Here is a 56,924-nt window from a genome sequence, read left to right as displayed (position 1 = left end):
AGCCCGGCGCGCGGAACGCGCGCCCGAAGGCCTCGCCGAGGCTCCGCGCGCGCGCGACGTCGCGCGCAAGATCGACCCACTCGTGGAACGCGACGCGCACCGGGTCGAACGTCTCGATGTTCTTCGTGAGTCCGTAGTCGACGGGCGCGCGCTCGGGCTCGAACGTGCCGAAGAGGCGATCCCACACGATCAGGATGCCCGCGTAGTTGCGGTCGAGGTACTCGACGTTGCGCCCGTGGTGCACGCGGTGGTGCGAAGGCGTGTTGAACAGCCACTCGAACGGGCCCATGCGCGTGATCAGCTCCGTGTGCAGCCAGTACTGATACACGAGGCTCACCGTGGAGAGCACGAGGATCATCGCCGGGTCGAAGCCGATCAGCGCGAGCGGCGCCCAGAAGATCGGGCCCGTGAAGGGCGTCGTCCACGACTGGCGCAGCGCCGTCGACAGGTTGTAGTGCCGGCTCGAGTGGTGGTTGACGTGCGCTGCCCAGAAGAAGCGCGACTCGTGCCCGACGCGGTGGAAGACGTAGTAGCAGAGGTCCTCGGCGAAGAAGCCCGCGACCCACACCCACCACGCGTGCGAGAGGTCGAGCAGGCGGAACTGGTAGAGCCACACCCACATCCCGTAGCCGGCGAACTTCGCTGCGAATCCGATGACGAGGTTGCCGACGCCCATGATCAGGCTCGTGCGCGTGTCGCGGCGCTCGTAGCCCGCGAGCGCGCGGTGCTCGGGCCGGCGCAGCAGCGCCCCCTCGATCCACATCGTCACGAGGAAGAACGGGATCGCGTACAGGATCGGATTCACGGCTTCTCGCTCCTCGCGTGCGCATCCGCGCGGGCCCCCGGCGCACCGCCGAGCTCGCGGCGGACGAGCCGGTACAACGTGACGAGCTCGCGGACGTCGGCCCGCGCGTCCGGCGCGACGAGGCCGCCGAGCGCGCGGCCCTGCATCGTCGACACGACGACGTCGACGAACGCGTCGAACTCGGGGTTCGTCGCCGCCGCGTGCGGGAAGAGGCGCCGCGCCTCCTCGCGCAGCCGCTCGCGATGATCGCGGACGACGGGGTCGAGCGCCGCGCGCAGCTCGGCGTCGTGGCGACTCACGAGGTAGAGCTCGAAGGCCGCGTGCAGGCGCGGCTGCCGGAAGCTGCGGTCGAGGAGTCGCACGGCCGCGGCCGAGGGATCCTCGTGGCCCTCGATCTCGCGGAACGCGGCGCGGAACTCCTCGATGAGCTCGGCGAACAGGTGTGCGGCCGCGGCCACGATGAGCGCGGCCTTCGACGGGAAGTGCTTGAAGAGCGCGCCCTGGGAGACGCGCGCGCGCTGGCAGACGGCCGCCGTCGTGGTCGCGGCGTAGCCGTCCTCGACGAGGCACTCGATCGCGGCGGCGAGCAGGCGGCGCCGGGTGGCCCGGCTTCGCGCCTGCTGCGGCTCCCCGATCGCGGACGCGGCGCCGGGCGCGGTGGTCACGGCGCGCAGCATACCGAAAGAAAGCGAAGAGTCACTTCTTTATTCCGGAAGCGGAACAAGAGAATACGCACTGCCGATGCGTACGCAGGAGTGCGCAGCCCCAGAAGAACGCAACCGGTCACTTCCGTTCGAGGCCGCCGCCGCGGCGAACCCGGTAGATCCACACGTGCGGCCCGCCGGTCGCGACGCCCGAGAACCCCGCGATCGGCAGGTAGTAGGCGTCGTTCACCTCGAAGACCGGCGTCGCGTCGGAGGCCCCGGCGCGCGGGTCGAACTCGGCCACGAGCTCGAGCGCGCGGCCCTGCGCGGCGAGCCAGCCCGGGTCCACCGTCGACCAGAAGAGCTCGTGGTCGTGCGCGACGACGAAGTCGATGCCCGCCCGCGCGAGGCCCGCTCCGCGCGCCGGGAGCGCGGCCTGGACGAGGCCCTTCGGCACCTGCGGCGCGCCCCACGGAAAGAAGACCGTCCCGACCACGAGCACGCGGCTGCCGGGCGCCGCGTTCGCCGCCAGCCACTGCTGCGCCGCGACCCGCGTGTCGACGCGCGACGCGAGACGCTCGTGCGCGACGGCGCTCCGCAGCGACCCCGCCATCGCGACGACGGTGAGCGCGAGCGCCGCGAGCGCGCGCCGCCCCGTGCCCTCGCCGAGCGCGCCGCGCACGGCCGCGCTCCGGCGCGCGGCGGCGTCGACCGCGCCCGCGACGAGCGCTCCCTCGAGCAGCGCGAGCGCCGGCAGGAGGGGCGTCATGTACCGCGCGAGCATCACGGGCGACGCCGCAACCACCGCGAACCACGACACGACCATCACGGCCGCCAGCCGCAGCAGCCACTCGCGCGATGCGAAGCCGAATGCGAGCGCCGGCGCGGCGAGCAGCGTCGGCACGGCGCCGATGCCGTACCAGAGCGAGAACGCGACGTGGTACCAGGCCGTGCCGAACGGGCCGAGCCGCGTCGCCCACGCGGGCGGGTCGGGGCCCACGACGTTCGCAAAGCGATCGACGAGCGAGGCGGTCGGCGCACCGAAGAGCTGCGGGAAGACGGCGCGCAGCGTGTCGTCGAGCATGCGCAGCGACGATTCGTTGAAGAGCACGAACGGCGACGTCGCGACGAAGAACGCGGCCGACGCGAGCCCGGCGACGAGCAGCGTGCGCGGCAGCGCGAGGCCGACGCCGCGCGCTCCGCCGCGGCGCGCTCCCGCCCAGGCCGCGACCGCGACGACGGCGGCCGTGACGACGCCGTTGTACTTCGCGGCGGCGGCCGCGCCGACGGCGAGGCCCGCCCACGCCGCCCGCCCGAGCGACGGCGCGCGCGCGAGCCGCGCCGACAGCACGACGACCGCGAGCGCGACGAGCGCGAGCAGCGCGTCCGGCTTGATCGCGTGGCTGTCGCGCGCGTGGAGGAAGCAGAGCGCGAGCCACGCGGCGACCGACGCCGCGGCCGCGCGCCCGAGGCGCCGCCACGCCGCGATGCCCGCGAGCGCCACCGTCGCGACGCCGCACAGCGCGCTCAGCGCGCGCTGGATCAGATACAGACGCGGCGCGTCGTCGCGCCAGAGCGCGACGTAGTCGCTCGTCGGAAGGAGGCCGAACGCGGCGCCGACGTGGACCCAGAGCTCGCCCCACAGCCAGTGCAGGTAGAGATAGGCCGGCGGATAGACGCCCCAGTCGAAGTCGAACCGGCCCTGCGCGGCCTCGACCGTCCGCTCGAGGATCGGGAACTCGTCGGGCCGCGCGCGCAGATGGGGGAGCCCGAGATCGAGGGCGAAGACGCGCAGCGCGGTGGCGGCGAGCAGCAGGACGGCGAGCCCGCCCCAGTCGAGCGCCGTCGGCGCGGCGGGCGAGGAGGGCCTGGGAGCGCGCACGCGCGGCACGGTACCACCGCGCCGCCCCGCGTCCGAGCCCTGCTCGCACCCCGGGACGGGCCGCTTGCCTCACCTGCCCGCGCGCAGGTAGAAGACGGCCATGGCCCCGTCGCTCGCCGAGCCGGCCCTTCCGCTCGCGCGCTCGCAGCGCGCGCGCCGGACGCGCGCGGCGATCCTCGACGCCGCCGAGCGCGCCTTCGCGGAGAGCGGCTTCGAGTCGACGCGGCTCGAGGACGTCGCGAGCGCCGTCGGCATCCGGCGCGCGTCGATCGTCTACTACTTCGCCGACAAGCGCGCGCTCTACGACGCCGTGCTGGCGGCGTCGATCGCGCCGATCGAGCGCGCCGTCGCCGCCGCGCTCGCCGAGCCCGGGCCGCCGCCGATTCGCGTCGAGCGCTGCATCGCCGCGTGGCTCGACGCGGTCGCCGCGCGCCCGACCTTCGCGCGCCTGCTGCTGCGCGAGATGGCGAACCGCGCGGACGACGGGGCGCAGCCGTTCGACGGGCACGGCGGCGGCATCGAGCTCGCGATCCGCCGCTTCCTCCTCGAGCTGCGCAGCCGCGACGAGCACTTCCCCTCCCCCATCGATCCGGCCTGCTTCGCGAGCGCGATCGTCGGCGCCACGATCGCCTACGTCCGCCGCGCGCCGCGCGCGCGCGACGAGGACGCGCGACACCGCGACGAGATCCTCCGCATGGCGCGGCGGATGCTAGGCGCCGCCCCGAACGACACACCCGAGGTCGCCCATGGCGCAGTCCGCTGACTACGATCCGTTCGCGGAGTTCGACCGCGCCCAGGGCGCCGGCGAGGTCGACGACGCCTACGCGATCTTCGCCGCGCGCCGCGCGCGCGGCCCCATCGTCGAGGTCGACCCCGCCATCGCCGGGCCGATGGCGGCCGTCGCGGGCGCCGGCGCGCCCGCCTTCCTCGAGGCCGTCACCTACGAGGCCGTGCAGGAGGTGCTGCGCGACGGCGAGCGCTTCTCGTCGGCCGCGTACGGGAAGACCATGGGGCTCGTGATGGGCCACTCGATCCTCGAGATGGACGAGCCCGAGCACCAGCGACACCGCGCGCTCCTCGCGCAGGCCTTCCAGAAGCGCGCGCTCGAACGCTGGGAGCGCGACCTCGTGCGGCCGGCGATCGACCGGCGCATCGACTCGTTCGCCGAGCGCGGGCGCGTCGACCTCGTCTCGCAGCTCACGTTCCCGTTCCCGGTCGAGGTCATCTGCGGAATGATCGGCGTGCCGGAGTCGCGCCACGCCGACTTCCACCGCTTCGCGGTCGAGCTGATCAGCATCCAGATCGACATCGAGCGCGGCTTCGCCGCGTCCGGCCAGCTGCGCACGCTCTTCGCCGAGCTGCTCGAGGAGCGGCGCAGCGCGCCCCGCGACGACCTCGTGAGCGTGCTCGCGCACGCCGAGCTCGACGGCGAGCGCCTCGACGACGAGTCGATCTTCGCGTTCCTGCGGCTGCTCGCGCCCGCCGGCGCCGAGACGACCTATCGCTCGTCGAGCAACCTCCTGTGCGGGCTGCTCGCGCACCCCGACCAGCTCGACGCGCTCCGCCGCGACCCGTCGCTCGTCGCGAACGCGATCGACGAGGGGCTCCGCTGGGAGTGCCCGCTCACGGGCATCACGCGCACCGCGACGCGCGACACCGAGGTGTGCGGCGTGCCCATCCCGCGCGACGCCTCCGTGCTCGTGAACCTCGGCGCCGCGAACCGCGACCCGGCCAAGTTCCCGGACCCCGACCGCTTCGACATCCGACGCGCGAACGCGCGCCAGCACCTCGCCTTCGCGTTCGGTCCGCATCGCTGCCTCGGCCAGCACCTCGCCGTGATGGAGACGCGCGTGCTGCTCGAGCAGCTGTTCGCGCGACTGCCCGGCCTGCGCAGCGACCCGGATGCGCCGCCGCCGCACATCACCGGCCTGATGTTCCGCTCGCCGCCGTCGCTGCCCGTGGCGTTCGACGCGGCGTGACGGCGATGGCCCGCGACGTCCTCCTCGGGCTCGACTTCGGCGGCGGCGGGGTCCGCTGCCTGGCCCTCGACGCGCGCTCGCGCGCGACGTGGTGCGAGCATCGCGCGCTCGCGCCGCTCCCGGCCGAGCCCGCGGGCCTCGGCTTCGCGCTCGATCTCGCCGGCGCCGAGCGCGCGCTCGCGGACGCCGTTCGCGCATGCCTCGCGCGCGCGGGCGCGAGCGCGCGCGACGTGCGCGGCATCGCGTGCACGAGCCAGCGCCACACGACGGTCGCGCTCGACGCGCGCGGCGAGGTGCTGCTCGCCGCGCCGAACCGCGACGCGCGCGCGGCCGGCGAGGGGCTCCGCCTCGCCGCCGAGCACGGCGAGGCGCTCGCCGCGCGGACGGGGCACTGGCCGCTGCCCATCTTCACCGCGGCGCGCCTGCTCTGGATGCGCGCGCAGGCCGCGGACGCGTTCGCGCGCGTCGCGAAGGTCGCGAGCCTCTCCGAGTGGATGGCGCTGCGCCTGTGCGGCGAGCTCGCGACCGACCCGACGCAGGCGGGCGAGACGCTGCTCTTCGATCTCGCGGCGCGGAGCTGGTCGGACGACGCGCTCGCGCGGCTCGGTCTGGCGCGCGCGCTCTTCGCCGACGTCGCCGAGCCCGGCGCGAGGCTCGGCGCGCTCTCCGATGGCGCCGCACGCGCACTGGGCCTCGCGCCCGGGACACCGGTCGCCGCGGGAGTCGCCGACACGCAGGCCGCCCTGCTCGCGTGCGGCGCGCTCGCCCCCGGCGCGACCGCGGTCGTCGCGGGCACGACGATGCCGCTCCAGCGCGCGATCGCTTCGCGCGAGCCCGACCCCGATGCGCGGCTCTGGACGGGACAACACGCCCTTCCGGGCCTCCGCGTGCGCGAGAGCAACGCCGGGCCGGCGGGCGAGGCGCTCGCATGGATGGCCGAGCTGCTCTGCGGCGACGTGCCGACCGCCGTGCCCGCGCTGCTCGCGCTCGTGCGCGGCGCGGCGCCCGGCGCCGGCGGCGCGCTCTCGACCGTCGGTGCGAGCGTGATGGACGCGCGCGCGCAGGGCCTCCCGTTCGCGACGCTCGGCTTCTCGCCGCTCGCGCTGCCGCGCGCGGGTGCGCGCGCCGCGCTCGCGCGCGCCGCGCTCGAGGGCCTCGCGTGCGCGATCCGCGCCAACCTCGACCAGCTCGACGCGCTCGACCCGCCCGCGAACGCGAGCGACGGCGAGCCGCCCGCGATCGCGCTGACCGGCGGCCTCGCGCGCAGCGCCACCTTCGCGCAGGTGGTCGCCGACGTCGCCGATCGCGCGGTCGACGTCGCGGCCTGCCGCGAGGGCAGCGCGCTCGGCGCCGCGCTGTGCGCGGCGGTCGGCGCCGGCCTCTGCGCGAGCCTCGACGAAGCGGCGCGCACGCTCGTCGCTCCGCCCGCGCGCATCGCTCCGCGCGCCGAGCTGCGCGACGTGCACGCCGAGCTCCGCGCCGCCTGGCAGCGCCAGCGCACTGCGCGCGCCGGCGCGGACGCGGAGGCCGCGGGGCGCGCGATCGCCGCGCTGCTCGCGGGCGCGCGGCGCGCGCCGGCGGCGGCGGCGGCCGAGCGCGCACCGCACATCCTCGTCACCGCCGACCTCGCCCCGAGCGGCGTCGAGCGATTCGCCGCGCTCGGCGAGCTCGAGTACGCGAGCTACCGCGACGCGAAGCGCATGCTGAGCGGCGCCGCGCTCGTCGACGCGGCGCGCGAGGCCGACGTGCTCGTGACCGAGATCGACGTCGTCGCCGCCGACGCCGTCGCCGCGCTCCCGCGCCTGCGCGTCGTCGCGAGCTGCCGCGGCGACGCGGTGAACGTCGACGTCGCCGCGTGCACGCTGCACGGCATCCCCGTGCTGAACGCGCCCGGCCGCAACGCGGACGCCGTCGCCGACCTCGCGGTCGCGTTCGCGCTCCTGCTCGCGCGCCGGCTCCCCGGCGCGACCGCCTTCCTGCGCAGCGGCGACGTCGTGGCCGGCGACTTCGGCAAGATGGGCCAGGCCTTCGCCGCCTTCCGGGGCCGCGAGCTGTCGGGCCTCGCCATCGGGCTCGTCGGTCTCGGCGCGGTCGGCCGCAAGGTCGCGGAACGCCTGCGCGGCTTCGGCGGGCGCGTGCTCGCGACCGATCCGTTCGCCGACGCCGAGCAGGCGGCGCTCGTCGGCGCCGAGCTCGTCGCGCTCGACGAGCTGCTCGCGCGCGCCGACGTCGTGAGCCTGCACGCGCCGGTGACGGACGCGACGCGGGGGCTCGTCGACGCCGCCGCGATCGCGCGCATGAAGCCCGGCGCGATGCTCGTCAACACGGCGCGCGCGGCGCTCGTCGACGAGGACGCGCTCGCCGACGCGCTCGAGCGCGGGCACCTCGGCGGCGCGGCGCTCGACGTGTTCGGCGTCGAGCCGCCCGGCGCCGACCACCCGCTGCTGCGCGCGCCGAACGTGATCGCGACGCCGCACATCGGCGGCAACGCGGTCGAGGTCGCCGCGCACCAGGGCGCGATCATCGGCGCCGACCTCGAGCGCCTCCTGCGCGGCGAGCGCCCGCTCCACTGCCTGAACCCCGAGGTGCTCGACGGCTTCGACTGGCGCGCGCCGCGGCGGACGCCGAGCGCGGCCGAGCTCGAGGCGCTGCGCGATGCGCCGCCGCCCGCCGTCACCGATCTCGCGCGCGACGCGAAGCGCGCGGCGCCCGCGACGCGGGCGGCGAAGACCGGCGCGGCCGCGACGATCGCCGGCGCGCCGCCCGCCGCCGCCGCGCCGTCGCTTCCCGGCGACGTGCTCGCGGCGCTCGACCGCGCGCTCGACCGCTTCGTCGCGGCCATCGAGCGCGACGCGGCGTTCGCGGCCGCGGCGCGGAGCGCCGACGCGACGCTCGCCTTCCGCCTCACGGATGCCGACCGCCGCTTCGCGATCGCGCTCGCGGGCGGGGTGCGCGCGGCCGTGGGCGAGCCGCCGACGCCGCCGGACGTCGAGCTGCGCCTCCGCGCCGCCACGCTCGACGGGATGTTCACCGGGCGCCTCGACGCGATGAGCGCCGCGATGCAGGGCGACATCTCGTTCACGGGCGACGCGACGCGCGCGATGGCCCTGCAGCAGCTGCAGGCCGACCTCGAGCGCCTCTGGCGCGAAGCGCGCGCGGCCGACGCCGCCGCGCTCGACCGCCTCGCCGAGGGTGCGCCCGCCTAGCCTTCGCTGCCGAGCGCCTCGTCGACCACGCGCTTGAAGCTCGCGTACGGCTGCGCGCCGGACAGGAAGCGGCCGTTGATGAAGAAGGCGGGCGTGCCGCTCACGCCGAGCGCCTCGGCCTCCGCGAGGTCGCGGTCGATCGTCGCGGCGACCTCGCTCGACGTGCGCGCCGCTTCGAAGGCGTCGACGTCGAGGCCGATCTCGCGCGCCCAGTCCGCGTACTGCGCGTCCGAGAGCAGGCGCTGGTGCTCGAACATCCGGTTGTGCATCTCCCAGAACCGGCCCTGCCGGTCCGCGGCGATCGCGGCCGCGTGCGCGCCGCGCGCGCGCCGGTGCATCGGGAGCGGGAGGTGCTTGAACACGACGCGCAGGTCGTCGCCGTACTCCTGGCGCAGCCGCTGGAGCGTCGGGTATACGCGCGCGCAGTACGGGCACTCGAAGTCCGAGAACTCGACCACCGTGACCTTGGCCGTCTCCGGCCCCCAGGACGGTGCTCCCTCGGTGCGCACTTCGTAGCGGCGATCGTCGCTCGGCCGGGCGGCGCGCGCCTGCGACGGCGCCGCGCCGCGCTGCGCGCCGTCGAGCTGCTCGCTGAGGTCGGCGACCGCGAGCTCGAGGTCGCCCATCGCGTCGGTCGCCCGCGCGACGGCGTCGGCGACCCACCAGCCGGCACCGAGGACCGCGAGCGCGACGACGAGTGCCGCGGCGATCGTCGCGCCGCCGCTGCCCGCCGCGCCCGCGCGCGAACCGCCCGCCCCGTTGGTCTCGTCCGCCACGCTTCCGCCTCCTCTCGCGATCCGACGATGCGCCGCGCGCCCGCCGGCGCCTTCGCGCGGCGCGCGACCGGCGCGTGCCGTCGTCGATGCCGCGCCGAGCGCGGGGTCGCACTCTACGGGCGACCCGCGCGCTCCGCTACCGTGCCGCGATGCCTGCCACGGGCGCCGCCGACGCGAGCGGAACGGGCGTCTCGCACGACGCGAGCGCACGCGGCGTGCGCGACGTCGCGGCGCACCTTCCCGAGCGCATCGTCTTCTTCGACGCCGTGTGCGGCTTCTGCGACGCCGCCGTGCAGGCGCTCCTCGCGCGCGACCCGGACGGCCGGCTGCACTTCGCGCCGCTCCAGGGCGAGGCCGCCGCCGCGCTCCGCGCGGCGCGTCCCGATGCCTTCCCGCCCGGCATCGACACGTTCGTGTACGCCGCGCGCGAGCGCGGAGCGCTGCGCGTGCGCGTGCGCTCGGAGGCCGCGCTCGCGGTCGCGCGCGAGCTCGGCGTCGCGCCGCGCGCCATCGCGCTGCTGGCGCTCGTGCCGCGCCCGCTCCTCGACCTCGCCTACCGCGCGTTCGCCGCGGTCCGCTATCGCGTCTTCGGCAGGCTCGATGCATGTCGGGTTCCCACGCCGGCAGAGCGCGCGCGCTTCCTCGACTGAGCGCCCGCGTCGGCGCGCGCGCGTCACCTGGCGCGTCGCAGTGCGACTCACCGCTCGACGCGCCGGGCGTCGGCTCGGCGCCGCCGAGCCTTCGAGCGAAGCGCGCGAGGAGCCCCCGATGACGCCCTCCCCCGTCCGCCCGTGCAGCAGCGACCCCGCCGTGCGCAGCGCCGTCGCGCGCGCGCTCGACACGCGCCGACGCGTCCTCCGCGCGCGCCTGCTCGCACCGGACTGCGGCGCCGCCGAGGTGCTCGCGCTGTGCGACGGGCTCGCCGCGCTCGAGCGCGAGCGCGCGTCGAGCGTCGCTCGCCCGACCGAACGCTAGTCGCGCCCCCGCTCGGCGAGCGCGCGCGCAGCACGCGCGCGCCGTCGCTCCACCCGTCTCGTCCTCGATCGCGCGGCAGCGCGCGAGGACGCGGCCGACCTCCGGGCCGGGCGGCACGCCGCGCGCGACCACGTCGCGCCCGCGCACGGCCGCAGGCCGCGGCGCGCGCTCGATCGCGAGCGCGCGCACGCGCGCGAGGAACGCGTCGCCCGCCGCGAAGCGACGCGCGAGCGCGTCGGGCGTCGTGCGCCCGAGCGCGTCGGCGCGCGCGAGCCGCTCGAGCAGCGCGGCGTCGACGCCCGCGCCCGCGAGCGCGCGCACGAGGCGTCGATGCGCCGCGTCGCCCACGCGCTGGCGCGCGAGCTGCGAGGGCGCGAGGTGGTGCCGCACGAGCGCGGCGACGGCGCGCGCGAGCCCCGCCGGCGCGCGCAGCGATGCGAGCCACTCGCGCGCGATCCGCTCCCCCACCACCTCGTGCCCGAGCGCGCGCACGGCGTCGCCGTCGCGCCGCGTCGTCGCCGGCTTCCCGAGGTCGTGACAGAGCGCGCCCCAGAGCAGCGCGCGGTCGCGATCGCGATCGCCGGTGCGAAGGCGCCCGGCCTCGCGCACGACCAGGACGGTGTGCGTCCACACGCAGCCCTCGGGATGCCAGCGCGCGTCCTGCGGAACGCCCGCGAGCGCTATGAGCGGCGCGAAGAAGCGCAGCACCCGCGTGCGCGCGAGGACGTCGAGGCCGCGCGCGGGATCGTCCGCGAGGAGCAGGCGGTCGAGCTCGGCGAAGACGCGCTCGGCGGGAATGCCGGCGAGATCCTGGCGCGCGCACAGCGCCTCGAGCTCGCCGTCGGGCTCGGCGTCGAGGACGGCGGCGAGCCGCGCGACCCGCAGCGCGCGCAGCGGGTCGTCGCCGAAGCGCGCCGCGTCGGTCGCGCGGAGCCTGCGCGCGGCGAGGTCGGCGCGGCCCTCCCACGGGTCGAGCCACGCGCGCGCGAGCGGGTCGAAGCCGATCGCGTTGCAGCGCAGGTCGCGGCGGCGCGCCGCGCGCGCGAAGGCCGCGTCGTCCGCGTGTTCGCCGCCGAGCGAGATCTCGACGACGCGCCCGTCGTCGAGCACGACGAGCCAGACCGGGAACGCCGCACCGACGGACGGGGGCGCGCCGAGCGCGCGGTGCGCGTCGACCGGCGCGAGCCCGAAGAGCTCGAGGTCGAGGTCGCGCGACGCGCGGCCGAGCAGCGCATCGCGCACGCCACCCCCGACGGCGAGGATTCGCCCGCCGGCGTCGCGCACGCGGCGACACAGCGCGACGAGCGCCACGTCCCCCGCGAGCGCGGCCGCGGCGCGCACGGCTGCGGCCGAGTCGTCCGTCGGGCGGGCGTCCTCCGCGTCGGCGCGGCCGGGCCCGGCCACCGCGCTAGAGCTCTTCGTCCGCGTCGACCGCGTCGAGGCGCAGCGGGTGCGGCGCGTGCGCGAGCCCGCTCTCCCAGCCAGGGATGCGCGCCGCCTGCGCGAGCACCGACTCGGCGAGCGCGTCGTCGAGCAGGACCGAGTTGTTGTCGAAGCCCTCGATCAGGCTCTCCCACAGGTCGCGGCCGCCGTTCTCCCACCACGCGTCGGCCGTGCACTCGAAGTCGATCGCGATGCGAATCACGTGCGCCTTCCCCGCGGCGTGCCGCCGCGCTCGGCGCGCGGCCGCCACTGCTGCCGCGCGAGATCGATGCGCCCGTTCGCGTCGAAGCGCACGCCTTCGGATTCGAGCAGCGCGCGCTGCACGCGCTCCATCCCCGCCACCGCGCGCGCGCTCACCTCGCCGCGCCGGTTCACGACGCGCTGCCACGGCACCGACGCGGACGCGGCGAGCCGGTGCAGCGCGTAGCCGACCTGTCGCGCGTGGTCGCCGAGGCCGGCGAGCGACGCCACCTGTCCGTAGGTCGCCACGCGCCCGCGCGGGATGCGCCGCACGACGGCGTAGATGCGCTCGTACACCGCGGCCCGCGGGTCGCGCGGCGCGCGCCGCTCCATCAGGCGGCCTCGAGCCCCGCGTGGCGGAGCAGCGCTTCGGTGCGCGGCTCGCGGCCGCGGAACGCGACGAAGACCTCCATCGGCGGCCGGCTCCCGCCGAGTGCGAGCACCGTGTCGCGGAAGCGCGCGCCGGTCGCGTGGAGGGCGTCGTCGGTCTCGAGCCCCGCCTCCTCGAACGCGGCGAACGCGTCGGCCGACAGCACCTCGGCCCACTTGTAGCTGTAGTACCCGGCCGCATAGCCACCCGCGAAGATGTGGCCGAAGCTGCACAGGAAGCGGTCCTCGGGAAGCGGCGGCAGGACGGTCGTCGCGCGCGCGATGCGCCGCTGCACGTCGAAGGGCGTCTCGCCGCCCGCCTCGCCCGGCGACTCGCGGTGGTGCAGCGCGAGATCGGTGAGTGCGAAGTAGAGCTGCCGCAGCATGTCGCTCCCCGCGCGGTACGTGCGCGCGGCGCGGAGCTTCTCGAAGAGCGCGTCGGGCAGCGGCTCGCCCGTCTCGACGTGGCCCGACAGGCCGACCAGCGTGTCGCGGTGGTAGCACCAGTTCTCCATGAACTGGCTCGGCAGCTCGACCGCGTCCCACTCGATGTTGCGGATGCCCGAGGCGAGCCCGTGGTCGACGCGCGTGAGCATGTGCTGCAGGCCGTGGCCGAACTCGTGGAAGAGCGTGAGCACCTCGTCGAAGCTCATGAGCGAGGGCTTCGCACCGACCGGCCGCGTCTGGTTGCAGACGAGGTGCGCGACCGGAAGGCGCAGCGCGTCGCCGCTCTCGCCCGCGACGCGCGCGCGCGCGACGCACTCGTCCATCCACGCGCCGCCGCGCTTCTCCGCCGGACGGCTGTACGGGTCGAGGTAGAACGCGGCGATCGGCGCGCCCGCCGCGTCGCGCACGCGGAAGAAGCGCACGTCCGCGTGCCAGACGGGCGCCTCGCCGTCGGCCGGCGCGATGCGCACGTCGAACAACCGCTCGGCCAGCCGGAAGAGTCCGTCGAGCACGCGCGGGAGCGGGAAGTACGGGCGCAGCTCCTCCTCGGAGTACGCATAGCGATGCTCGCGCAGCCGCTCGGCCCAGTACGGGACGTCCCACAGCGCGAGCGACGACGCCTCCGCGGCGCCGCGCTCGGCGGCGAAGGCGCGCAGGTCGGCGAGGTCGCGCTCCGCGGCCGGGAGCGACGCGCGCCGCAGCTGCTCGAGCAGCCGCTCCACGCCCGCGACGTCGGGCGCCATCTTCGCGTCGAGCGACAGCTCGGCGAACGTCGCGAAGCCGAGCAGCCGCGCCGACTCGCCGCGCAGCGCGAGGATGCGCTCGATCAGCGGCGCGTTGTCGAGGCTTCCCTCGCTCGCGCGCGTCACGTACGCGCGGTAGAGACGCTCGCGCAGGTCGCGCCGCGGCGAGTGCTCGAGGAAGGGCACGTAGCTCGGTGCGTCGAGCGTCACGCGCCACGGGCCGGCCTCGGCGGTCGCGCCCTCCGCGCCGGCCTCGCGCGCCGCCTGCGCCGCCCCTTCGCGCCACGCGTCCGGCAGCCCCTCGACGTCGCCCGGCGCCGCGAGCTCGAGCGAGAACGCGCGCGTCGCGTCGAGCACGTGGTTGCTGAAGTGCGTGGTGAGCTCGGCGAGCTCGCGCGCGATCGCGTTGAAGCGCTCGCGCGCCGCGCCCTCGAGGCCGACGCCCGCGTGCCGCGCGTCGCGAAGCAGGCTCTCGACGATGCGCCGCTGCGCGCCGTCGAGCTGCGGCCACGCCGCGCCTTCGCGCAGCGCGCGCAGCGCGTCGTAGAGCGGGCGGCTCTGCGCGAGGCGCAGGCCGAACTCGACGACCTCGGGCTGCACGGCCTCGTGCGCGGCGCGCAGCGCCTCGCTGTTCCGCACGCCCATCAGATGCCCGACGACGCCCCAGACCCAGCCGAATGCGTCGTGGATGCGCTCGAGCGGCTCGACGACCGTCTCCCAGGTGGCCGGCGCGCCGTCGGCGAGCGCGGACTCGAGCGCCTCGAAGGCCTCGGTCTGCGCGGCGAGCATCGCGCGCACGCCGGGCTCGACGTGCTCGGGCGCGACGCGGTCGAAGCGCGGGAGCTCGCCGCGCTCGAGCAGCGGGTTGGGCGCGCCGCTCGAGGCGACGTTCGCGTCCGCAGCGGGTTCGGACGAGCGCATGGATCCTCCTGGGGCGGGCGCGCGGCAACGTAGCGAAGCGCGGACGCGCCGCGGTGCGCGACGGCGGCGCGCCGCGGCCCGCGCGCGTCAGAAGCGGAACGTCCAGCCGAGCTTGGCGACCGCGACCGTCGGGCCGCGGCGCGGGTCCGCATCGACGTCGAGCACGTCCTGCGTGAGCACGAAGTACACCTCGCGCCCGGGCGTCACGATCCACTGCGCGCGCGACTGGATGCCGACGCGGTCCGAGTCGTCGCGCCACTGCACGAGCGTGCTCCAGAGGAAGTCGGGCGTCGGCTGCCAGCCGAGGCGCGCACTCGCCGTGCGCACCGTGCCCGACCCGGCCGGCAGCTCGACCCACACGTTGCGCATCGCGAGCGCGAGCACCCAGTGCGGGCCGGCCCGCGCGACGAGCGACGGCTCGACGTCGTAGCGCTCGCCGTCGTAGAACGCGCCGGCGCCGACGAGCAGCGTCACCTGCAAGGGACGCGCGGCCGCGCTCGTCGCCACGAGCGCGCCGGAGTGCCACGTGTAGTCGCCGGGTGCGACGGGGACGCCGGCGACCGCGAAGGCCGGCGTCGTCGCCGGAACCCGATCGAATCGCTGCGCATAGCGAAGCTCGAGCCGGTCGCCGATGCGGCCCTCGACGGCCGCGAACGCGTCGACGTCGCGCGTCTGCGCGACGTTGTCGAGGTCGGTGAAGAGGCCCGCGCTCGCGCCGCCCTCGACGAAGCGCAGCGCGCCCTCCGTGCGCTGGCGCAGCTGCAGGGAGCCGCCGTAGCTGCGGGTGCCGGGCCGCGGCGCGCGGCCGAGCGCGGGCGCGAAGCGCTCCTGCAGCTCGCGGTACTCGAGCGAGAAGCTCACGGCGTCGTTCGGATACGCGATGCGCGCGCCCCACGCGAGGTCGCGACCGCCCGCGCCCTCGGTGTCGCTCTTCAGGATCCACAGGCGCTGGTCGAGCTGCTGGTCGCCGAAGAGCCGGCTCGTGCGGAAGAGCCAGTCCGCGCCGACGAGCCACGCGTCGAGGTCGCGGTGCGGGTGTCCGACCGTCGCGATCGCGCCGATGCGCGACTCCTCGAGCACGTCGACCGTCGCGCGGGCGACGCCCAGGTTCTGCGAGCCGACGCGGTCGATCGCGCCGGAGGCGTCCGCGCGCCGGAACGAGCGCTGCTGCACGTCGAGCAGCCCGAAGCTCACGCGCCCCACGCGCCCCGTCCACTTCGTGCCGCCCCACAGGTCGACGGGCTCGCCGTTCGGCGCGAGCCCGATGCGCCGCGAGTAGAACGGGCGGCCGTTCGCCGCGTCGGCGAGCCCGCCGAAGTCGAAGATCCCGGCGTCCTGCAGGAAGAAGTCGCGCTTCTCCGGGAAGAAGAGCGGAAAGCGCGTCAGGTTGACGGCGAAGTCGTCGACCTCCGTCTCCGAGAAGTCCGTGTTCACGGTGACGACGCCCGTCACGCGCGGCGACGGCTTCACGAAGACGTCGAGCGACGGATCGAACGAGAACGTCGAGCGGCCCGTGTTGCCCGGGTCGTCGCGCACGCGCGCGGTCGCCGTCGGGATGGCGTCGATGCCGAGGCCCTGCTCGAGGTCGCGCATCCCGGCGAGCTCGCCCATCTCGATGAAGTGGATGAAGCGGCGGTCCACGTCGTGCGACGCCCAGCGCACGATCTCGAGGTCGCGACGGATCACGCGCTGGACGTTGAGCCCCCAGACCTCCTCGCCGCGCTCGAACGCGACCGTCGCGAACGGGATCGCGATCTCGGCCGTCCAGCCGCGCGCGTCGATGCGCGCCTTCGCGCGCCAGATGCCGTCCCACTCGACGCGCTGCGCCTGGTCCTCGACGAGCGCGTCGCGCCGCGCGCCGAGCGCGTTCACCTGGAACAGGTACCCGGTGCGGCGGTCGTGGAACGGCGAGAGCGCGATGCTGACGAGATCGTCCTCGCCGAGCACGACGTCGCGCGCGAGGAGCTGGGCCACGATGCGCTCGGGCTGGTCGTCGAAGCAGCGCACACCGACGAAGAGCGTGCGGCCGTCGGTCGCGAGGCGGACGTCGGTCGCCTGGCTCGCGGGCGCGCCCTCGACGGGCTCGACCTGCACGAAGTCGGCGATGCGCGCCGCGCGCGTCCAGACCGGGTCGTCGAGGCGCCCGTCGATGCGCGGCGCCTCGGACGGCGCGATGCGCGCGATCTCGACGCGCGGCGGCGCACCGCCGTCCGCGGTCGCGCCGACCGCGGCGCGCGCGGCGAGCGCGAGCGCGGCCACGGCCACGGCCACGGCCACGGCCACGAGCGGGGCCGTGCGATCGCGCACGGCCGCGACGCGCGGGCGCAGCGCGCGCGCGGCGGTCGCGCACCGCACGGCGTCCACCGCTCACGCGCGCGCGGCGAGTGCGCGCGGCGCGCCCGCGGCGCTCCCCGCCACCGCGATCGCCGCGTTCAGCGCGAGCCCGATCATCCCGACGTGCACACCGCCGACGAGGGCGACACCCGCGAGCGTGAGCCCGACCGCGAACACCGTGCCCGCGGCGACCCCGGCGAGCGCGGGCGCCGCCCGCAGCCCGCGCCAGTGGAGCCCGAGCAGGAACGCGGGCGCGCACTGCACGAGCAGCTCCATCTTGAGCTCGATCAGCCGCCACAGTGTCGTGTCGCGATCGAGCGCGAGCGGCACCATCGCGACCAGCACCGCCGCGGCGATCGCCTTCCCGACGCGCGTCGTGCGCGCGTCGGCGCCCTCGCCGCCGAGCAGGTCGCGCGCGACGACCGCGCCGAGCGAGAGCAGGCACGAATCCGCGGTCGACATGATCGCGGCGAGCGCGCCGAGGAAGACCGCCACCGCGCCCGCCATCGCCGCCGGCCCGGCCTCCGCCCAGTGCCCGAGCACGAGCGGCATCACCTGGTCGGCGTCGACGTCGGGCACGCCTTCGAGCCGCGCGATCGCCGCGATGCCGATCAGCGTGACGACCAGCGTCGTGGCGAGCGGCATGAACGTCATGAGCGCGAACGAGGCGCGCAGCGCGGCGCCGCTGCGCGCGGCGTAGATGCGCTGGATGGCCTGCGGGTAGAGCACGCTCCCGATGCCGAGCAGACCGATCGTGCTGAACCAGTTCGCCTGCGTCGTCGCGCTCGGAACGAGCACGGCCTGCGGCCGCACGCGCGCGACGTCGCGCGTCACCGAGGCGAGGCCGCCCGCGTCGCCGAGCAGCCACGCGAGGAGCGCGCCGAGCCCGACGAACATCAGCACGCCCTGCGCGGCGTCCGTCCACGCGACCGCGCGCATGCCGCCGCGCGTCTCGTAGAAGAGGATCAGCAGCGCGAGGCCCGCGACGCCCCAGGCGTAGGGAATCGCGCCGTCGGTCACGATCGCCGCGACCTCGCCCATCGCCTTCAGCTGCGCGAGCAGGAAGTTCGCGAGCGCGACGGCCATCAGCGCGCCGATCGCGAGCGCGAGCGCCCGCGCGCCGCGCTCGCCCTCGAAGCGCAGCCGCACGTAGTCGCACGGCGTCACGAACGCGTGGCGCACCGACAGCGGCCGCAGCTTCGGGACGAGCGCGTGGAAGACGACGATGATCGCCATCATGAAGCCCGTCGACATCACGAACGAGTAGCCGCGTCGATAGGCGGCGCCCGGGTAGCCGAGCAGCGAGTTGCCGCTGTAGGCGGTGGCGTAGAGCGTGAGGAAGAGGACGAACGCGCCGAGCTCGCGGCCGGCGAGGAAGTGGTCGCTCGGCGTGTGGTCGCGCCGCGCGCGGCGCGCGAGCTCGGCGAGCACGAGCAGCGCGACGAGGTAGACGCCGAGCGCGGCGAGCCCGAGCGTTCCGAGCGTCATCGCCGCTCCGCGCCCGGCGCGGCGCTCGCCCCGCCCTCGCCGACCGGCGCGTCCTCGACCGTCGTCCACGACCACGCGAGCGCGTTCAGGACGGCGACGGCGACATAGCAGGCGATCGCGACCGTCACCCAGCTCGGCAGCCCGAGCCAGAGCGTCGGCGCGGCACCCGGCTCGCGGTACCAGGGAACGGAGAGCACGTAGAGCACGCCGATCGCGGCGAGCGCGACGCGGCGCCGGCGGGCGCGCGACGCGCCCGACGCGGCGGCGCGGGACGGGGACCCGGGCGCGGACTCGGCCATGCGCGCGTGTGTAGCGCACGCGCTCGCCGCCCCGGCGCGGCGCGCCTCAGTCGAAGAGCGAGCCCTGCGCGCTCGGTCGCGGCGCGTCCTCGAGCAGCAGCTCCGGCCCCTCGGCGCGCGCGTCGTTGACGCGCGGCGAGACGCGGCGCTCGGCGGTGTCGTCCGCGGGCCACGGCGCGAGGAGCGGCGCGAGCGCGCGCGCGTCGTCGATGCGGCGGTCGAGCCAGCGCTGCACGCCGGCGCCGTCGAGCAGCACCGGCATCCGGTCGTGCACGCGCGCGACGACCTCGTTGGCGCTCGTCGTCAGGATCGCGAACGTGGCGAGCGCACCGCCGTCCGGGCCGCGCCACTCCTCCCACAGCCCGGCGGCCGCCCACAGCGCGGCGCCCGCGCCGCCGCGCTCCGGCGGGTGGAACCACGTCGGCGCTCTCGCCCGGCCGCCGCGGCGCGCGCGCGGCCACTCGTAGAAGCCGGTCATCGGCACGATGCAGCGGCGCTGGCGGAGCGCCGCGCGGAACGCCGGCTTCTCGGCCGCGGTCTCGGCGCGCGCGTTGATCATGCGGGCCCCGACGCGCGGGTCGTCCGCCCACGCGGGCACGAGCCCGAAGCGGTGCGCGGCGACGAGGCGGCGCCCGTCGCCCGTCGCGCGCACGACGGGCGCCGGCTGCGCGGGTGCGACGTTGTAGCGGGGAAGCGCGAAGGCGCGCGCGGCGTCGGTCGCCTCGGCCGGCGCGAGCTCGGCCTCGAAGGCGCGCGCGATGTCCTCGGCGCGGCTCGACAGCGTGTAGCGACCGCACACGGCGCGTGCTCTTCCTCCGAGGGCTGCGAAGTCCGGCGCAGCGCCATGCGGTCCGCAACGCTCCGGGATGGCCGCGCGCTCGGCACGGCGGGGCGCGCGCCCGCCTTCGCGCTCCAGTCGGCCCTCTCGCGCGCCGAACCGCGCGGCTAGAGTACCGCCGCGCGCGACCCCCGGCGCCGCGAACCGCCCCTCGCAGGAGCCCCATGACCGCCGAACGCGCGCCGTCGTCCGACGTCCATCACGCCCTCTCCGAGCCGACCCTCCCGCTTCCGCTGCTGCTCGTGCGGTCCGCGATCGGCGGCGTCCTGATGGGCCTCGCCAATCTCGTGCCCGGCATCAGCGGCGGCACGATGCTGCTCGCGGCCGGCGTGTATCCCGCGTTCATCGGCGCGATCGCCGAGCTCACGACGCTGCGCGTGCGCACGCGCAGCATCGCGACGATCGCGGGCATCGTCGGCGCCGCGGCCGTCGCCATCCTGCTGCTCGCGGGGCCGATGAAGCAGCTCGTCGTCGAGCAGCGCTGGGTGATGTACAGCCTGTTCATCGGGCTCACGCTCGGCGGCGTGCCGCTCGTGTGGCGCCTCGCGCGGCCGGCGACCGGCGGCGTGTGGGCCGGCGCGGCGGTCGCCTTCGGTCTGATGCTGCTGATGCAGCTCGGCGGCGACGGGTCGCGAAGCGGCGACCACAGCACGCCGCTGCTCTTCGTGTCCGGGCTCGCCGGCGCCTCGGCGATGATCCTTCCCGGCGTCAGCGGCGGGTACCTGCTGCTGCTGCTCGGCCAGTACGAGACGATCCTCGGCTCGATCGACGACGTGAAGCGCGCGCTCCTCGGCGACGCGGGCTTCGACCTGGCGCTGCTCCTCGACGCGATGCACGTCGTCGTTCCCGTCGGCATCGGCGTCGTGCTCGGCGTCGTCGGCGTCAGCAACCTGCTCAAGTGGCTGCTCGATCGTCACGCGAAGCCCACACTCGGCGCGCTGCTCGGCCTCCTGTTCGGCGCCGTGGTCGGACTCTGGCCCTTCCAGACGCCGGTCGCGCCGAAGCCCGGCGACGTCGTCGAGGGCCGCGTCGTCACGCTCGAGAACGCGGCGGAGATCGACGTCGAAGACTGGGCGCTCGAGGGCTTCGACCCGAACGCCGGACAGGTCGCGGGATCGCTCGCGCTCGTGCTCGGCGGGCTCGGCGCGACGCTCGCGATCGCGCGGCTCGGCGGCGGCGAAGAGGCCTGAGCGCGCGCCGCGCGGAACGCGGGTTCCGCGCGAACGGCGCGCGCCTTCCCACGCGACCCCCTCGCACGCGCGCGCGCGGCGCGCGCGACCGCGCGCAGGCGCGCCGCAGGAGCGGCGCCAACCCGCGCCTCCGCCGTGCATCGCGCGGCGCGCGCAGGCCCCGACCGCGCGCGCGCGTGCGCGCGGACCCGCATCGCACGCTTCTTGCACCGCGCGGCCGCATGCCCCGCGACTGGGTCGGCGCCGCCTGCTTCCTGCTCGGCTTCTGGGCCGCGATCGAGCTCCTGCTCCCGCTCGCCGGCGGGTGAACGCGCGCGCGCCCTCGCCCGCCGCGCGCGATCTGCGTACCCTGCGCGCATGCCGGACCCGACGACGCGTGCGACCGCGCCTTCCCGCTCCTCCACTTCCTCCACTTCGATGACACCGCCGCGCCGCGCGAGAACCACGCTCCGCACCTGCGCCGCGGCCGGGGTCGCGATCGCACTCGCAGGGCTCGCCGCGGCCTGCGCCGAGCTCGGCCCGCTCGCCGACGCGACGAGCCCGATCTTCGACGCCGTGCTCGGGCCCGCAGGCGCGGGCGCCGCGAGCGACGAGCGCACCGTCGCCGACGGCCTGCGCGAGGCGCTCCGCGTCGGCAGCGAGCGCAGCGTCGCGCGCGTGTCGCAGCCGGGCGGCTTCGCGAGCAACCCGCTGCTGCGCATCGCGCTTCCCGACGAGTGGACGCGCGCGGCGAACGCGCTGCGCGGCGTCGGCCTCGGCAAGCCCGTCGACGACCTCGAAGCCGGCATGAACCGCGCCGCCGAGACGGCGAGCGCGGAGGCGACGGCGGTGCTGTGGGACGCCGTCCGCGGCATCACCATCCAGGACGCGTTCGCCATCCTGCGCGGCAGCGACGACGCCGCGACCACCTACTTCCGCGGCCGCACCGAGACCACGCTGCGCGCGCGCTTCGAGCCCGTCGTGACCTCGGCGATGCAGAAGGTCGGCGTCTACCAGGCGGTGCGCGACTTCACCGCGCCCATCGAGCGGCTCCCGCTCGTCAGCGTTCCGTCGCTCGACCTCGAGGCGCACGTCACGCAGCGCACGCTCGACGGGCTCTACCGCACGCTCGCGCTCGAGGAGGCGAAGATCCGGCGCGACCCGGCCGCGCGCACGACCGAGCTGCTGCGACGCGTGTTCGGGAGCTGAGCGCGCCGCGGCGCGCTCGACGACTCCGCGACGCGCCTAACGACTCCGCGGCCGGCCGCGCCCGCGCGGCGCGCCCTTCGGCGCTCCCGTCCGCGCGCCCTTCGGCGACGCGGAGTTCTTCCGCACGCCCTTCCGCGCGCCCGTCGCCGCAGCGGGGCCCTTTCGCGCGGCGGGGTGCTTCGGCGACGCCGCGCCGCCGGCCGAAGGCCTCCCCCGGCCGCTCGCGCTGTCCTTCTCGCGCTCCGGTCGGCCCGCGCGCGCCGGTCGCGTCGCGCGCTCCGGTCGGGCCGTGCGCTCCGGTCGGCCCGTGCGCGCCGGTTGCGTCGCGCGCGCCGGTCGGGCGGCGCGCTTCGCCCGCTGCGGGCGCGACGGGCGCGCGCAGTCGCCCGGTGCCGCGGCGGTGCGGGCCGCGCGCGCCGCTCCCGGCTCCCGGGCTTCCCGTCGTGCGCGGCGCGCTCGCCGCGCTCGTCGTACCCGTCGCTCCCGCCGCCCGCGCGCCCGCGCGCGAGCGCGCGACAGTGCGCGCGCAGGCGCTCCACCTCGTCGGCTCGCAGCGCGCGCGCCGCGCCGCGCTCGAGCCGGCCGAGCCGCAGCGGCCCCATGCGCACGCGCTCGAGCCGCTTCACGGGATGCCCGAGCGCGATCAGGCTGCGGCGGATCTGTCGCTTGCGACCCTCGCGCAGCACGAGACGCAGGCGCGTCGTGTCGCTCTCGGGGTCGTAGTGCGCGGCCTCGACGCGCGCGGGCGCCGTCGGGCCGTCTTCGAGACGCACACCGCGCTCGAGCCGCCCGCGCGCCGCATCGCCGAGCTCGCCCTTCGCCACGACGACGTACTCGCGCTCGCTCCCGAGCGACGGGTGCAGCAGCGCGTGCGCCATCGCGCCGTCGTTGGTGAGCAGCAGGAGGCCTTCGGTGTCGGCGTCGAGCCGGCCGACGGGGAACACGCGTCCGGCCGCCGCGGGCACGAGCGCCATCACCGTGCGGCGGCCTTCCGGATCGCGCAGCGTCGTCAGCACACCGCGCGGCTTGTTGACGACCCAGTACGACGGGCGGTCGAGCTCGAGGCGCTCGCCGTCGAGCGCGACGCGCTGACGCACCGGGTCCGCCGCGTCGCCGAGCGTCGCGACGCGGCCGTCGACCGTGACGCGCCCTTCCTCGACGAGCTTCTCGCACGCGCGCCGCGAGCCGAAGCCCGCGAGCGCGAGGAGCTTCTGCAGACGGACCGCTCCGTCGGGCGCCGCCGTCCGCGCGGCGGGCACCCGGCGCTTTCGCCTGGCCGTCATCGGGTGTGCTCGCTAGTCCGTGTCGTCGTCGTCGAACGCGTCGTCGTCGTCGGACGCATCGTCGCCGTCGGACGCGTCGTCGCCGTCGGCGATCGGCACGCCGGCGACGACGATCTCCGGCCCGCGCCAGTCCTCGTCGGCCGCGTCCTCGTCGGCCGCGCCGGCGTCGTCGTCGACGACGGCTCCGCTGGCGTCGCCGGCGACCTCGGGCGCGCCCGCGACCGCCTCCGCGACGGCGTCGTCCTCGGCCGCGTCGTCCTCGGCCGCGTCGGTCGGGACGAGGCCCTGCTCGCGCGCGAGCTCGTCGAGCTCGCGCAGCGCGGGGAGATCCTTCAGCGAGTCGAGCCCGAAGACCTCGAGGAAGCGGCGCGTCGTCCCGTAGACCATCGGACGCCCCGGCACCTCGCGATGGCCCGCGATGCGGATCAGGTGGCGGTCGAGCAGGCTCTTCAGCACGGGCCCGCACTCGACCCCGCGCACGTCCTCGATCTCGGCGCGCGTCGCCGGCTGCCGGTAGGCGACGATCGACAGCGTCTCGAGCGCGGCGCGCGACAGGCGCAGCGGCCGCTGGCGCTGGAGCTTCTGCAGGTAGCCCGAGAACTCGGCGCGCGTGCGGATCTGGTAGCCGCCCGCGACCTCCCAGATCTCGAAGGCGCGGTCCTGCTCCTGATAGGCCGTGTTCAGCTCGTTCAGGAGGTCCTTCACCTTCGCGGGCTTCAGATAGGGAACGATCTCCGCCAGGCGCGCCGCGCTGATCGGCTCGGGCGAGGCCAGCACGAGCGCCTCCACGATGCGTCGCTGTTCGTCGCGATCCACGGCTCCTCCTCCGCGCCCTACATCAGGTCCGAGATGCGCTCGCGCCAGTGCGGGAGCGTGCGGCGGTCGTCCGCGACGAGCCGCAGGCGGATGGGGCCCTCCGGGCTGCCGCGCTCGCCGAGGCTCTGGAAGATCCGGATCGCCTCGAGCCGCGCGAGCTCGAGGATCGCGAGGAAGCTCGCGACGACGATCTGCCGCGTCGGCGGCCGCCCGTCGTCGCGCTCGAAGATCTGCGTGAACTCGATCGTGCCCGCGCGCTCCATCTTCTCCATGATCGCGATGACGCGCTCGCGGACCGTGAACTCCTCGACCTCGAGCTCGACCGCGTGCACCGTCGGCTCCGCGTCGGCGCGGTCGAGCACGTGCCGGAAGGCCTCGAGCAGGTCGAAGAGCCCGACCTCGATCTCGCGCTCGGCCTCGGGCACCGGCTCGGGCTCGGCGCCCTGCGCCTCGAACACGTCGCGCCCGAGCAGGCGCCGCCGCCCGAGCAGCTCGGCCGCCTCCTTGAAGCGCTGGTACTCGAGCAGCCGCGCGACGAGCTCCGCGCGCGGATCGAGCCCCTCGTCCTCGTCGGTCGTGCCGTCGGGCGGCAGCAGCATGCGCGACTTGATCCACGCGAGCGTCGCCGCCATCACGAGGTACTCGCCCGCCACGTCGAGCTGCAGCTCGCGCATCATCTCGAGGTAGTCGAGGTACTGGTCGGCGATGCGCGCGACCGGGATGTCCGTGATCTCGACCTCGTTCTGCCGGATCAGGTGCAGCAGCAGGTCGAGCGGCCCCTCGAACACCTCGAGCTTGACCGCATACGCACCGGCCGTGCCGATCGCGCCATCGCGCACGACCACGAGATCGCTCTGGGACTCGCCGCTCGAGCTCAAGGAACCGCCTCGGATCTTCGCTGGCCGCACCGCGCTGCGATGCGGCGAAGGGGCGCGCGGTGGGGGCCGCCGCCCGGCGCGGCCGGCACTTCCGTGCCCGCCGGAGCCGCGCGGCAGTATGGACGAGCCGCGGGGGGGCGGCAACGCGGGCCGGGGCTCGCGCGCGAGCGCGTCGGCGCGCCTCGGAAGCGCGACGTCGCGTCGCTGTGCGATCGCCGCGTTCAGCCTCCGATCGCGCCGCGGCCGTGGGGACGGTCGAGGTCGAGATCGGGGCCGACGGGCACGACGCCGGTCGGGTTGATGGTCGCGTGGCTGCGGTAGTAGTGCTGCTTGATGTGGGAGAAGTCGACGGTGTCGGCGATGCCCGGCACCTGGTAGAGCTCGCGCAGGTAGCCCGACAGGTGCGGGTAGTCCGCGATCCGGCGCAGGTTGCACTTGAAGTGCCCGACGTAGACGGCATCGAAGCGGATCAACGTCGTGAAGAGCCGCCAGTCCGCTTCGGTGATGCGGTCGCCGACGAGGTAGCGCCGTCGGGCGAGACGCTCCTCGAGGTGGTCGAGGGCCTCGAAGAGCGCGGCGAAGGCCTCCTCGTAGGCGTCCTGCGTCGTCGCGAAGCCACAGCGGTAGACGCCGTTGTTGATGCGCGGGTAGACGAAGGCGTTCACGTCGTCGATCTCGGCGCGCAGTGGCTCGGGGTAGAAGTCGACGCGCGTGGTCGCGAGGGCGTCGAACTCGCCGCCCAGCATGCGGATGATCTCGCTCGACTCGTTGTTGACGATGGTCTCGTGCTCGCGATCCCAGAGCACGGGCACGGTCACGCGGCCCGTGTAGCGGGCGTCGGCGCGCGTGTAGACCTCGTGCAGGAAGCGGCTTCCGTGCACGACGTCGGGAATCGCGCCCGGCGCCTCCGAGAAGACCCAGCCGTTCTCGCCCATCAAGGGGTCGACGACCGAGAGCGGGATCGCGTCCTCGAGGCCGGCGAGCTTGCGGTAGATCAGCGTGCGGTGCGCCCACGGACACGCGAGCGAGACGTAGAGGTGGTAGCGGCCCGCCTCGGGCGCGAAGCGCGTCGAGCCATCGGCCCGCACCCACTCGCGGAACTGGCTCTCGGTGCGGACGAACCGGCCGCCCGTCGACGCGGTGTCGTACCAGCGATCCTTCCAGACTCCGTCGACCAGCAATCCCATGACCTACCTCCAGGTGTCGCGCGGGCGTCGCGTGGCGCGCGCGGACCGAACGGACGACGCGCGCATCACGACACCATGTACTTGATGTCGGCGTGGAACGTCGGATAGGCGTAGACGCGCTCGGCGAGCTCCGACGCGGGCATCCCCTTCTCGACCGCGATCGCGAAGGCGTGGATGGTCTCCTCCGCGCCGTGGCCGACCAGGTGCGCGCCGAGGATGCGACCGCTCCCCTTCTCGACGAGCACCTTCGCCCACGCCGCCGTCTCGCCGTGCGTGCGCGCCGAGCGCCAGCCCGTCATGTCGTGCGTCCGGACGTCGAAGTCGAAGCCGGCCTCGCGCGCGGCCGCCTCGCTCCACCCGACCGTCGCGAGCGCCGGCACGGTGTAGACGGCCGCCGGCTGATGGCCGTAGCGCGCGGGCTCGAGCGCGTCGTGCGTGAGGTTGTGCCCGACCACGCGGCCCTCGTACGTCGCGAGCGGCGAGAGCTGCGGCCGACCGGGGATCGCGTCTCCGGCGAAGAAGACGTCCGGGTTCTCGACGCTGCGCAGGTACGCATCGAGCTCGACGCGGCCTCCTTCGAGCGTGATGCCGGCCGCCGCGAGGTCGAGCCCGGCGAGATCCGCGACGCGACCCGCGCCGTTCGCCGCGCACTCGCTGCGAGCGACGGCGCTCGCGCCACCGCTGCGGTACCGGATCGCGTAGCCGTCGCCGCGCCTCTCGATGCCGTCGATCGCGACGGACGTCTCGATGCGCACGCCGAGCTCGCGGGTGAGCGCGGCGAGCCGGTCGGTGGCGTCCGGATCGAGCGTCGGGAGCACGCGCGGCGCGACCTCGAGCAGTGTGACCCGCGAGCCCGCGCGCGCCAGCACGTGCGCGAACTCGAAGGCGATCACGCCCGCCCCGACGAAGGTGATCGACTCGGGGAGCGCCGGGAGCTCGAGCAGCGCGTCGCTCGTGACGAGGTGCTCGGCTCCCGGGATCGGCAGCGAACGCGGCGTCGAGCCGGTCGCCACGACGATCTTCCCGGCCGCGTGGCGCTCGCCGGCGACCGAGACCTCGCGGCGACCCGTGAAGCGCGCGCGGCCGCGCAGGAGCGCGATTCCACGATCCGCCAGGCTCTTCTCGAGCTGCTCGGGAACGCCCTCGACGAAGGTCCGCTCGCGCTCGATCAGGCCGGGCCAGTCGAGCACGGGCGCGCCCACCGCGATGCGATGCGTGCCCGCTCGCGCGATCGCGTCGAGCACCTGCGCCGCGGCCACGAGGACCTTCTTGGGCACGCAGCCGCGCAGCGGGCACACGCCGCCCACGTCGCGCGCCTCCACCACGAGGACCCGCTGCCCCGCGGCGGCGGCCGCGCCGGCGGCCGCGATTCCCGCGTTTCCGGCTCCCAGGACCAGGACGTCGTGCTCGGCGATCATCGGTGCCTCCTCTCGGCGACGATCCAAAGCAGGTCTCGTGCCACCGCGCGGGCCGCGCGCCACGCGCACGCGGGCACGGCGCGCCCCCGCGCCGTCGCGCGGCGAGCGGGCGGCGCCTCGAGATTGCGTCGTCGTCACGAGATCGCGTTGTCGCGCGCGGCGAATTCGGAGACTCTCGGGGGCGGATGACCTCCTCCGACTCCTTCGCGCTCCCGTTCGAAGCGGTTCGCGGGCTGCTCCTCGACCTCGCGCGCGAGCGCGCGCTCGATCGCCTGCTCGAGCTCATCGTGCAGCGGCTCGCCGCACACCCCGACGTCGCGCTCGCCCGCATCTGGCTGGTCCGTCCCGGCGACATCTGCCCGACGTGCCCGCTGCGCGAGGAGTGCCCCGGCCGCGAGCCGTGTCTGCACCTCGTGATGAGCGCCGGGCATCCGCGCGAGCGCGGCGCGGACTGGTCGCGCATCGACGGCGACTTCCGTCGCTTTCCGATCGGGCGGCGGAAGGTCGGGAGCGTCGCCGCGACGGTCGAGGCCGTGTGCGTCGAGGACGCGCGCGACGACTCCCGGTGGATCGCGCGGCCCGCGTGGGCGCGACGCGAGGAGATCCTCGGCTTCGGAGGCCAGCCGCTCGTCTATCACGGCGAGGTGCTCGGCGTGCTCGGCGTGTTCACCCGCCGCTGCATGCGCTCCGAGGCGCTCGACTCGCTGCGCATGCTCGCCGACCACGCGGCCGCCGCGATCGCGAACGCGCGCGCGTTCGAGGAGAACGCGCGCCTTCGCCAGCAGCTCGAGCTCGAGAACGAGTACCTGCGCGAGGAGATCAGCGAGCACCAGGCGTTCGGCGAGATCGTGGGCACGAGCGCGGCGATCCGGAGGATCGGGGAGCAGATCGAGCAGGTCGCCCCCACCGACGCGACGGTGCTGATCCTCGGCGAATCGGGAACGGGCAAGGAGCTCGTCGCGCGCGAGATCCACCGCCGCAGCCGCCGCGAGGATCGCGCGATGATCCGCGTCAACTGCGCCTCGGTCCCGAAGGAGCTCTACGAGAGCGAGTTCTTCGGCCACGTGAAGGGCGCGTTCACGGGCGCGGTGCGCGACCGCGTGGGCCGCTTCGCCGCCGCCGACGGCGGCACGCTCTTCCTGGACGAGGTCGGGGAGATCCCGCTCGCGCTCCAGAGCAAGCTCCTGCGCGTGCTGCAGGAGGGCCAGTACGAGCGCGTCGGCGACGACCGCACGCGCAGCGCCGACGTGCGCATCATCGCCGCCACGAACCGCGACCTCGCGCAGGAGGTCCGCGAGGGCCGCTTCCGCGAGGACCTCTACTACCGGCTGAACGTCTTCCCGATCGAGGCGCCGCCGCTGCGCGAGCGCGCGGAGGACGTCGCGCTGCTCGCCCAGCAGTTCCTCGATCGCGCGAACCGCAAGCACGAGCGGCGCGCCCGCCTCGGCGACGGCGACCTCGACGCGCTTCGTCGCCACGCGTGGCCGGGCAACGTCCGGGAGCTGCAGAACGTGATCGAGCGCGCGGTCATCACCGCGAAGGGCACCGCGCTGCAGCTCGACCTCCCGGGCTCGCGGCGCGACGTCGACGTCGACGTCGACATGGACCGCGCCGAGGCAGGCGCGCCCCGGCGCTCCGACATCCTCACCGAGGAGGCGATGCGCGACCTCGAGCGGAGCAACCTCCTCGCCGCGCTCGAGCGCGCGGGCGGCAAGGTCTACGGCGCCGGCGGCGCCGCGGAGCTGCTCGGCATGAAGCCGACGACGCTCGCCTCGCGGCTCGAGCGACTCGGCCTGAAGCGCACGACCTAGCACCGGCGAGCGCCCTCGTCCGAAGGGCGGCACGCGCGTTGCAATTCCATCGACGGAGCTCGGCGGCAGATCCCCTTCCGCCGACGTCCGGAGGTGGAACGTGTCGGCTCTCTCTTCGCAGGTCGCGCTCGGTCTGATCGTCGCTGCAGCCGCGTCCGCACAGACGCCGCGGCCCATGGATCTCGCGAACCCGGCGGCGCGCTGGGTCGCGGTGCGCGCCCTCGTCGCGCCGTCGGATGCCGCGGACGGACGGCTCAGCCCGCCCGCGCGCGCCTGGTACGAGCCCGGTGCGACGCCGGGCGAGCGCGTCGTGAGCGTCCCCGGCCCCGAGGTCGAGCGCGTCTTCTTCGCGGACCGCAAGGCCGTCGCGAGCAGCTTCTCCGACTTCGTATGGGTGCTCGACGCGGCGAGCGGACACGTCCTCGCGGCATCGTTCTCGGGAGCCATCGACGAGCCGGTCGAGATCGGCCCCCTCCACACGTCCGTCGAGGTCTCGATCGCGGCGTCCTTCAGCACGCGCATGCCCGGTGGCTATCGGAGGCCGCATCGCATCGCGGGCCGGAGCGTGATCGCCTACTGCGCGGACGCGCGCCACCGCGACTGCACGGCGGTCGCGACCGCCGCCTACGACCCCGAATCCGGCCGCGTGCGCGCGAACGGCGCCGTCTGCGCGACCTGGCGATCGCTCCGGACGCTCGCGTACACGTCGCTCGGCCAGGCGTGGTTCACGGAGCTCGAGAGCGAGGACGCGCCTCCGCGACGGCCGCGGCGCGCGCCGCTCCTGCTCGCCGCAGAAGGTGCGCCGCCCGCGTGCTGAGCGCGCGCGGTCGCGCACCACGAAGCGTCGTGACGCGGCCCACGCAATCTCGGGACGCCGCCCCGATCGCCGCGACCCGCGATTCCCGGAAGCACTGGAGCTGCGAACGGAATCCGACCGCGACCCGCCTGGCACATCACGTGCACTGGCATCGCGCAGAGCACGGGAGGACTTCTCGATGTCCACATCGAACGCGGCTTCCACCGAACGGTTCGCTTCCGCACCCCGAGCGGCGCTCACGCTGCTCGACCTCGTGAACGCACTCGGGGAGTCCGGCGCGACGGATCGCGAAGTCGTCGCGGCGGTGGTGGATCTCCTGGCGAGCGGACGCGTCCGGCTCGTCGACGAGGACGGCCTCGCCTCCCTGCTCGCGCACTGACACACCACGACACCACGACACCACGACGAGGAGACGAACGCGATGAACGCGACGAGCCCGACGAACGAGACGAACGAGACGAACGAGACGAACGCAGCACGCGACCCGAACGCGACGAGCACGCCCTGCACGCACGGCGTCCACCACGTGGGCCTCACGGTGCCTCGGCTCGCCGAGACCCGGAGCTTCTTCCTCGAGACGCTCGGCTACCAGCAGGTCGGCGAGGTCGCCGCGTACCCGGCCGTGTTCCTCTCCGACGGCCAGGTGATGGTCACGCTCTGGCAGGCGGAGGATCCCGAGCGCGCGCGCCCGTTCGATCGCAAGCACGGCATCGGCCTCCATCACCTGGCGCTCTCCGTCGCGGACGCGGCCGGCCTCGCGCAGCTCCACGAGCGCCTCGCCCGCACGCCCGGCGTCGACGTCGAGTTCGCTCCCGAGTCGCTCGGCAGCGGCCCCGCGCAGCACATGATGTGCGCGATCCCCGGCGGCATCCGCATCGAGTTCATCGCCCTCGCGTCCTGAGGAGCCGCCCGTGACGCCCGCATCCCCGTTCCACGAAGGCGAGCAGCGCATCCACACGCGGCTCGGCATCCGCGACGCGATCGAGCCGTGGGCTCGGCGCGTGGTCCGCCCGTTCCTTCCGGACGAGCACCGCGCGTTCTACGCGGAGCTTCCCTTCCTGGTGCTGGCCGCGCGCGACGCCGCGGGACGTCCCTGGGCGACGCTCCTCGCCGAGGAGCCCGGCTTCGTCTCCTCCCCCGACCCGCACAGCCTGCGCATCGCCGCTCTTCCCTCGCGCGGCGACGCGCTGGCGGGCGCGCTCGAGCGCGGGGACGACGTCGGGCTCCTCGGCATCGAGCTCCACACGCGCAGGCGCAACCGCGTGAACGGTCGCGTCGCGGAGCGGCGCGACGGTCGCTTCGCGCTGGCCGTCGACCAGAGCTTCGGCAACTGCCCCCAGTACATCGCGGAGCGCCACTGGCGCCGGGCCCCGGCCGACGAGCGCACCGCGGTCGCGACGCGCGGCGCGAGCCTCTCGCGACCCGCGCGCGAGCTCGTCCGGCGCGCGGACACGTTCTTCATCGCGACGGGCTTCCGCGGCGAGGGCGAGAGCGCGGTGTTCGGGATGGACGCGTCGCACCGGGGCGGCGCCGCCGGCTTCGTCCGCGTTCCCGACGCGCGCACGCTCGTCTTTCCCGACTACGCGGGCAACGACCACTTCAACACGCTCGGCAATCTCCTCATGGATCCGCGCGCCGGCCTCCTCTTCGTCGACTTCGAACGCGGCGACCTGCTGCAGCTCACCGGGCGCGCGCGCGTCGACTGGGACTCGCCGGAGATCGACCGCACGCCCGGCGCGCGCCGTCTCGTGCACTTCGAGATCGAGGAGTGCGTGTGCCTCGAGGGCGCGCTGCCGCTCCGCTGGGACGCCGCGGGCGGCGCGCGGCGCGAGCTCCGCGTGATCGAGAAGCGGCGCGAGAGCGCCGACGTCGCGTCGTTCGTCCTCGCGTCTCCCGACGGCGGCCCGCTGCCCGGCTTCGCGGCCGGACAGCATCTGCCCATCGAGCTCGCCGTTCCGGGCCGGGCCGACCCCGTCGTGCGCACGTACTCGCTGTCGGGCGCGCCGGACGCGCCGCACTACCGCATCACGGTGAAGCGGGAGGCGCACGGGCTCGCCTCGCGCTTCCTGCACGACGCCGTCGCCGTCGGACAGCGCCTCGCGACCGCCGCGCCGCAGGGCCACTTCACGCTCGACGCGGACGGCGAGCGACCCGTCGTCCTCGCGAGTGCCGGTGTCGGCCTGACGCCGCTCGTGAGCATGCTGCACGCGCTCGTCGCCGCCGACACGGGCCGGCCCGTGTGGTTCGTCCACGGCGCGCGCGACGGCGCGCACCACCCGCTTCGACGCGAGGTCGAGCGGCTCGCGGCGCGCGCGACGCGCGCGCGCGTGCACGTCGCCTACAGCCGGCCCGCGCCCGGCGACGTACGCGGCCGCGACTACGCGAGCGCGGGGCGCGTCGACGGCGCGCGGCTCGAGCGGCTCGTGCCGGACCTCGATGCGGACTTCTACCTGTGCGGGCCCCGCCCGTTCATGGCCGCCCTCCACGCCCACCTCGAAGCGCGCGGCGTTCCGCGCGATCGCGTCCGGTCGGAGTCCTTCGGACCCGCGGCCCGACGCGAGCAGGTCCACGGCGCGACCCGGGTCGGGTGACCGGAGGTCGCGCCGTCGATTCCCGTCCGAAACCCTCACATGGAGAAGACCACGATGAAGACGACCGCGACGTTCCTGGGCTCCCTGGCGTTCCTCGCTCTCGCCGTGTCGGCCGCGCGCGCGGACATTCCCGATCCGGGCATGCGCATCGAGCGAGGCCACACCGCCCTGGTCGTGACCGATCCGCAGAACGACTTCCTGAGTCCGGAGGGCGTCACCTGGGGCGTCGTCGGGAAGAGCGTCCAGGCCAACCACACCGTCGAGAACATCGAGAAGCTCTTCGCGACCGCCAAGGCGTCGGGCATTCCGGTCTTCGTCTCGCCCCACTACTACTACCCGCACGACCACGTCTGGAAGTTCGAGGGTGCGCTCGAGACGCTGATGCACCAGCTCGCGATGTTCGACCGCAAGGACGCGCTCGTCACCGACGGCTTCGAGGGCTCCGGCGCCGACTGGCTCGCGCGCTACAAGCCGTACATCCACGACGGACGGACGACGGTGACGAGCCCGCACAAGGTCTACGGCCCCGAGACCAACGACCTCGTGCTGCAGCTGCGCAAGCAGGGCATCGACAAGGTCGTGCTGGCCGGCATGTCCGCCAACCTCTGCACCGAGTCGCACATGCGCGAGCTCGTGGAGCAGGGGTTCGAGGTGGCCGTGGTGTCGGACGCGACCGCGGCCGCGCAGGTCGCCGAAGGCGATGGCCACGCCGCCGCGCTCGTGAACTTCCGCTTCATCGCCAACACGGTGTGGACCACGCAGCAGGCCGTGAAGGCGATGCGCTCGCACTGAACGACCCGCGCGGAGGCCGGGGTGCGCGTGCGCATCCCGGCCTCTCCGCGCTCCGATCGGGAGGCCCGCCATGCCGGAGCCGCGAACGCCGACGCCTCCGTTCACCGCCGAGACGGCCGCGCGCAAGGTGCGCCTCGCCGAGGACGCCTGGAACGGCCGCGATCCCGAGACGGTCGCGCTCGCCTACTCCCTCGACAGCCGCTGGCGCAACCGCGCGGAGTTCGTGACCGGACGCGACGAGATCGTGCGCTTCCTCGCGCGCAAGTGGGCGCGCGAGCTCGACTACCGTCTGATCAAGGAGCTCTGGGCGTTCACGGGGAACCGCATCGCCGTGCGCTTCGCCTACGAGTGGCGCGACGACGCGGGCTCCTGGTTCCGCGCGTACGGCAACGAGAACTGGGAGTTCGACGACGACGGCCGGATGCGCCGCCGCATCGCCAGCATCAACGATCTCCCCATCCGCGCGGAGGAGCGCCTGTTCCACTGGCCGCTCGGAAGGCGCCCCGACGGCCACCCGGGCCTGGAAGAGCTCGGGCTCTGACCCGCGTCCTCACCGCAGCTCGATCACCGAGACGACGGCGCCGCCGGCATCGAGCAGCTCTGCGCTGAAGCGCAGGCCCGAACGGCTGCCCGAGAAGGTGAAGCGACAGAAGAGCACCGAGGCCGAGCCGGAGGAGGCCGCCGCGGTCACGTTGCCGGGGAGGACGGGCTCCGTCACCGAGGCGATGGGCATCGTGGGATAGCTGCCGAACCCGGTGAAGACCTCGGACGTCACCTCGACCGGCCGCTTCCCGACGTTCAACGCGAGGCACAGGAACGTATGCGACGTCGGCCTCGACATCGGGGGGCCGATCACCGTCCCGGCGTTCGCCCGCGGAGCCGCGATCGCGATCGCGAGCGTGAACACACCGGCGAATGCGATCGCCGCACGCGCGCCGACGCGCCGCGCGAGCCCGCGCTCCCGACCCCCTGCACGATGCACGCGACCCCGCCCGACCGACGCGAGCCCCCTCGACATGTCTCCGCTCTCCTTCGTTGCGCGGCGCGTCGCGCGCGCGCAGCCGCATCCTACGCCCGCGCCGCGCCGGCGCGCGCACGCACGCGATTCCGTCGGCGCGACCGCCACCTGGAGCGCCCGGTTGCACGACGCCCTCCCCGCCGGTCGTCCTCGCGCCTTCCCGTCCGCGGGCCGCGCGGTCCATCATGGCGCCCCACCGCGATCGCCGGAGCCCGCGCGCTCCCGGCGCGCACTGCCGCAGGAGCTGGACATGAGGAAGCAGAGCCTCCGCATCGCCGTTCTCGTCGCACTCGTCGCGAGCCTTCTCGCATCGCCCGCCCTCGCCGCGGACGACCCGCCGGTCGTCGAGCGCCACGGGCCCGTGCCGCTCGCCCTCCCGCTCGTCGTCTTCACGACGACGCTGTGGGTGGCGTCGCTCGTGCCGTGCGCGCTGATCGCGCCCTCGCACATGATGGACGCGTTCGACGACATGGTCGCGCACCCGTGGAACGCGATGATCGGACGCGAGAACCTCTAGCCCGCGCGCGCCCGCCCGCGCGCCGACGCGCGCGCCGCCCGTGCGCGTGCGCGTGCGCGTGCGCGGACCGACGTAGTCGGACGTCGGGTCGTCCGCAGGCGCGGGCGCCGGTGCGGCCGCCGGCGTGCGCTTCGCGCGGCGAGACGCTCCGCGCTTCGCGGCGCCCGCCTTCGCGCGCGCGCGGCGCGCGAGCTCGCCGCCGAGTGCGAGCGCGTCCTCGCGCGTGCGGATCGCGCCGTCGAGGAAGGCCGCGCGCACGCGTGCGAGCGCGGCGCCGATGGCCGGGCCCTCGAGGCCGAGCTCGGCGAGCTCGGCGCCGCCGATCGGCGCGCGCTTGCCCCGATCCTCGCCGGCGAAGCGCGCGATGCGCCGCCGCGCGGACGGGTCGGCCGAGGCGTACAGCGCGAGCAGCGTCTCCTCGTCGAGCGGCGCGAGCAGCGCGTCGGCCGCGCCCCGACCGCGCGCCTTCTCGAGCCTGCGCAGCAGCGGCTCGCACTGCTTCGCGAACGCGTCGACGCGCGCCGCCGTCTCGCCGCGCACGGCGAGACGGCGCAGCGCGCGCTTGCGCAGGCCGGGGGCGAGCGGAGCGAGCCAGAGTGCGAGGCCCGCGACCCAGGCGCGATGGCGCGCGGGCGACCACGGCGGGCTCGCGAGCGCGCGTCCGAGGCGCCGCAGCTTCGCGACCGAGGCGCGCGGCAGGTCGAGGCCCGGCTCGAGGGCACCGAGCACGTGCCAGCTCGCGAGCAGCGCGAGCGCGCGCGAGGGGTCGACGCCGTGGCGCGCGTCGTCGAAGAGCTTCTCGATCTCGCGGCGCAGGCGATCTCCGCTCACGGCGCCGAAGGCGCCGTCGCGGAGCGCGCTGCGCAGGCGGGTGCGCGAGGTGCGCCCGAGCTGGAAGCCGAGGCGTGCGGCGAGGCGCGCCGCGCGGAGCGCGCGCGTCGGATCGTCGTGGAAGCTGCGCGCGTGGAGGACGTCGAGCACGGCGGCGTCGAGGTCGGCGAGCGCGCCGTCCGGCCCGCGCACGCGCACGGCGCCGGTCTCGGCCGGCGCGGGAAGCCGCAGCGCGAGCGCGTTCGCGGCGAAGTCGCGCCGCGCGAGGTCCTCGTCGAGCGGTGCGGGCTCGACGTCGGGAAGCGCACCCGGGTGCGCGTAGCGCTCGCGGCGCGACGTCGCGACGTCGAAGGCGAAGCCCGGGCCGCGCACCGTGTAGGTGCCGAACCGATCGTGACGCGCGAGCTCGACGCCGTCGCGCGCCGCCGCGCGCAGGAGCGGCTCGAGCTTCGCGGCGTCGGCCGCGTCGACGAGCAGGTCGACGTCGCGCAGCGCGCGGCCGAGCAGCAGGTCGCGCACCGGCCCCCCGACGAGATGGAGGGCGACGCCCCTGCGCGCCGCGCGCTGCGCGAGCGTCGCGAGCAGCGGACGCAGCGCCTCGGGCAGCGCCTCGCGGATGCGCTCCGCGTCGACCTCGCTCTCCATGCTAGGCGCGGCCCCCGGACGGTCCGGCGGCGGCCCCCGCCCGCGCGCGCCGGCCCCGCCCGCGCGGGTGGCGGGCCTCGACCGTCTCGCGCAGACGCGCGCGGCTCACGTGCGTGTAGACCTGCGTCGTCGAGAGGTCGGCGTGGCCGAGCATGGCCTGCACCGAGCGGAGGTCCGCGCCGCCGTCGACGAGGTCGGTCGCGAACGCGTGGCGCAGGACGTGCGGCGAGACGCGTCGCGCCTCGATGCCGGCGGCGCGCGCGAGCCTGCGGAGGCGCTCGAAGAAGTGCTGGCGCGTCATCGGCCCGCCGCGCACCGTGAGGAACAGCGCGTCGCTCCGGCGCGCGCGCACGAGCTGCGGGCGGCCGTCCTCGAGGTAGCGGCCGACGGCGGCGAGCGCACTCTCGCCGAGCGGCACGATGCGCTCCTTGTTGCCCTTGCCGACGACGCGCACGAGCGCCGCGCGCAGGTCGACCGCCGCGCGCGACAGGCCCACCAGCTCGCTCACGCGGAGCCCCGCGCCGTAGAGCACCTCGAGCATCGCGCGGTCGCGCAGGCCGAGCGGCTCGCGCGTGTCGATCGCGGCGATCAGCGCCGCGCTCTCGGACGGGCCGAGCGTCTTCGGGAGGGCGCGCGGGAGCCGCGGGCCGTCGAGCCCTTCGAGCACGTGCCCGACCGCCGCGCCCTCCGCCTCGTGGAAGCGCACGAAGCGCCGCACGGAGACGAGCGCGCGCGCGCGGCTCCGCGCCGCGAGCCCCTGGCGTTCGAGCGAGCCGAGGAAGGCGACGACGTGCGCGCGCTGCAGGTCGGCGACGTCGCGCACCCGCTCGCCCTCGAGCGACTCGAGGAAGCGTTCGAGGTCGCGCCGGTAGGCGTCGACCGTGTTGCGCGCGAGCCCGCGCTCGACGAGCGCGTGCTGCAGGAAGGCGTAGACCGCCTCGACGAGCCGCGGCTCAGGCACGGGTCTCCGCCTCCCCCTCCGCGATCGCCGCGAGGAGCGCCTCGCGCAGCCGGCCGCACGCCTCGCCCTCGAGCTTCTTGCCGTCGGCGTCCTTCACGTAGAACGTGTCGGCCACCTGGTCGCGGATGGTCGCCGCCTTCGACACGAAGATCTCGACGCCCGCGTCGCCGAGCGTGCGCGTCAGGTCGAAGAGCAGGCCGATGCGGTCGTTCGCGCTCACGTCGACGACCGTGTAGAAGTCGGACTCGAGGTTGCTCACGAGGACGGTGGGCGCCTCGGGCTGCGGCGGGAGCGTCATGCGCCGGCGACGCCGACGTCGGAGCAGCTCGCTCACGTCCCGCTCGCCGGTCAGCACGGAGCGCAGCGCGCGCTCGAACTCGCCCCAGCGCATGCGCCGCTCGTCGCGGCCGCCCTCGGGCGTCGTGATGCGGTAGACCTCGAGCGCGAGCCCCTCGCGCATCGTGTACACGTGCGAGCCGAGGATGTTGAGGTCGCTCGCCGTGATCGTGCCCGCGATCTTCGCGTAGAGCCCGTGCACGTCGCGCGCGCACACGATCAGCTCGGTGAAGCCGCCCTTCATCTCGCGGTGCGAGACGATGCAGACCTGCTCGTCGCGGAACCGGAGCACGACCTGCGCGTGGCGCGCGATCTGCCGCGGCGTGTGCGCGACGAAGTAGCGCAGCGGGAGCCCCGCGAAGTACGACGCGATCTTCTCCTCGCCGACGCCGAGAGCGCGCAGCTCGTCGGCGGCGCCCTCGCGGCGCGCCTCGACCCGCGCCTCGATCAGCTCCATCGCCTGGGACGGATCCTCGGCGCCGCTCTCGAGCACCTCGGAGGCGCGCTCGAAGAGCTCGCGCAGCAGGTCGCCCTTCCAGTCCGTCCACGCGTCGCGCGACGACGCGCGGATGTCGGCGAACGTGCACAGGTAGAGGTTGCGCAGGTTCACGCGGTCGCCGCAGAGCTTCGCGAACTCGAGGATCATCTTCGCGTCGGAGAGGTCGCGCCGCTGCGCGAGGTGCGACATCCGCAGGTGGTGCTCGACGACGAAGATGACGCGCTCGGCGCGCTCGGCGTCGAGGCCCAGGCGCTCGAGGCAGCGACGCGCGAGCACGACGCCCTTCGCCGAGTGGTCGCCGCCGAAGCCCTTGCCGATGTCGTGCAGCAGGCATCCGAGGTACAGCGCCGGGAGGTCCTCGACCTCGTGCACGAGCCGCGTGAGCGCGGGGAGCGCCGCCTCGTACTTCCCGCGCCACAGCCGGCGCAGCTCCTCCACCAGGAAGATCGAGTGCACGTCGACCGTGTACGTGTGATAGATGACGTGCTGCCAGCGACAGACGATGTGGTCCCACTCGGGCAGGTAGCGGCCGAGCAGATCGATGTCGTTCATCGCCATCAGGCTTCGCATCACGCGCTGCTCGGCGCCCAGGATGCCCATGAAGAGCGCCGTGCACGCGGGGTCGCGCCGGAAGTCGTCGTCGATCAGGTCCAGGCTCTCGCGCAGCAGGCGCTGCGCGGTGCGCGACAGCGGCACGCCCCATTCCTGCGCGATCCGGAACGCGCGCAGGAGGCGCCGCGGGTCCTCGCGCAGGTGCCCGGCGTGCGGGATCTCGAGGTGTCCGTCGACGAGCCGGAAGCCGTCCTCGGTCGCCTTCACCTCGCGCTCGCGCGGCGCCGTCGCGACGCGCGCGCGCAGCAGGTCGAGCACGAGCTCGCTGTAGTTCTGGATGGCGCGCGCCTGCCGGTAGTAGTCGCGCATGAAACGCTCGACGGGCAGCTCGGCGGTCGGGTCCTCCTCGACCGGCGGGAGATCGGCGCGGCTCCCGTAGCCGAGCGCCTCCGCGATCTGCTCCTGGTGCTCGAAGCTCATCTGGTCGCTGCAGCGCCGCGTCAGCAGGTGGAGCTCGTTGCGCACGCGCCAGAGGAAGTCGAGCGCGCCGCGCAGCTCGCGCATCTCGTGCTCGGTGAGCAGGCCGAAGTGCAGCCAGTCGTCGATGTCGCGCGCCATCGGGATGGCGCCGCGCGCGGCCCAGTACGCGGCGTGGTAGTCGCGCAGGCCGCCCGCCCCTTCCTTGATGTTGGGCTGGAGCAGGAACAGCGACTCGCCGTAGCGCAGGTGCCGCGCCGCCAGCCCCTCGCGCCGCTCCTCCAGGAAGGCTTCCACGTCGGGAAGGAGCTCGCGCCGCACCGAGTCCGCGAACGCGTGGAAGAACTCGCCGTCGCCGCACAGGAAGCGCGCCATCAGCACGCCCGTGCGCACCGTCTCGTCCTCGCGCCCGAGCGCGATCGTCTCGTCGATCGTGCGCGTCGCGCACCCGACCGTGAGCCCGGCGTCCCACATCCAGTAGAGGAGGCGCTCGGCGATGCCCGCGACGTAGGGCGTGAGCGCGTCGCGGTAGAGCACGAGCAGGTCGACGTCGGAGTGGATCGACATCTCGCGCCGCGCGTAGCCGCCGACCGCGACGACCGCGACGCCGGTGTCGACCTCGCCGCCCTCGAGCAGGATGCTCTCCTCGGCGAGCGCGAAGAGCCGGCGCACCATGCGATCCGTGAGGTCGGAGTTCGCCTCGTTCACGACGCGGCCCGACTTCTCCTCGCGGTGGAGCGCCTCGAGGTAGCCGCGCACCTCGGCGAGGTAGGCGCGCACGGCGGCGACCGCCTCGCGCGACTCGCGCCCGACCGGCCGCGGCAGCTCGGCGAGCAGCGGGTCGATCGACGGCGACGACCTCACCGTCCGACTCCGCCGACGCGCGCCACGCGGCTCGGCAGCTCGTCGCGGTAGCGCACGAGCCCGCGCGCGACGCGGTGCGCGAGCAGGTCGAGGTAGGCGTCGCTGCGCAGCAGCTTCGCGTCGTCGCGGTTCGTGAGGAAGCCCGCTTCGACGAGGATCGACGGCATGCTCGACAGGAAGAGCACGTAGAACGGGCCCTTCTTGACGCCGAGGTCGGGCATGTCGCGCGTGCGGCGATCGGTCGCGAGGCCGTCCATCACGTCCTCGTGGACGAAGCGCGCGAGCGTCTCGGAGTGCAGCCCCGTCTCGCCGATGCGCAGCTTCGCGAGCGTGCGCTGCAGCGAGTCGAGCTCGCTGCGCGGCACGCCGCTCTCGCGCGCGGCGACGTCGAGGCTGTGCCGCTCGTGCTCGTCGTCGAGGTAGTAGATCTCGATGCCGCGGGTGTCGACGCGCGGCGACGAGTTCGCGTGCACGGACACGAAGAGGTCGCCGTCAGCGGACTCGGCGAGCGCCGTGCGCTCCTCGAGGTCGAGGTAGCGGTCGTCCTCCCGCGTGAGCACGACCTCGAAGCCCTCGCCGCGCAGCTCGGACGCGAGGCGCTTGGCGAGCCGCAGGTTCACGTCCTTCTCGTGCACGCGTCCGATGCCGATCGCGCCGGGGTCGCGCCCGCCGTGGCCGGGGTCGACGACGATGCGCTGCACGCCGCGCAGCGGGAGCGAGAGCCGCGCTCCTCCATCGCCGCTCGGCGGCCGCGACGCGAAGGCGCCGCCGCGCTGCGCGCCCGGCGGCGCGTCGTCGCGCGCGCCGTACACGTCGAGCACGACGCGATCGGGCGAGCGCAGCACGAGCAGGCGGTGGCGCTCGTAGTGCTCGAGGTCGACGACGACGCGCGCCGTGCGCTGCGTGTTCTGTCCGAGCCGCACCGCGCGCAGGAGCCCGTCTCCGATCGCGATGCCGTCGACGTAGTCGCGCCCGACCCAGATCCCGGCGAGGTCGAGGTAGAGGCGATCGGGGCGCGACGCGGAACGGTTCGCCGAGAGCGAGCGCACGACGGGCTCGGGCACGGCGCGCGACAGCTCGACGACGACGCGCGTGAAGTCGGGGTGCGACCAGGTGCGCACGTCGCGCACGTCGCCGAGCCCGGGCGGCCGCTCGGCCGCGAGCAGCAGCGGCGCGAGCGCGGCGAGCACCGCGAGCGCGAACGTCCGCGTCGCGCGTGCGCGCCTCACGCCTCGCCGTCCTCGCGCGCGAGCAGGCCGCGCAGCCGGTCGAGCTCGAGCAGCGCCTCGAGCGGCGTCATCCGCTCGACCGCCGCGCCCCTCACGGCGTCGAGCACGTCGCGCTCCGCGCGCGAGGGGCCGCCCGCCGCGGGCGAGAGCGCGAACGCGAGCTGCCCTTCCGCGCGCTCCTGCGCGCGCGGACGCGGGCGGGCTCCGTGCGCGAGCCGCGGCTGCCCCTCGGCGTCGAGCTCGCCGCGCTCGAGGTTCGCGAGGATCTCCTGCGCGCGCGTCACGACGTCGCGCGGGAGGCCGGCCAGCCGCGCGACCTGGATGCCGTACGAGCGGCTCGCGCCGCCCGCCACGAGGCGCCGCAGGAAGACGACCTCGCCCGCGAGCTCGCGCGCCTCGAAGTGCGCGTTGCGCACGCGCGGCTTCGCGAGCGCGAGGTCGATCAGCTCGTGGTAGTGCGTCGCGAACAGCGTGCGCGCGGCGAGCGCGGGCGTGTCGTGCAGGTGCTCGGCCACCGCCCACGCGATCGCGAGCCCGTCGAACGTGCTCGTGCCGCGCCCGATCTCGTCGAGGATGACGAGGCTGCGCGTCGTCGCCTGCCGCAGGATGTCGGCCGTCTCGCGCATCTCCACCATGAACGTCGACTCGCCGCGCGCGAGCCGGTCCGAGGCGCCGACCCGCGTGAAGATGCGGTCGACGACGCCGATGCGCGCGGACTCCGCCGGCACGAAGCTCCCGACCTGCGCGAGCAGCGCGATCAGCGCGACCTGGCGCAGGTAGGTGCTCTTGCCCGACATGTTGGGGCCGGTGAGCAGCAGGATCTGCGCGTCGCCCGTGTCGAGCAGCGTGTCGTTGGCGACGAAGCCGTCGCGCCGCGCGCGCTCGAGCGCGGCCTCGACGACGGGGTGACGACCGCCGCGCACCTCGAGCCGCTCCGTGTCGTCGACCTCCGGCCGCACCCACGCGCGCACGCGCGCGGTCTCGGCGAGCGACGCGAGCGCGTCGAGCCCCGCGACCGCATCGGCCGCGCGCCGGACATCCTCCGCGCGCGCGACGACCGCCGCTCGCAGCTCGTCGAAGAGCGCGCGCTCGAGCTCGGCCGCGCGCTCGTTCGCGCCGACGACGCGGCTCTCGAACTCGCGCAGCGCGCCGGTCGTGAAGCGCTCGGCGTTCGCGAGGGTCTGCTTGCGCTCGTAGTCGGCGGGCACGCGCCCGAGCTGGCTCTTCGGGACCTCGAGCGAGTAGCCGTGCACCGGGTGGAAGCGCACCTTGAGCGTCGCGATGCCGCTGCGCTCGCGCTCCTGCGCCTCGAGCCCGGCGATCCACTCGCGCCCCTTCTCGGCGCTCTCGCGCAGCGCGTCGAGGTCGGCGCGGTAGCCGGCGCGGATGTAGCCCGTCTCGTTCGCGCCGCGCGAGCCGCGCGGGACGACGGGCGGGTCGTCGACGAGCGCGTCGGCGAGCAGCCCGGCCAGCTCGGGCAGCGGCTCGGGCGCCGCGAGCGCGGCCGGCCGCGCCCCGCCCTCGTCGACCCACGCGTCGTCCGATGCGGCGAGGGCCGCGACGACGCCGGGCAGCGCCTCGAGTGCACCGCGCAGCTGGCCGAGGTCGCGCGGCACCGAGCCCGGACGCGCCGCGCGCGCGAGCAGCCGCTCGAGATCGCGCACGCCCTTCGTCGCGTCGCGCAGGCGCGCGCGCAGCCGGTCGCGATCGGCGAGATGGGCGACGGCGTCCTGCCGCGCACGGATCGCCTCCGGGTCGAGCAACGGGTAGGCGAGCCAGCGCGCGAGGCGGCGCGCACCGAGCGGCGTCGTCGTGCGATCGATCTGCTCGACGAGCGTGCCGCGCCGCGACCCGTCCTCGCTGCTCTCGAACAGCTCGAGGTGCGCGCGGGTCGCGGCGTCGACGACCATCGTGTCGGTGAGCGCATAACGTCGCAGGCGCGGCGCGTTCTCGAGTGCGAACGGCTGGTTCGCGTGCACGTAGCGGAGCAGCGCCGCGCAGGCGCGCATCGCCGCGTCGTCGCCGTCGGGCGCGAAGCCTTCCGGCGCGACGGGGACCTCGCGCGGCTCGAAGCACGCCGCCTCGACGCCGGTCACGACGACGCCGGGAAGGCGCGCGGCGAGCGGCGCGCGCAGCGTCTCGAGCTCGTCGCGCGCGACGAGCAGCTCGCGCGGCGCGATGCGCTCGAGCTCCTGCGCGATCGCGTCGGGCAGCGCGGCCTCGCTGCGCGCGGCGGTCGCGCGGAAGTCGCCCGTCGTCGCGTCGAGCACCGCGAGGCCGGCGACGCCGCCCGTCTCGCCCGCCGACGCGAGCGCGGCGAGCACGACCTCGCGCGCGGCCTCGATGCCGGTCGGGTCGCCGACGAGTCCGGGCGTCACGACCTCGACCACCTCGCGCCGGACCAGCCGCCGGCCGCCGGCCTTGCGCGCGTCCTCGACCTGCTCGCAGATGGCGACGCGGTGGCCGAGCCGCGCGAGCGTCTTGATGTGCTGGTCGGCCGCGTGCACGGGCACGCCGCACATCGGCACCGGGTCGGGCTTGTTGCGGTCGCGCGTCGTGAGCGCGATGTCGAGCAGCGGCGCGGCGAGCTCCGCGTCGTCGAGGAACATCTCGTAGAAGTCGCCCATGCGGTAGAAGACGATCGCGTCGGGGTGGCGCGCCTTGACCGCGAGGTACTGCTGCATCATCGGAGTCTCGAGCGAGGAAGAGCTCATCCGCTCGCCTCCTCGTCCCCGCTCCGCGCGCGCCCGTCGTCGTCGTCCGCCGCGCGCCGCTCGCGGTCGGGCCCGCCCGCAGCGCGCGCGATCCACTCGTCGAAGACGGCGAGCGCCTCGGCGTCGCGCCGCTCGTCGCGCAGCAGGCGGCCGAGCTGCGCGCGCGTGCGCGCGTCGCCCGGCGCGCGTGCGAGCGCCTCGCGCAGGACGCGCAGAGCTTCGTCGACCTCGCCGCGTCCCGCGAGCACGCGCGCGAGGGCGCGCGCTGCCGCGCGGTCGTCGGGATGGGCCGCGAGGTGCGTGCGCACGAAGGCCTCGCCGGCGTCGCTCCCGCGTCCGCCCTTCGCCGCGTGCGCGGAGCGGATGCGTTCCCACAGCGCGTCGTCGCCCGCGCCCGCGAGACCGACGGCCGCCGACCACGCCGCGAGCGCGGCGCCGCCGCGCCCGCGCTCGGCTTCGAGATCGCCGAGCAGGACGCGCGGAGCCGGGTCGTGCGGGGCGAGCTTCGCCGCGCGCCGCGCGAGCCCGCGCGCCTCGCGGCTGCGCCCCGCTTCGTGCGCCGCGCGCGCCTGGGCGATCACGAGGCGCGTCTCGAGCGCGGCGTCGCCGCGCCCGAGCCAGCCCCGCGCCTTGCGCACCGCGCCGAGGGCGGCCGCCGGGTCGCCCGCCTCCTCGCAGAGCGCGACGAGCGCGGCGAGCGCCTCGCCGTTGCGCGGGTCGTGGGCGAGCACCTCGCGGTAGGCCGCGATCGCGCGCTCGCGGTAGCCGCCGGCGCGCAGGTCGCCGGCGAGCCCGAGCCGCACGCGCAGGTCGAGCTCGCGCGGCAGGTCGCGCCGCAGCGCGAGGTTCTGGTGGATGCGGAGCGCGCGCCCGACCTCGCCGCGCGCGCGGTAGGTGCGCGCGAGCGCGAGGTAGGCCTGCGCGTCGTCGGAGTCCTCGCGGACGATCCCGGCGAGCGCGGCCTCGGCGCCCGCGAGGTCGCCGTCCGCGAAGCCCTGCAGCGCCGCGCGCAGCCGCGCCTCGCGCCGCGCTCCGGCTCCGCCGTCCCGCTCCCCTCTGGCCACGCGTCGCTGCCTCCCGCCGTCAGGCGCCGGGCTCGGCCGGTGCGACGAGCGACGGCGCGACGGGCTCCTCGATGCCGCCCGCCTCGACCGGCAGGTTGCGCAGCTGGTGGACCTCGGACTCGAGCGCCGCGACCGTCTTGCGATAGCGCCGCTGCGCGAGGCTCGCGCGCGCGAGCCGGCCGGCGAACGCGGCGAACGCCGCGGCGAGACCGACCGCGAAGCTCCCGACGAGCGCGAGCCAGAGCGGCACGCCGTGCAGCGTGCCGATCACGTAGTGGATCGAGACCGGCTCCGCGTTCTCGTTCGAGAAGCGCATTCCGCTCCACACCGCGGCCACGAACAGCACGACCCACACCGAGCGTCGCAGCAGAGCCACCGCACCCCCCTCCGGCTCGCCCCGTCCGCGCGTCTCAGTCGTCGTCCGACGAGAGCGGCGCGGTGGACTTGTCCACCATCTCCTTGAGCTCCTTCCCGACCTTGAAGAAAGGAGTCCGTTTCGCGCTGATGTGGACGGGCTCGCCCGTCTTCGGGTTCCGCCCTTCGCGCGCTTCGCGCACCTTCACCTGGAAGCTGCCGAAGCCGCGGATCTCGATGCGCTCGCCCGATTTCAGGGCCTCGATCATCGAATCGAAGATCGTGTTGACCACGACCTCCGTGTCCTTCTTGGAAATGTGAGGCGTGAGACGCGCCACCTCTTCGATCAGGCCGCTCTTCGTCATCGTCCGTCGCACTCCGCCGCTGCCGCCGCCGGGGTCCGCCCCCGGCGACGAGGTGGATGGACGGGGCGGCGCGCGCACGCGCGCCGCCCCGCCGGCACGTCTAGTCGCCGTTCGATTCGGTCGCCGCGAGCTTGCCGGCGAGCAGGTCGCCGAGCGTGGTCGTCTGGCTCTTGGCTTCCTTCGCCGCCTGCTCCTTCAGCGCCGCCCGCTCCTCGCGATTCGTGAGCGCGCGGATCGAGAGCGAGATCTTCTGCTCCGCCGGGTCGACCTTCGTCACCAGCGCCGTCACCTCCTGGCCGTCCTGGAAGTGCTGCGTCGGGTCCTCGATCTTCTCCGTCGACAGCTCCGAGCTGTAGATCAGGCCCTCGATGCCGTCCTCGAGCCGGACGAACACGCCGAAGTCCGTGACGCTCGTGACGGGCCCCGTGATCTCGCTTCCCACCGGGAACTTCCGGCGGATGTCGTCCCACGGGTTGGGCTGCAGCTGCTTGATGCCCAGCGAGAACTTCTCGTTCTCCTTGTCGATCTTGAGCACGACGGCCTCGAGCTCGTCGCCCTTCTTGAACTTCTCGCTCGGGTGCTTGATCACCTCCGTCCACGAGATGTCCGAGACGTGCACGAGCCCGTCGATGCCCTCGTCGAGACCGATGAAGACGCCGAAGTTGGTGATGTTGCGGACCTGGCCCGACACGCGCGTGCCGACCGGGTACTGGCTCTCGATCACCGTCCACGGGTTGGGCTCGATCTGCTTCATGCCGAGCGAGATCTTGCGATCGCGCTCGTCGACGTCGAGCACCACGGCCTCCACCGCGTCGCCGATGGCGACCATCTTCGACGGGTGCTTGACGCGCTTCGTCCACGACATCTCGGAGACGTGCACGAGGCCCTCGATGCCCGGCTCGAGCTCGATGAACGCGCCGTAGTCCGTGAGCGACACGACCTTGCCCTGCACGCGCTTCCCGATCGGGTAGCGCATGCCGACGTCGATCCACGGGTCGGGCTGGATCTGCTTGAGCCCGAGCGAGACGCGCTCGCTGTCCGTGTCGAACTTGAGCACCTTCACCTTGATCTCGTCGCCCACCGAGAAGATCTCGCTCGGATGCGAGATGCGGCCCCACGACATGTCGGTGATGTGCAGGAGCCCGTCGATGCCGCCGAGGTCGATGAAGGCGCCGTAGTCCGTGAGGTTCTTGATCACGCCGTCGATGATCTGCCCCTCGGCCAGCGTCTTCAGCGTCTCGTCGCGCAGCTGGCGCCGCTCGGTCTCGAGCAGCGCGCGCCGCGACAGCACGATGTTCCCGCGTCGCTTGTTGAACTTGATGATCTTGAACTGGAGCTTCTCGCCGAGCAGCGCCTCGAGGTTCCGCACCGGCCGCAGGTCGACCTGCGAGCCCGGGAGGAACGCCTTGACGCCGATGTCGACGGAGAGCCCGCCCTTGACGCGCGACACGATCGTGCCGTCCACGGCCTCGTCGCTCTCGTAGGCCTTGGAGATCTCGTCCCAGACCTTGAGGCGCTCGGCCTTCTCCTTCGAGAGCACGACGCGCCCGTCCTCGTCCTCCGGCTCCTCGACGAGCACGTCGACGACGTCGCCGACCTTGACGAGCATCGTCCCGTCGTCGTCCATGAACTCCCAGCTCGCGACGAGCCCCTCGGACTTCCCGCCGACGTCGACCTGGACGTGATCGCTGTCGATCGACAGCACCTTTCCGCGGACGACCTCGCCCTCCTTGAACGGAGTGCTCCGGTCGCCGAACAGATCTGCAAACGTTGCGTGGTTCGATTCAGTCATGAATGTGGATCGCTTTCCTCGGGTGGCCGCCCACTCGTGGGGGCAGCCTGGATTTCCGGGTTCGGGCCCCCGGATCGGGCCTCCTCGCGCAGCGGGACGAGACGCTGCGGGGGCGCCGCATGGGCCACCTCCGCGAGCGTCTCGCGAGCCGCTGCGAGAAGTCGTTCGAGCGCTTCGGCGTCGCCGGACTCGACGGCGCGCGCGAGCTCGCCGAGCGCGTCCGCGACGCGCTGGATGGGCCCCGCGAGCGACTTGCCGTTCGTCGCCAGGATGTCGGCCCAGAGCTCGGGATTGCTGTGCGCGATGCGCGTGAAGTCGGCGAAGCCGGTCGCCGCGAGCTCGCCCGCGCCGCGCGGCGCGGCGCCGAGCGCGAGCGCATAGGCGTACGCGGTCACGTGCGGCAGGTGGCTCGTCCACGCGACTTCGGCGTCGTGCGCGTCGGGCGTGCGCCGCACGACGCGCGCGCCGAGCGCGCGCCAGAGCGCCTCGACCTTCGCGGCCGCTCCCGCGTCGGTCGACGCCACGGGCGTGACCACGACGGTGCGGCCCTCGAACAGGTCGGCGCGCGCGTGCTCGACGCCGACGCGGTGGCTCCCGGCCATCGGGTGCGAGCCGACGAAGTGCACGCCCGCCGGCAGCAGCGCGGGCAGCGTCGCGACGGGCTGCGCCTTCACGCTGCCGACGTCGGTGACGATCGCGCCCGGCGCGAGGTGCGGCGCCGCTTCCTCGAGCACGCGCGCCATCGCCGCGACCGGCGTGCCGAGCACGACGAGGTCGGCGCCGCGCAGCAGACGCGGGAGGTCGGCCGGGCCGCCCGCCTCGTCGACGACGCCCGCGGCGAGCGCGGCCTCGAGCGGAGCCGCGCGGCGCGCCATGCCGACCGCGTGTGCGGCCACGCCGCGCGCGCGCGCCGCGAGCGCGACCGAGCCGCCGAGCAGGCCGAGCCCGAGCACCGCGAGGCGCGCGAAACGCGGCGCGGGGCCGGAAGCTCCGACCGTGAGGGCGTCGCTCACGCCGCCGCCTCCCGCACCTTGCGCAGCGCCTTCGCCGCGCGCTCGTTCTCCTCGGCCGTGCCGATCGTGATGCGCACGCAGTCCTCGAGCCCGAAGCCGCGCATCGGGCGCACGATCACGCCTTCGCGCAGGAGCGCGTCGTACACGCCCGCGCCCGTGCGCGCGAGCAGGAAGTTCGCGTCCGAGGGCCACGTCTCGACGCCGAGCGCGGCGAGCTCGCGCTCGAGGTAGGCGATGCCCTCCGCGTTGACGGAGCGCGTGCGCGCGACGTGCTCCGCGTCGTCGAGCGCCGCGACCGCACCGATCTCGGCGAGGCGGTTCACGTTGAAGGGGTGCCGCGCGCGCTCGAGGTAGCCGGCGAGCTCCTCGTCGCAGACGCCGTAGCCGACGCGCACCCCCGCGAGGCCGTAGATCTTGGAGAACGTGCGCAGCACCGCCGTGCCCGGCCTGCGCTTCGTCCACGCGAGCGCGTCCGGGAAGTCGGCGCGGCGCGCGTACTCGAAGTAGGCCTCGTCGACGCACACGACGACGTCGTCGGGCACGCGCTCCATGAAGCGGTCGAAGGCGGCCGCGCCGATGCTCGTGCCCGTCGGGTTGTTCGGGTTGCACAGCATCACGAGGCGCGTCTGCGGCCCGACGGCCTCGAGCATCGCGTCGAGGTCGTGGACGAAGCCCGCGGCGAGCGGCACGGCCGTCGCGTCGGCGCCCATGCCCTTCGCGACGATCGGGTACATCGCGAACGAGGGCCACGGGTAGACGACGTGGCGCCCCGGCGCGAGCAGCGTCTTCGCGAGGAGCTCGAGCAGCTCGTCGCCGCCGGCCGTGAACACGAGCTGCCGCTCGGCCACGCCGAGCCGCTGCGCGAGCTTCGCGCGCAGCGCGAAGCTCGCGCCGTCGGGGTAGCGGTTCACGCCGCCGACGGCGGCGCGCATCGCCTCGACCGCGCGCGGCGACGGCCCGAGCGGGTTCTCGTTCGACGCGAGCTTCACCGAGCCCGAGATGCCGAGCTCGCGCTCGAGCGTCTCGATCGGCTTGCCCGGCTCGTAGGGCGCGAGGTCGAGGATGTGCGGGTTGATGCGATCGCGCAGCGCCATGCTAGGCCGTGCCTCCGCCTTCGCGCACGGCGCGCGCCGCGCTCTCGGGCGTCTTGGCCGCCGGGAACGAGCCGAGCAGCTTGTGCGAGTGCGCGACGCCCGCGGCCGCGTCGAGCGCGGCGCGCACGTTCGCGTCGTCGACGTGGCCCTCCATGTCGACGAAGAACAGGTACTCCCAGGGCTTGCCCTTCATCGGCCGCGACTGCACGGCCGTGAGGTTCACGCCGTGCGCGGCGAACGGCTCGAGCAGCCGGAAGAGCGCGCCGCTCTGGTCCTTGCTGATCGTGAAGACCGCCGACGTGAGGTCGGCGCCGCTCGCCGCCGGGCGGTCGCGCCCGATCACGAAGAAGCGCGTGCGATTCCCCTTGCGATCCTCGATCGACGGCTCGAGCACCTCGAGCCCGTAGACGTCGGCGGCGACGTCGCTGCCGATCGCGGCGAACGTCGCGTCCTCGGCCGCGGCGCGCGCGGCGGCCGCCGTGCTCGCCATCTCGACGAGCTCGATGCCGGGGAGCGCGCGCTGCAGCCAGCCGCGGCACTGCGCGAGCGGCTGCGGGTGCGAGCCGACGCGCTTGATGCGGTCGAGCGAGCCGGCGTTCGTGAGCAGGTTCTGCCGCACCTCGAGCTGGAGCTCGCCGCAGATCACGAGCTCGCTCTCGACGAGCGCGTCGAAGCACTCGGTGACGGCGCCCTCGGTGGTGTTCTCGACCGGCACGACGCCGTAGTGCGCGCGCCCGCGCTCGACGAGGTCGAAGACCTCGCGGATGTGCGCGGCGGGAAGCCGCTCCACGAGCGCCCCGAACTGCCGCACCACGGCCTGGTGGCTGAACGTGCCGTCGGGGCCGAGGAACGCGACGCGCACCGTCTCCTCGAGCGAGCGCGTGGCGGAGACGATCTCGCGGAAGACGGGTTGGATGCCGGCGTCGGGGAACGGGCCGCGGTTCTGCGCGACGAGCGCCTGGATCAGGTCGCGCTCGCGGCTCGCCACGTACACGGGCGCGCGTCCGGTCTGCGCCTTGAGCCGCCCGACCTCCTTCACGAGCGCCGCGCGCGCGTTCAGGCGATCGAGGATCTCGCGATCGATCGAGTCGATCTCGCCGCGAAGGCGGCCGAGCTCGGCCGTGAAGTCGACGAGCTCGGACGCGGAGCGGCGTTGATCGTCGGACATGCGACCGCGTGGCTCCGGCCCGAGTCGGTACGGAACGCAACGCGTGCCTCGGAAACGCGCGCTGCGTGCGTCGGCGCGTTCGGCCGACGCCATCTCGCCGTCGTCGACGGAGGGTGCGGCGGGGCTCGCGCGCGCCGGCGTGGGAGCGCCGACGCCGAGGGGACCGCTAACCCCGCGAAAAAGCTGGCGCAGGATAGGGGACGCCCCTGCGCGCGGCAATCGCCCGCCGGCGGAATCCGTTGTGCGGACAAGGGGTTATCGGAGGCCCCGCGCGCGCGCCGCCCGGCGCGCGCCGCGGCGGCGGCCGACCGGGCCAACTCCTTGAAATCGCAAGCGGTTCGATTCGCCGTCGCGCGGCCGGGGCCCGGTCAAGCGACCGGGCTCCGCCTCCGATGGTGCCGGCGGGAACCACCATGAGCCTCGACCGCCGACCCACCAAGCTCTCGACGAAGGTCTTCGCCTTCGTCTCCGCCACGACGCTCGCGAGCGCCGTGGTCGTCTCGTGGATCGCGATCGAGGCGCTCTCGACCGAGCTCGACGCGCGCCTGCGCTCCTCGCACCCCGCGAGCCTCGCGCGCCAGGAGCACGAGCTCCGCGAGCAGCTCGCGAGCCGGCTCGCCGCGAGCGACGCCGCGCTCGAGGACGTCCTCGCCGACCCCGACCGCTGGCCCGTGCTCGAGGACGCGCTCGCGGCCGCGTCGCGCAGTGGCGCCCTCGCGCTCGCCCTCGTCGACGTGCGCGGCCGGACGTTCGCGGGCGTCCTGACGCCGCCCCCGGACGCCGCGTCGCTCGCCCCGCTCCTCCCGCTCCTCACCGAGCCCGCCGAGATCCCCGCCGCGGACGACGCGCTCGTCGGCGTGGCCACGCCGCTCGGGCCGCCCGACGCGCCCGTCGCCTATCTCGTGGGCGGCGTGCCGCGCAGCGTCGCGGGCGCGCCGATCCGCGCGGCGGCGCTGCGCATCCTCGTCGCCGCGGCGTGCCTGGTCGCGCTCTTCTCGCTGATCGCGCAGCGCATCCTGCGCCGCTGGATCGAGCCCGTCGGGCACCTCTCGCAGGTCGCGCGGCGCGTCTCGCGCGGCGAGCTCGACGTCGACCTCGACGCGCCCGAGTTCCACCGGCGCGACGAGATCGGCGTCCTCGCGCGCACCTTCGACCAGATGCTGCTGCGGCTGCGCACCAACCAGCGCGAGATCGAGCGGAGCAACGCCGAGCTGCGCGAGCGCAACGGGGAGCTTCGCCGCGCGAACGAGGTGCTCTCTCAGCTCTCGATCACCGACGGCCTCACCAAGCTCCACAACCACCGCCACTTCCAGGATCTCTTCGCGCGCGAGACGAAGCGCAGCGACCGCACGGGCGAGCCGCTCTCGCTCATGCTGATCGACCTCGACGACTTCAAGCAGCTGAACGACCGCTACGGGCACGCGGCCGGCGACCAGGTGCTCGCGCGCCTCGCCGGCATCCTGAACGAGCGCGTGCGCGAGACGGACGTCGTCGCGCGCTACGGGGGCGAGGAGTTCGTCGTGCTGTCGCCGTCGACCGACCTCGTCGGCGCGCGCGTGCTCGCGGAGAAGATCCGGCTCGCGGTCGAGCAGAGCGGCTTCCCGGTGGACGAGCACGACGCGCCGCTGCTCGTCTCCGTCTCGGTCGGCGTCGCGCAGTACACGGGCCACGCGAAGCGCTTCTTCCGCGCGGCCGACGCCGCGCTCTACCGCGCCAAGGCGGCCGGCAAGAACTGCGTGGTGGCGGCCGACGAGCCCGGCGAGACGGGCGACGCTGCCGACTAGCCCGTTCGTCGCGCGCGCCGCCTGCTCCCGCGCACCGCGCGCCGGTTGAGCGCGCACCGGCGCTCGGGCATGCTCGGCGCATGACGCGCATCGTCGGCCTCTCGGGCGGCATCGGCTCGGGCAAGAGCACCGTGTCCCGCATGCTGGCCGAGCTCGGCGCCGTGGTGATCGATGCCGATGCGATCGTCCACGAGCTCCAGGCCCCCGGCACTCCGCTCCTGGCCGAGATCGCCGCCGCCTTCGGCGACGGCGTGATCGCGCCCGACGGCTCGCTCGACCGCAAGGCGCTCGGCGCGGTCGTGTTCGCCGACGCCGAGGCGCGCGCGACCCTCGGCCGCCTCGTCCACCCGCGCGTCGGCGCGGAGATGCTCCGCCGCACGCAGGCGGCGCGCGAGGCCGGCGCCCCGCTCGTCGTGCTCGACATCCCGCTGCTCTTCGAGGGCCGCGCCGCGAACACCGGCACGGCCGCGCGCATGGGCTACGACGAGACGGTGCTCGTCTGGGTGCCGGTCGAGACGCAGGTCGAGCGCACGATGGCGCGCGACGCGTGCACGCGCGCCGAGGCGCAGGCGCGCATCGCCGCGCAGATGCCGATCGACGAGAAGAAGGCGCTCGCCGACCACGTGATCGACAACGCGGGGAGCGTCGAGGCGACGCGCGCGCAGGTCGAGGCGCTGTTCGCGGCGCTCGTCGCGACGGCGGCGACCGCCGCCGCTCCACCCGCCTAACGCGGCTCGCGCAGCGGGGCCTTGAGCTCGGCGACGAAGCGCGCGACCGAGTCGACCGCGTCCGCGCGCGACGCCGCGGCCTCGATGCGCTCGACGATGGCGCTCCCGACCACGACGCCGTCGGCATGGAGTCCGACCTCGCGCGCCTGCTCGGGCGTCGAGATGCCGAAGCCCACGCAGACGGGTGCCGGGCCCGCCGCTCGCGCGGCGCGCACGCCCTGCTCGATGCCGCGCGCGAGCTCGCTCCGCGCCGAGGTGACCCCCGTGAGCGAGACGTAGTAGAGGAAGCCCCGCGTCTCGCGCGCGAGCATCGCGAGGCGGGCGGGCGTGGTCGTCGGCGCGGCGAGGAGGACGGGCGCGATGCCCGCCGCGCGGCAGGCGGCGAAGAACGCCGCGCCTTCCTCGGGCGGGAGATCGGCGACGATCACGGCGTCGACGCCCGCCTCCTGCGCCGCCTTCGCGAACGCCTCGTCGCCCATCGCGAAGAAGTTGTTCGCATAGCCCATCAGCAGGATGGGCACGTCGGTGCGCGCGCGCACGCGGCGCACGAGCTCGAGGATGCGGCGCAGCGTCGTGCCGCTCGCGATCGCGCGCTGGCTCGCGCGCTGGATGGTCGGGCCGTCGGCGATCGGGTCCGAGAAGGGGACGCCGAGCTCGATCACGTCGGCGCCGGCCTCGGCCATCGCGAGCACGAGCTGCTCGGTCGTTTCGAGGTCGGGGTCGCCCGCGGTGAGGTAGGGAAGGAACGCGCGCTCGCCGCGCGCGCGGAGCGCCGCGAAGCACGCGTCGAGCCGCTCGATGCCGGTCGCCGGGCGCGCCATCAGTGCCTCGCGCCGCGCGCGAGCAGCTCGCGCACCTCGGCCACGTCCTTGTCGCCGCGGCCCGAGAGGTTCACGACGACGAGCGCGTCCTTCGGGAGCGTCGGCGCGAGCTTCAGCGCGCCGGCCACGGCGTGCGCGGACTCGAGCGCCGGGATGATGCCCTCCGTCCGCGACAGGAACACGAACGCGTCGAGCGCCTCGTCGTCGTTCGCGACGACGTACTCGGCGCGGCCGGTGTCCTTGAGGAATGCGTGCTCGGGGCCGACGCCCGGGTAGTCGAGCCCGGCCGAGATCGAGTGCGCGGGGAAGATCTGGCCGTCGTCGTCCGACATCACGTACGTGCGCTGGCCGTGCAGGATGCCGGGCTCGCCGGCCGTCAGCACCGCGCCGTGCCGGCCCGTGCCGACGCCCTCCCCGCCCGGCTCGACGCCGACGAGGCGCACGCCCGCGTCCTCGACGAAGGGATGGAACAGGCCCATCGCGTTGCTGCCGCCGCCGACGCACGCGATGCACACGTCGGGGAGCCGCCCCTCCGCCTCGCGCAGCTGGTCGCGCACCTCGAGGCCGATGATGCGCTGGAAGTCGCGCACGAGCGTCGGGTACGGGTGCGGGCCCATCACCGAGCCGATGCAGTAGTAGGTGCTGCGGATGTTCGTCACCCAGTCGCGCATCGCCTCGTTGATGGCGTCCTTGAGCGTGCACGAGCCCGACGAGACGGGGTGCACGCGCGCGCCGAGGAGCTCCATGCGGAAGACGTTCAGCGCCTGGCGGCGCGTGTCCTCCGAGCCCATGTACACCTCGCACTCGAGCCCGAGCAGCGCGCACGCGGTCGCCGTCGCGCAGCCGTGCTGGCCGGCGCCCGTCTCCGCGATCACGCGCGTCTTGCCCATGTGCTTCGCGAGCAGCACCTGGCCGAGCACGTTGTTGATCTTGTGCGCGCCGGTGTGCGCGAGATCCTCCCGCTTCAGGTAGACCTTCGCGCCGCCGAGCTCCGCGGTCGTGCGCGCCGCGAAGGTGAGCGGCGTCGGCCGCCCGGCGTAGGTGCGCAGCAGGTGGTCGAGCTCCGCGCGGAACGCCTCGGTCGACGCGATGGTGCGCAGCGCGCCCGACAGCTCGTCGAGCGCGGCGACCAGCACCTCCGGCACGTAGCGACCGCCGAAGGCGCCGAAGCGACCCGCGGCATCGGCCTCGCTCTTCACTCCGCCTCCTCGGCCCGCCGCACCGCCTCGACGAACGCCCGCATCTTCGCCGGATCCTTCCTGCGTCCGTCGCTCTCGACGCCGGTCGCGACGTCGACGCCCCACGGCAGCAGGTCGCCGACGCCCGCGATCGCCTCGCCCACGTTGTCGGGGTCGAGACCGCCGGCGAGGATCACGTCGAGCCCCATCTCGATGAGCTTCGAGGCCTCGCTCCAGTCCCACGACTTGCCCTGGCCGCCGCCCTCGGTCGGGTGGTCGAGCAGCAGGATGCTTCCCGGATACTGCTCTGCCATCTCGACGTCGGCGCCCGCGATCGCCTTGATGACGGGGAGCTCGATCATCTCGACCTCCTCCTCCGTCTCGGCGCCGTGGAGCTGCACGCGGTCGAAGTCGACGCGCCGCAGGACGCGCTCGATCTCCTCCCAGGGCTGATCGCGGAACACGGCCACGCGCTCCGCGCCCGTCCCCTCGAGCCGCGCGCAGATCGCCTCGGCGACGCGCACGTCGACGCGCCGCTTCGAATCGGGCACGAAGTTCACGCCGACGAGGTCGGCGCCGGCCTCGACCGCCGCCGCCGCGTCGTCCGCGTCCACGACGCCGCAGATCTTGATCCGAACGCTCCCGCTCACGTTCTCCTCTCCTCCGCCGCGCCGTGCGCGGCAGCGATCGGACGCGCGATCAACGCGCGTCCCCTCTCCCGCGAAGCCTCCGCAACGCCGCTGCGACGTCCGGCTCGCGCATCAGCGATTCTCCCACGAGAAAGGCCCGCGCGCCGGCCGCTTCGAGCCGCGCGACGTCCTCCGGCGCGTGGATGCCGCTCTCGGCGACGAGGAGGACGTCGTCGCGGCCGCGCAGCCGCGCCGCGAGCCGCTCGGTCACGGCGAGATCGGTGTGGAAGGTGCGCAGATCGCGGTTGTTGACGCCGACGAGCGTCGCGCCCGCGTCGAGCGCGACGTCGAGCTCGGCCTCGTCGTGGACCTCGACGAGCGCGTCGAGCCCGAGCTCGGCGGCGCGCTTCGCGAAGGCCGCGATCTCGCGCGGCGCGAGCGCGGCGACGATCAGCAGCACGGCGTCCGCGCCGGCCGCGCGCGCCTCGTCGACCTGGTAGGCGTCGACCACGAAGTCCTTGCGGAGGAGCGGCAGCGCGACGGTCTCGCGCACCCGGGCGAGGAACGCGAGCTCGCCGCCGAAGTAGTGCGCGTCGGTGAGCACGGAGAGGCACGCGGCGCCGCCCTCCGCGTAGGCGCGCGCGCACGCGACGGGCTCGAAGTCGGCGCGGATGAGTCCCTTGCTAGGAGACCGGCGTTTGAGCTCGGCGATCACCGCGGGCGCCGGCGCCGCCCGCAGCGCGCGCGCGAACCCGCGGGTCGGGCCCGCCGTCGCCTCGGCGCGCTGCGCGCGCTCGGCCATGGCGGCCGGCGCGACGGCGCCCTTCGCCGCCTCGACCTCGCCGCGCTTGTGCTCGAGGATCTCGTCGAGGATGGTCACGCCGCCGCCCCCGGCCCCGCCCGCGTGCGCGCGATCGCGTTCGTCGCGCGC

At 75.0% G+C, this 56,924-nt stretch carries 51 protein-coding genes (2 of these 51 only partly in view); 18 read left to right on the top strand and 33 right to left on the bottom strand.

Annotated features, from left to right (window positions below; genetic code table 11):
• The 3 genes from R3E88_10400 to R3E88_10390 form a co-directional block, all read right to left on the bottom strand.
• Positions 1–805, bottom strand: partial view of a sterol desaturase family protein gene (locus R3E88_10400; protein ID MEZ4216875.1) — the 5' portion only. It extends 77 nt beyond the left edge of the window; the window shows 805 of its 882 coding nt (coding positions 1–805); the start codon lies at positions 803–805; the stop codon falls past the left edge of the window.
• Positions 802–1,470, bottom strand: a complete 669-nt coding sequence (locus R3E88_10395; protein MEZ4216874.1) for a helix-turn-helix domain-containing protein — start codon at positions 1,468–1,470, stop codon at positions 802–804. Before R3E88_10395 ends, R3E88_10400 begins: the two co-directional genes overlap by 4 nt.
• A 118-nt stretch (positions 1,471–1,588) precedes the next feature.
• Positions 1,589–3,331 carry a hypothetical protein gene (locus R3E88_10390; protein MEZ4216873.1) on the bottom strand — a complete coding sequence of 581 codons (1,743 nt, stop codon included), beginning with the start codon at positions 3,329–3,331 and terminating at the stop codon, positions 1,589–1,591.
• Between the two features lie 100 nt (positions 3,332–3,431).
• Between R3E88_10390 and R3E88_10385 the strand changes: the two genes are divergently transcribed.
• Genes R3E88_10385 through R3E88_10375 form a run of 3 tightly spaced genes read left to right on the top strand, consistent with a single transcriptional unit; the run spans position 3,432 to position 8,516 of the window.
• Entirely contained in the window at positions 3,432–4,094 is a 663-nt protein-coding gene (locus R3E88_10385) for a TetR family transcriptional regulator (protein ID MEZ4216872.1), read from the top strand.
• On the top strand, positions 4,078–5,310 hold the full coding sequence (locus R3E88_10380; protein ID MEZ4216871.1) for a cytochrome P450: 1,233 nt from the start codon (positions 4,078–4,080) through the stop codon (positions 5,308–5,310). Before R3E88_10385 ends, R3E88_10380 begins: the two co-directional genes overlap by 17 nt.
• A 5-nt stretch (positions 5,311–5,315) precedes the next feature.
• Positions 5,316–8,516, top strand: coding sequence for an NAD(P)-dependent oxidoreductase (locus R3E88_10375; GenBank protein MEZ4216870.1), 3,201 nt, complete (start codon positions 5,316–5,318; stop codon positions 8,514–8,516).
• Here R3E88_10375 and R3E88_10370 read toward each other — a convergent pair.
• Complete coding sequence (locus R3E88_10370) at positions 8,513–9,292, bottom strand: thioredoxin domain-containing protein (protein MEZ4216869.1); 780 nt, start codon at positions 9,290–9,292, stop codon at positions 8,513–8,515. The two genes, R3E88_10375 and R3E88_10370, sit on opposite strands and share 4 nt — an antisense overlap.
• 149 nt (positions 9,293–9,441) lie before the next feature.
• Between R3E88_10370 and R3E88_10365 the strand changes: the two genes are divergently transcribed.
• Positions 9,442–9,942 (top strand): DCC1-like thiol-disulfide oxidoreductase family protein, encoded by a 501-nt coding sequence (locus tag R3E88_10365; GenBank protein MEZ4216868.1) that lies wholly within the window; start codon positions 9,442–9,444, stop codon positions 9,940–9,942.
• 118 nt (positions 9,943–10,060) lie between these two features.
• Positions 10,061–10,267, top strand: coding sequence for a hypothetical protein (locus R3E88_10360; protein ID MEZ4216867.1), 207 nt, complete (start codon positions 10,061–10,063; stop codon positions 10,265–10,267).
• Between the two features lie 1,408 nt (positions 10,268–11,675).
• On the opposite strand, the gene R3E88_10355 is transcribed toward R3E88_10360, so the two are convergent.
• From R3E88_10355 to R3E88_10325, 7 genes are all read right to left on the bottom strand, one after another.
• Positions 11,676–11,912 carry a hypothetical protein gene (locus R3E88_10355; GenBank protein ID MEZ4216866.1) on the bottom strand — a complete coding sequence of 79 codons (237 nt, stop codon included), beginning with the start codon at positions 11,910–11,912 and terminating at the stop codon, positions 11,676–11,678.
• Entirely contained in the window at positions 11,909–12,283 is a 375-nt protein-coding gene (locus R3E88_10350; protein ID MEZ4216865.1) for an MGMT family protein, read from the bottom strand. The genes R3E88_10355 and R3E88_10350 overlap by 4 nt, the downstream gene beginning before the upstream one ends.
• Positions 12,283–14,430, bottom strand: a complete 2,148-nt coding sequence (locus tag R3E88_10345; protein ID MEZ4216864.1) for a M3 family metallopeptidase — start codon at positions 14,428–14,430, stop codon at positions 12,283–12,285. Before R3E88_10345 ends, R3E88_10350 begins: the two co-directional genes overlap by 1 nt.
• Before the next feature lie 87 nt (positions 14,431–14,517).
• A complete protein-coding gene (locus R3E88_10340) occupies positions 14,518–16,785 on the bottom strand; it encodes a DUF5916 domain-containing protein (protein ID MEZ4216863.1) in 2,268 nt (755 codons plus the stop codon).
• 12 nt (positions 16,786–16,797) lie between these two features.
• On the bottom strand, positions 16,798–18,252 hold the full coding sequence (locus tag R3E88_10335) for a sodium:solute symporter family protein (protein MEZ4216862.1): 1,455 nt from the start codon (positions 18,250–18,252) through the stop codon (positions 16,798–16,800).
• A complete protein-coding gene (locus tag R3E88_10330) occupies positions 18,249–18,551 on the bottom strand; it encodes a hypothetical protein (protein MEZ4216861.1) in 303 nt (100 codons plus the stop codon). The genes R3E88_10335 and R3E88_10330 overlap by 4 nt, the downstream gene beginning before the upstream one ends.
• Before the next feature lie 46 nt (positions 18,552–18,597).
• On the bottom strand, positions 18,598–19,350 hold the full coding sequence (locus tag R3E88_10325; protein MEZ4216860.1) for an SOS response-associated peptidase: 753 nt from the start codon (positions 19,348–19,350) through the stop codon (positions 18,598–18,600).
• Between the two features lie 203 nt (positions 19,351–19,553).
• On the opposite strand from R3E88_10325, the gene R3E88_10320 reads away from it, so the two are divergent.
• The 3 genes from R3E88_10320 to R3E88_10310 all read left to right on the top strand — a co-directional run bounded on the left by R3E88_10320 (position 19,554) and on the right by R3E88_10310 (position 21,767).
• A complete protein-coding gene (locus tag R3E88_10320; protein ID MEZ4216859.1) occupies positions 19,554–20,579 on the top strand; it encodes a DUF368 domain-containing protein in 1,026 nt (341 codons plus the stop codon).
• Positions 20,580–20,755: 176 nt separating this feature from the next.
• On the top strand, positions 20,756–20,887 hold the full coding sequence (locus R3E88_10315) for a hypothetical protein (protein MEZ4216858.1): 132 nt from the start codon (positions 20,756–20,758) through the stop codon (positions 20,885–20,887).
• A 109-nt stretch (positions 20,888–20,996) separates the two neighbouring features.
• On the top strand, positions 20,997–21,767 hold the full coding sequence (locus tag R3E88_10310) for a DUF4197 domain-containing protein (GenBank protein ID MEZ4216857.1): 771 nt from the start codon (positions 20,997–20,999) through the stop codon (positions 21,765–21,767).
• Here R3E88_10310 and R3E88_10305 read toward each other — a convergent pair.
• The 5 genes from R3E88_10305 to R3E88_10285 form a co-directional block, all read right to left on the bottom strand.
• Positions 21,677–23,050: a pseudouridine synthase gene (locus R3E88_10305; protein MEZ4216856.1), complete on the bottom strand. Its 1,374-nt coding sequence runs from the start codon at positions 23,048–23,050 to the stop codon at positions 21,677–21,679. The two genes, R3E88_10310 and R3E88_10305, sit on opposite strands and share 91 nt — an antisense overlap.
• A 12-nt stretch (positions 23,051–23,062) precedes the next feature.
• Positions 23,063–23,866, bottom strand: a complete 804-nt coding sequence (gene scpB / locus R3E88_10300) for an SMC-Scp complex subunit ScpB (protein MEZ4216855.1) — start codon at positions 23,864–23,866, stop codon at positions 23,063–23,065.
• A gap of 17 nt (positions 23,867–23,883) precedes the next feature.
• Positions 23,884–24,744 carry a segregation/condensation protein A gene (locus R3E88_10295; protein ID MEZ4216854.1) on the bottom strand — a complete coding sequence of 287 codons (861 nt, stop codon included), beginning with the start codon at positions 24,742–24,744 and terminating at the stop codon, positions 23,884–23,886.
• Positions 24,745–24,965: 221 nt separating this feature from the next.
• Positions 24,966–25,931: a glutathione S-transferase family protein gene (locus R3E88_10290; GenBank protein MEZ4216853.1), complete on the bottom strand. Its 966-nt coding sequence runs from the start codon at positions 25,929–25,931 to the stop codon at positions 24,966–24,968.
• Between the two features lie 65 nt (positions 25,932–25,996).
• Positions 25,997–27,349 carry an NAD(P)/FAD-dependent oxidoreductase gene (locus R3E88_10285; GenBank protein MEZ4216852.1) on the bottom strand — a complete coding sequence of 451 codons (1,353 nt, stop codon included), beginning with the start codon at positions 27,347–27,349 and terminating at the stop codon, positions 25,997–25,999.
• Positions 27,350–27,534: 185 nt separating this feature from the next.
• Between R3E88_10285 and R3E88_10280 the strand changes: the two genes are divergently transcribed.
• The 7 genes from R3E88_10280 (at position 27,535) to R3E88_10250 (ending at position 33,901) form a co-directional block, all read left to right on the top strand.
• Entirely contained in the window at positions 27,535–29,160 is a 1,626-nt protein-coding gene (locus tag R3E88_10280; protein ID MEZ4216851.1) for a sigma 54-interacting transcriptional regulator, read from the top strand.
• A 100-nt stretch (positions 29,161–29,260) separates the two neighbouring features.
• Positions 29,261–29,977: a hypothetical protein gene (locus tag R3E88_10275; protein ID MEZ4216850.1), complete on the top strand. Its 717-nt coding sequence runs from the start codon at positions 29,261–29,263 to the stop codon at positions 29,975–29,977.
• Between the two features lie 178 nt (positions 29,978–30,155).
• Complete coding sequence (locus R3E88_10270) at positions 30,156–30,356, top strand: hypothetical protein (GenBank protein ID MEZ4216849.1); 201 nt, start codon at positions 30,156–30,158, stop codon at positions 30,354–30,356.
• A gap of 42 nt (positions 30,357–30,398) precedes the next feature.
• A complete protein-coding gene (locus R3E88_10265) occupies positions 30,399–30,878 on the top strand; it encodes a VOC family protein (protein MEZ4216848.1) in 480 nt (159 codons plus the stop codon).
• Between the two features lie 10 nt (positions 30,879–30,888).
• Positions 30,889–32,568 carry a pyridoxamine 5'-phosphate oxidase family protein gene (locus R3E88_10260; protein ID MEZ4216847.1) on the top strand — a complete coding sequence of 560 codons (1,680 nt, stop codon included), beginning with the start codon at positions 30,889–30,891 and terminating at the stop codon, positions 32,566–32,568.
• A 54-nt stretch (positions 32,569–32,622) separates the two neighbouring features.
• On the top strand, positions 32,623–33,360 hold the full coding sequence (locus tag R3E88_10255) for a cysteine hydrolase (GenBank protein MEZ4216846.1): 738 nt from the start codon (positions 32,623–32,625) through the stop codon (positions 33,358–33,360).
• A 70-nt stretch (positions 33,361–33,430) separates the two neighbouring features.
• The gene (locus R3E88_10250) at positions 33,431–33,901 is read left to right on the top strand and encodes a nuclear transport factor 2 family protein (GenBank protein MEZ4216845.1); all 471 of its coding nucleotides are present in this window, start codon (positions 33,431–33,433) and stop codon (positions 33,899–33,901) included.
• 9 nt (positions 33,902–33,910) lie between these two features.
• Here the strand turns inward: R3E88_10250 and R3E88_10245 are convergent, their stop codons facing one another.
• Positions 33,911–34,201 (bottom strand): hypothetical protein, encoded by a 291-nt coding sequence (locus R3E88_10245; protein ID MEZ4216844.1) that lies wholly within the window; start codon positions 34,199–34,201, stop codon positions 33,911–33,913.
• Between the two features lie 427 nt (positions 34,202–34,628).
• Between R3E88_10245 and R3E88_10240 the strand changes: the two genes are divergently transcribed.
• The gene (locus R3E88_10240; GenBank protein ID MEZ4216843.1) at positions 34,629–34,895 is read left to right on the top strand and encodes a hypothetical protein; all 267 of its coding nucleotides are present in this window, start codon (positions 34,629–34,631) and stop codon (positions 34,893–34,895) included.
• Between the two features lie 1,477 nt (positions 34,896–36,372).
• Here the strand turns inward: R3E88_10240 and xerD are convergent.
• The 11 genes from xerD to pheA form a co-directional block, all read right to left on the bottom strand.
• Positions 36,373–37,332 carry a site-specific tyrosine recombinase XerD gene (gene xerD, locus R3E88_10235; protein ID MEZ4216842.1) on the bottom strand — a complete coding sequence of 320 codons (960 nt, stop codon included), beginning with the start codon at positions 37,330–37,332 and terminating at the stop codon, positions 36,373–36,375.
• Positions 37,325–40,060, bottom strand: a complete 2,736-nt coding sequence (glnD, locus tag R3E88_10230; GenBank protein ID MEZ4216841.1) for a [protein-PII] uridylyltransferase — start codon at positions 40,058–40,060, stop codon at positions 37,325–37,327. The genes xerD and glnD overlap by 8 nt, the downstream gene beginning before the upstream one ends.
• Entirely contained in the window at positions 40,057–41,289 is a 1,233-nt protein-coding gene (locus R3E88_10225) for an N-acetylmuramoyl-L-alanine amidase (protein MEZ4216840.1), read from the bottom strand. The genes glnD and R3E88_10225 overlap by 4 nt, the downstream gene beginning before the upstream one ends.
• Positions 41,286–44,003 (bottom strand): DNA mismatch repair protein MutS, encoded by a 2,718-nt coding sequence (mutS, locus tag R3E88_10220; protein ID MEZ4216839.1) that lies wholly within the window; start codon positions 44,001–44,003, stop codon positions 41,286–41,288. The genes R3E88_10225 and mutS overlap by 4 nt, the downstream gene beginning before the upstream one ends.
• Positions 44,000–45,067, bottom strand: a complete 1,068-nt coding sequence (locus R3E88_10215) for a tetratricopeptide repeat protein (GenBank protein MEZ4216838.1) — start codon at positions 45,065–45,067, stop codon at positions 44,000–44,002. Before R3E88_10215 ends, mutS begins: the two co-directional genes overlap by 4 nt.
• Before the next feature lie 19 nt (positions 45,068–45,086).
• Positions 45,087–45,443: a lipopolysaccharide assembly protein LapA domain-containing protein gene (locus R3E88_10210; GenBank protein MEZ4216837.1), complete on the bottom strand. Its 357-nt coding sequence runs from the start codon at positions 45,441–45,443 to the stop codon at positions 45,087–45,089.
• 34 nt (positions 45,444–45,477) lie between these two features.
• Complete coding sequence (locus R3E88_10205) at positions 45,478–45,786, bottom strand: integration host factor subunit beta (protein MEZ4216836.1); 309 nt, start codon at positions 45,784–45,786, stop codon at positions 45,478–45,480.
• Positions 45,787–45,886: 100 nt separating this feature from the next.
• On the bottom strand, positions 45,887–47,578 hold the full coding sequence (locus tag R3E88_10200) for a 30S ribosomal protein S1 (GenBank protein ID MEZ4216835.1): 1,692 nt from the start codon (positions 47,576–47,578) through the stop codon (positions 45,887–45,889).
• Positions 47,575–48,591: a prephenate dehydrogenase gene (locus tag R3E88_10195; protein MEZ4216834.1), complete on the bottom strand. Its 1,017-nt coding sequence runs from the start codon at positions 48,589–48,591 to the stop codon at positions 47,575–47,577. The genes R3E88_10200 and R3E88_10195 overlap by 4 nt, the downstream gene beginning before the upstream one ends.
• Positions 48,588–49,685 carry a histidinol-phosphate transaminase gene (hisC, locus tag R3E88_10190; GenBank protein ID MEZ4216833.1) on the bottom strand — a complete coding sequence of 366 codons (1,098 nt, stop codon included), beginning with the start codon at positions 49,683–49,685 and terminating at the stop codon, positions 48,588–48,590. The genes R3E88_10195 and hisC overlap by 4 nt, the downstream gene beginning before the upstream one ends.
• A gap of 1 nt (position 49,686) precedes the next feature.
• The gene (gene pheA, locus R3E88_10185) at positions 49,687–50,853 is read right to left on the bottom strand and encodes a prephenate dehydratase (GenBank protein MEZ4216832.1); all 1,167 of its coding nucleotides are present in this window, start codon (positions 50,851–50,853) and stop codon (positions 49,687–49,689) included.
• Positions 50,854–51,266: 413 nt separating this feature from the next.
• Between pheA and R3E88_10180 the strand changes: the two genes are divergently transcribed.
• The gene (locus R3E88_10180) at positions 51,267–52,637 is read left to right on the top strand and encodes a diguanylate cyclase (protein MEZ4216831.1); all 1,371 of its coding nucleotides are present in this window, start codon (positions 51,267–51,269) and stop codon (positions 52,635–52,637) included.
• 80 nt (positions 52,638–52,717) lie between these two features.
• Positions 52,718–53,365 carry a dephospho-CoA kinase gene (gene coaE / locus R3E88_10175; GenBank protein ID MEZ4216830.1) on the top strand — a complete coding sequence of 216 codons (648 nt, stop codon included), beginning with the start codon at positions 52,718–52,720 and terminating at the stop codon, positions 53,363–53,365.
• On the opposite strand, the gene trpA is transcribed toward coaE, so the two are convergent.
• The 5 genes in view from trpA to trpD are tightly spaced (at most 49 nt apart) and all read right to left on the bottom strand, a layout consistent with a single transcriptional unit that may run on beyond the window.
• Positions 53,362–54,186 (bottom strand): tryptophan synthase subunit alpha, encoded by an 825-nt coding sequence (trpA, locus tag R3E88_10170; GenBank protein ID MEZ4216829.1) that lies wholly within the window; start codon positions 54,184–54,186, stop codon positions 53,362–53,364. The two genes, coaE and trpA, sit on opposite strands and share 4 nt — an antisense overlap.
• The gene (gene trpB, locus R3E88_10165) at positions 54,186–55,385 is read right to left on the bottom strand and encodes a tryptophan synthase subunit beta (protein MEZ4216828.1); all 1,200 of its coding nucleotides are present in this window, start codon (positions 55,383–55,385) and stop codon (positions 54,186–54,188) included. The genes trpA and trpB overlap by 1 nt, the downstream gene beginning before the upstream one ends.
• A complete protein-coding gene (locus R3E88_10160; protein ID MEZ4216827.1) occupies positions 55,382–56,014 on the bottom strand; it encodes a phosphoribosylanthranilate isomerase in 633 nt (210 codons plus the stop codon). The genes trpB and R3E88_10160 overlap by 4 nt, the downstream gene beginning before the upstream one ends.
• 49 nt (positions 56,015–56,063) lie before the next feature.
• The gene (gene trpC / locus R3E88_10155) at positions 56,064–56,873 is read right to left on the bottom strand and encodes an indole-3-glycerol phosphate synthase TrpC (protein ID MEZ4216826.1); all 810 of its coding nucleotides are present in this window, start codon (positions 56,871–56,873) and stop codon (positions 56,064–56,066) included.
• On the bottom strand, positions 56,870–56,924 hold the final stretch of the coding sequence (gene trpD, locus R3E88_10150; protein ID MEZ4216825.1) for an anthranilate phosphoribosyltransferase. The gene runs 998 nt beyond the window's last position; 55 of the gene's 1,053 nt are visible here — the last part of the coding sequence; the start codon falls outside the window, past its right edge; the stop codon is at positions 56,870–56,872. The genes trpC and trpD overlap by 4 nt, the downstream gene beginning before the upstream one ends.

The organism is Myxococcota bacterium, from assembly GCA_041389495.1.
In the GTDB taxonomy this organism is placed as follows: domain Bacteria; phylum Myxococcota_A; class UBA9160; order UBA9160; family UBA4427; genus JAWKRT01.
This window is presented reverse-complemented; position numbering and strand designations above follow the sequence as displayed.

Coding starts and splice junctions, on each gene's coding strand:
- R3E88_10305 (MEZ4216856.1), bottom strand. CDS start 23,050: ATGACGGCCAGGCGAAAGCGCCGGGTGCCCGCCGCGCGGACGGCGGCG.
- R3E88_10330 (MEZ4216861.1), bottom strand. CDS start 18,551: ATGGCCGAGTCCGCGCCCGGGTCCCCGTCCCGCGCCGCCGCGTCGGGC.
- R3E88_10360 (MEZ4216867.1), top strand. CDS start 10,061: ATGACGCCCTCCCCCGTCCGCCCGTGCAGCAGCGACCCCGCCGTGCGC.
- R3E88_10365 (MEZ4216868.1), top strand. CDS start 9,442: ATGCCTGCCACGGGCGCCGCCGACGCGAGCGGAACGGGCGTCTCGCAC.
- R3E88_10240 (MEZ4216843.1), top strand. CDS start 34,629: ATGAGGAAGCAGAGCCTCCGCATCGCCGTTCTCGTCGCACTCGTCGCG.
- R3E88_10280 (MEZ4216851.1), top strand. CDS start 27,535: ATGACCTCCTCCGACTCCTTCGCGCTCCCGTTCGAAGCGGTTCGCGGG.
- R3E88_10205 (MEZ4216836.1), bottom strand. CDS start 45,786: ATGACGAAGAGCGGCCTGATCGAAGAGGTGGCGCGTCTCACGCCTCAC.
- R3E88_10270 (MEZ4216849.1), top strand. CDS start 30,156: ATGTCCACATCGAACGCGGCTTCCACCGAACGGTTCGCTTCCGCACCC.
- R3E88_10285 (MEZ4216852.1), bottom strand. CDS start 27,349: ATGATCGCCGAGCACGACGTCCTGGTCCTGGGAGCCGGAAACGCGGGA.
- R3E88_10290 (MEZ4216853.1), bottom strand. CDS start 25,931: ATGGGATTGCTGGTCGACGGAGTCTGGAAGGATCGCTGGTACGACACC.
- R3E88_10350 (MEZ4216865.1), bottom strand. CDS start 12,283: ATGGAGCGGCGCGCGCCGCGCGACCCGCGGGCCGCGGTGTACGAGCGC.
- R3E88_10310 (MEZ4216857.1), top strand. CDS start 20,997: ATGACACCGCCGCGCCGCGCGAGAACCACGCTCCGCACCTGCGCCGCG.
- R3E88_10375 (MEZ4216870.1), top strand. CDS start 5,316: ATGGCCCGCGACGTCCTCCTCGGGCTCGACTTCGGCGGCGGCGGGGTC.
- R3E88_10265 (MEZ4216848.1), top strand. CDS start 30,399: ATGAACGCGACGAGCCCGACGAACGAGACGAACGAGACGAACGAGACG.
- mutS (MEZ4216839.1), bottom strand. CDS start 44,003: ATGAGCTCTTCCTCGCTCGAGACTCCGATGATGCAGCAGTACCTCGCG.
- trpA (MEZ4216829.1), bottom strand. CDS start 54,186: ATGGCGCGCCCGGCGACCGGCATCGAGCGGCTCGACGCGTGCTTCGCG.
- R3E88_10335 (MEZ4216862.1), bottom strand. CDS start 18,252: ATGACGCTCGGAACGCTCGGGCTCGCCGCGCTCGGCGTCTACCTCGTC.
- pheA (MEZ4216832.1), bottom strand. CDS start 50,853: ATGTCCGACGATCAACGCCGCTCCGCGTCCGAGCTCGTCGACTTCACG.
- R3E88_10245 (MEZ4216844.1), bottom strand. CDS start 34,201: ATGTCGAGGCCGACGTCGCATACGTTCCTGTGCCTCGCGTTGAACGTC.
- R3E88_10255 (MEZ4216846.1), top strand. CDS start 32,623: ATGAAGACGACCGCGACGTTCCTGGGCTCCCTGGCGTTCCTCGCTCTC.
- R3E88_10380 (MEZ4216871.1), top strand. CDS start 4,078: ATGGCGCAGTCCGCTGACTACGATCCGTTCGCGGAGTTCGACCGCGCC.
- R3E88_10320 (MEZ4216859.1), top strand. CDS start 19,554: ATGACCGCCGAACGCGCGCCGTCGTCCGACGTCCATCACGCCCTCTCC.
- R3E88_10250 (MEZ4216845.1), top strand. CDS start 33,431: ATGCCGGAGCCGCGAACGCCGACGCCTCCGTTCACCGCCGAGACGGCC.
- R3E88_10385 (MEZ4216872.1), top strand. CDS start 3,432: ATGGCCCCGTCGCTCGCCGAGCCGGCCCTTCCGCTCGCGCGCTCGCAG.
- R3E88_10200 (MEZ4216835.1), bottom strand. CDS start 47,578: ATGACTGAATCGAACCACGCAACGTTTGCAGATCTGTTCGGCGACCGG.
- coaE (MEZ4216830.1), top strand. CDS start 52,718: ATGACGCGCATCGTCGGCCTCTCGGGCGGCATCGGCTCGGGCAAGAGC.
- R3E88_10345 (MEZ4216864.1), bottom strand. CDS start 14,430: ATGCGCTCGTCCGAACCCGCTGCGGACGCGAACGTCGCCTCGAGCGGC.
- hisC (MEZ4216833.1), bottom strand. CDS start 49,685: ATGGCGCTGCGCGATCGCATCAACCCGCACATCCTCGACCTCGCGCCC.
- R3E88_10180 (MEZ4216831.1), top strand. CDS start 51,267: ATGAGCCTCGACCGCCGACCCACCAAGCTCTCGACGAAGGTCTTCGCC.